Consider the following 46,003-nt stretch of genomic DNA (forward strand, 5'->3'; position numbering starts at 1 on the left):
GATGCGTTCGTGCGGTATTGAGTCGCACACGGCTTATCATATGGTGACAAAATTTCCGGCTGCCATTCTTAAGTTGAAAGATGGTGAGGGCACAATAAAAGTGTCTGGGGTCGGAGATCTGATTGCCATTAAAGATAATGGCGGCAATGCCGCAGATAGATTGCGTACGCTTTCGATGACAGACGTAGAATTTGTAATGATCAAAGGTTGCGTACAGCTTGCTTCAGAGGTGATATTGGAGCGGCTTTCACCGCATACAAAACAAGGATTAGAACCTTTGTGTATCGACGGCACAATCCGGTGGTTGCGCGCACCAATAAAAGAGCGGTTGCAGAAGACGAAAGAGGCACTAGGTACAAGCGAGATATACCTGGGAAGTCGACAGGTCAGCACACCGGTATAGGAACGATGAAGGTTAGCCGCGTCAACTGGAAGTTAGTTTGTGAACTGTAGGGCCTCCTGAGATACCTCGCGGCACAATACATCCGACTTTTGAGATTGTCATTCCTCGTAGAGTAAGGAAAGCAAAACGTGTCACATTTTGGCGTATTGTCTTATAAAGGGACCGGCCATTTGAATCCTCTCATTAGCCTATCTAGGCAGTTGGTGGTTCGAGGGCATAGAGTGACCTTCTTCCATGATGCCGAACTGGAAGCCCGCATTCGCCCATACGGATTGGGGTTCTCCCCAATCGCCGCGATCAGCGACAGTATCGGAGAGAACACGTGGGCTAACCGACGGCAAAAGCCTTCTTCAGCCATTCCCATTTTGCTCTATCGGGTACGTCGGACCATCAACGATATGGAAAGATTCCTGCGTGGAGCCCCCCAAATACTCGCTCATGCGGGGGTTGATGCCCTCATTGTCGATGAGCTTTCATTCGCTGGACCAACAATAGCTGAGATCTTGCACTTGCCCTATTTTGTAATCTCGACTTCCGTACCTCATGATTTTGGGTGGTCTGCTCCCAGTCGAATTGCATCGCGGAAGTCCATTTTCACTCGAATACAGAACGCGCTGCTGGAGATCTCTGTGTTCCGAATGAAGGGACCCGTTCGTCGTAGGCTAGACAACTTCAGGCGGCAAGTTGGGCTCAGACCAATCCGGCAGATCAAACAAACGTTTCCCGAACTTGCACACATAACGCAATTACCGCAGTGCATGGATTTTCCACGGTCAGGGCTGCCTGCTACCTTCCATTACACCGGACCATTCGTAGACGAAGCCGCGAGAATTTCGATGAAGTTCTCGTGGGATCAACTTGATGGACGGCCAATTATTTATGCGTCTTTTGGGACGACTTTAAAGGGTGATCCGGTAATATTTCGCTTGATTGCCGAAGCCTGCGATGGGCTGGGCGTGCAGTTGGTGATCGCACTCGGCGGTCGTCGTGCTCCCGAGATGTTCCATGGTATGCCCGGAAAGCCTTTGATTGTGAAAGATGCTCCACAGCTCGAGATATTGAAGAGGGCAGAGATCGTAGTCACGCATGCCGGGGCAAACACCGTATTAGAAACTCTCATGCAGGGTAAGCCCATGATCGCTATCCCGAAAGAGTTTGATCAACCCGCAATCGCTGCACGTCTCGAGTGGTTGGGAGTCGCGATAGTGCTGCAATCCACAAAGCTTTCAGCGCAAGAAATCCGTTCAGCACTTGCAACTATACTCAGTGATCCGAGCTATCGGAGTGCAGCGAGAGGCATACAAGCCAAGATTTGCGCGGCACATGGACTAGAACGAGCCGCTGAGCTTATCGAGCAATCAATGGAACGTTATCGAGAAGGCTTCAAGCGTAGCTCCAAGGCGGAACCTATCACTTGGCGGGAAACAACTTGAAGACTGTCAAATGACAAGCTAATGACAATTCATACTTGAAATCCCGTGATGCTGAGATGTGGATATCAGGCAGAATCACGGCATCACTTGTTGGATAGAACGCGGAGTACTTTTCCTTTCCCTATGCTATATATGCGTTCATGTCATGCCGCGTGCCTGGAGTAGTTTGGTTACCGATTTCCCCAACTATTATATGTCTGCACGACTGGCCCATGAGCACTATGACACTTCGCGAATGTATGAATGGACCTGGCTTCAGCGTGAGAAGGACCAGCACGCCGTCGATGTTCGTGTCATCGGACTGGCGCCTATCACCCCATTCTCGACGTTGGCGATCTGGCCGTTGACAGTCTTTGCTCCGCTAACGGCTAAACATATTTGGATAGTGTTGAGCCTGACTCTCATCGTCCCGATAAGTTGGATGCTACGCTCGATGACTCATTTGAGTTATCAGCGAATAGCACTGGCTTTTTCACTGAGCATTCCCCTATACCGTAATCTCGAGTTCGGTCAGTTTTATGTGTTCTTATTACTGTTGATCGTTGCGGCGGCTTGGGCATACTTGCGAGGGTATCGCGCACTGGCAGGCTCGTTGGTGGCGGTCGCCGCGGCTTGCAAGATTTTTCCGGCCATCTTATTCGTCTTCTTCCTACAACGCAGAGACTGGCGTGCGCTAATATGGGGTGCAATTACGGGTATAGCTGCCGCCTGCATATCTATCGCTGTCTTTGGCTGGAATGTACATCGCACCTATCTGTTCGAAATTCTACCTTGGGCTCTACACGGCGAAGCCATGCCGCCGTATGTGCCATCTGCTTCCATTGCAGGTGTGCTGCATCGTTTATTCCTCTTTGAGCCGCAGTGGAACCCGCATCCTTGGCATTCTTCTCCGCTATGCTATGCACTGCTGCAGCCCGCATTGCAGATGCTGGTATTGGCGCCTGCAATTCTTCTTATCCGAAGATCAGATAGCAGCCAAAATCGTATATTGCTGGAGTGGTCTGCTCTGCTAACCGCGTCCCTTACCATCTCTACCATCCCTGCGTCGTATAACTTCGTGATCATGGTGCTCCCCATGTGCATGACAGCGATGGTGTTGCTCCGAGACCGGCGATATAGATGGCTGGCTGCGTTGTTTTCCGCTTATATCTGTATGGGGCTTCCGGTGCCCGTCCCACACAGTGCACTGGGATTAGAAATTCTATTGTATGAGCCCAGGCTCCCTTTGATGATCTGCATGCTGTCGGGAATATATGTTCTGCTATGGCGCGATGGCTCAGTTAGAATTCATGCGCGTGACAGGACTCGCTACGTATGGGCTGCAATCATGGCCACCTCTGTGATTCTCAGTTCACGCTCAGCTTTTCTTCGAGAACGTGCTGTGCGCGGTGAATATATGTACCGAGTGCCACTGCCGGCTCAGGGATTTCTCAATTCGAATCCACAATCTTCTGGAACAAGCATTCGCTTTATTGCATTCACCCTGTCTGGATATCATTTGATAACGACGAATAAGAATGCTGTGTCAAACGATCCGCCTGAAGATTCTCCCAATGATGAGCTTTCGTTCGCCAGCAGTTTCGGGCATGTCTGGGTAGAGCAAGGACTAAGCCCGCATTCGCGGATTGTAGAGATAGGAAAACATTCACGGCTTGCTATTAGCAATGCCCGTGAACCAATGCTCTCCTCTGACGGGCAGAACCTTGCTTTTATACACGACAATCAAGGCCGGGGGCGATTGATGATGCGGACTGCATTTCAATCCAGTGTCGCAAACGAAGTTGCGCTCACCCCTTATTCACTGAATGTATATGAGGCAAGTTTTCTTGCCGAAAGAGAATACGCCTTTGCCGCGGTAAATGGGATGCATTACCCACAAATTTTTCTGACCGATGCAACACACTTAAATGCCCCACTTGCGCTCGGCGAATCTCGCTACCCGGCGTTGTCACCCGATGGGCGCTGGATGGCTTACAGCCACTTCGAAGATGGCGTATGGAATCTATGGATTCGCGACCAGCAGACGGGCGTGACACGACGCATTGCCGATGAGCCATGCAATCAGATTCAGTCATCTTGGGAAAGTGATTCGAAAACGCTGCTCTACAGCACTGACTGCGGTCGAAGTCTTTGGTTCACCGCAGTATCGCGTCGACGAGTGATTCCATAATAGCGAGTTGTGTATCGAGCAAATGTTGAGATTGTGGTTCGCATTTCACTCCCTATGTGTAGGGTTGAAATGCCTCTTCCCATTACTAGTATGAATAGCTGATATATCAAGTGTTTACATCAGAAGGTCGAGTTTCTGTATCGCATCGTGTAGGTTGCGGTAATGTAACTCATAGGTGGGAACATCTGAGAGCGTCTGTAAAATCTTTTCGTGCTTCTCGCGAATTTCTCCTGCAGAGAAGAGCTCCTGGCAGGTACGTAATGTTGCTGTTCCGGCTGGTAATGTGACAAGTTTCCCATTTGCTAAGGGATAGCGGTTCAGATAGACAATCGAATGTACTTTGACTTCAGGTTTAGTACTGATATTCAAATCGTGAAGTTCAGCGATCTGCACTTCAATGGACGGTTTCCCCTCCATACGTGGTGTAACGTCCCGGTTCTCCAATTCCGGGAAAAGAGCTTTTGCTTCAGGACGGAAGCGGGCGCGATGAGAGTGTCCGATGACACGGGGATGATCCGAGTCATTGATCAAATAACAAGTATCATCCGACGTATAGACCCATCCTGCTCGTGCGCATGCATAAGCAAGAGTCGATTTGCCTGCACCCGAATTGCCGCAGAGCAGAATACCCTTTCCATTTTTGCTGATGCAGGCGGCGTGGATGTCGGTCACGACAGATGCCCCAAGTAATAGATACACAACCTTTTCGAGGAAGTTATATCGAAAGTAAAGCCTATTGCTCAGCGCAGTTTTCTTCAGCCAGATGAAGCTTGTGTAGGTCTTCAGATCGAGTAGGGCTTGGTTATCTCCATCAGCAACCAGAGAATATAAGTGGTTGTATTCACGCCGAGTGGGTTCGGGGAGACATTTTGAGTTGCCTCCGCTACTGATACCAATACGTACTTGCAGAGTGGTACTCCCTCGGCGTAGGCGCCTGTGTCCGAAACTTTCATTCGCTGCAACCAGGACATCTGGATCATTTGTCATAATCTCAACAGCGAATCCGAGCGGGTAGAAGGTTCGATGATACGGTAGCTCGAAATCGCAGAGAAGAGCATCCTGCGGCTTACCCGGTGGGGGTACTTTGTCTTTCTTCTGTGCTCTTGGCCGAACGCGTCTGCCACTCACACTCGAATGATCCTGCCTCCCGTTAATTGGGGCAACTGGCTCTGTCTGAACGGCCAAATCGATTGGCAACATAAGCACTCCGAATCTGAAAAGCTCTTCTGTAGCCCCGTACAGAAGAAAATAACTAGGTCAGAGTTTAGGAAACGGACCGCCCAAACTTGTCACCGCAGCGTAATGGAATTGTCACGGTTTTGGTCGGGTCACTTTGGGACAACGAGCATGCTGTGGCATCTTGTACCCCTTATGTTGGGTTGACTTCCTGGTGCAGAAGTTGTGACTTATCGTGGGTTTCATCGGGATAACAAAAGAATGACATTTCGCTGACGAACGCATGACACAGGTGTATCGGTCACTCTTCTACGGTCATAGACGAAGAACAACGCCTATGCCTCAATTAGCCAGCTTCGTCGTTTATCGAAACATTATTCCGAGTAGGCCACCGCATATGAGCATTGGCCCCATTTGCGTATCTCGAATATTCTGCTTCGTAGCGACATGGATACTGACACTAGCAACACCTATTGCTGTTCTTCCGGCATATGGTCAGGCAGCGATTCCAATTCCGCCGGCTTCGACACAATCTCAGACTAGTGGTGAGCCGGTGACAACGTCTCCCGATAGTGTCAGTTCGGAGTATGGCCAGCTGTCGGCAGGTCTTGCAGAGCAAATGCCTCAAACATCGCTTTCCGCTGACCAGATCATCAACATCCTGCAGCAAAGCCCCGATCTTGTCGTAGAGCTGAAGTCGGAGCTTGCCGATCGCATGCAACAGCAAGGCGTACAGATCAATCCAAATGATATCTCCGATCAGACGCTTTATAGCCAGATCTCCTCGAACTCCAACCTGCGTACGAGTATCACAAGTGTTATGCGTGCTCGCGGATATATATCCAACGACGACCTCCAATCTATGGGATCGAGCGTTCCAGAGGAAGATTCCGCAAGACTTTTGCCCTCGACGGGTTCTTCATTATCGCGAGGAGACAATGTCGTTGAGGCAGACTCTGGCACGAGCGAAAGATCGTCACGTGTTGGAGAAAATGACAATTCAACAAACGCGGATCCATTCATGCGTTCTGATCGCAGTCGGCAGAGCGTCGAAGAAAATTCTCGGCGGCATGAGAAAGTAAATGCATCGACTGACTCGCCGAAGGTACTTCGGCGCTCTGCTCCTTATGATCTGCAGTCGATGCGCGATCTCTATACGCAGGTTCCCAACGAAAATACCCAGCTAAGGCGTTTCGGATCGGATGTATTCGTTAATCGCAGTGTTTCTGCGGCTGTAAACACTCCTCTTGATGTGCCATTGGGGCCGGACTATATCGTTGGTGCTGGAGATGCGCTCATAATCAATTTGTGGGGAGGAGTTACTCAAAGCATTACTCGTACTGTCGATCGTGATGGTAGCATCTTTCTTCTTGACGCGGGATCTATTCAAATTGCGGGACTGTCTCTCGGGAAGGCTCAGGACCTGATTGGCAGTAAGCTCAAGCAGCAATTTCGTAATGCACAGGTTTCGGTTACCATTTCGCGCCTACGTTCAGTACGAGTCTATGTGGTCGGTGATGTGCAACAGCCTGGTGGGTACGATATCAGCGCGCTTGCCACTCCCTTGAGTGCACTCTACGCTGCTGGGGGCCCTACATCGGTTGGATCGCTACGTACTCTGCTCCATTATCGCGCTAAGCAGCTGGTTGAAAAAATCGATCTCTACGATTTCCTGCTTCATGGCATTCGCAACGGCAGCGCTCCTTTTGAGAGCGGGGACACGCTGCTGGTCCCGCCCGCAGGGAAGCAGGTCGCAATATTTGGCGCGATTAAACGCCCGGCAATCTATGAGCTCAAGGCAGAGGAGACAACGCTCGCTTCTGTCGTCGAGGATGCTGGTGGATTTACTGCTGCTGCTTCGCTTAACCACATTAGGATCGAACGGATTGACGCCCACAGTCAACGCGTGACAGTAACTCTGTCCGATCACGACACCCAAAGTCTCGAGTCTGCTGGAGGGGTAATCGACAATTTCAAGGTCGAAGACGGAGATCGAATTCGCATTGAGCCGATCCTGCCCTACAGCCAGCAAGCAATTTATCTTGCGGGCCATGTAGTGCGTCCTGGACGCCTGCCCTATAGCGATGGTATGCGCCTCAGCGATGTACTCCGCAGCTATCAGGACATGTTGCCTGAACCTGCGGCTCACGGAGAGCTTGTCCGGCTTGTTCCGCCCGATTTGCATGCGGAGACCATCGACTTCAACGTTCCCGATGTGATGATCGGAAACGCCAACATTGATCTACGTCCGTTCGATACCATTCGAATCTTCGGACGTTACGAAATAGATGCTCCGAAGGTTACGATCCGTGGTGAAGTGCTTCGGCCCGGCACGTATCCGATGTCCAAAGGTATGACAGCCGCGGGACTCGTCCGCATGGCTGGCGGTTTCAAGAGAGATGCTCTGCTGGAAAATGCCGATCTCACAAGCTATAAGGTGAGCAACGGAAATCATCTTGTCGAAGATCTTTCGACAGTGAAAATTGGAGCAGCAGTTGCTGGTGCCGACACTCAAGCTGATGTTCCTCTCAAGCCAGGAGATATTCTCGCAATTCATCAGATCACCAGTTGGAATGACATGGGTGAATCGATAAGCATCTCGGGACAGGTCAGATTTCCAGGTAGCTATGGATTTACAGATGGCGAGCATCTTAGCTCGGTTTTGCGGAGAGCCGGAGGCCTTCTTTCTACTGCATACCCAATAGGTGCGGTCTTTACTCGCGTACAGGTCCGCGAGCTTGAGCAGAAAAGCCGCGAAGAGTTGATTCGGCAGATCGAGACGAACTCAGCGGCAGCGCGCCTTTCTCCTAGTCTGGCAGGCAGCAACGCAGGCGGAGAGCTGCAACTTATCAAGGCCCAGCAGGAGCAGGTACTTTCAGATCTGAAAAATCACGCGCCTACGGGGCGCATGGTGATTCACATTAACGCCGACATCGATAGCTGGGCGAATACGCCTGCGGACATTGAGCTGCGCCGGGGAGACAAGCTGATGATTCCGAAACGGCCCGGCTTCGTACTCGTAACTGGCCAAGTCTACAACGTAACTGCTCTCACTTATGCACCGGATAAAACTGCCGGTTGGTATCTCAGCCGCGCTGGTGGAACCAATGCAACGGCGAACCGAAAAGAAATATTCATTATTCGCGCGAACGGCTCGGTCGTTGGTCGACACTCGGGAGGATGGTTTGACACTGACGTTCTTTCAACGAAGCTCAATCCAGGTGATGTCGTCGTCGTTCCGCAAAAGATCCTCGGCGGCTCGTTGTTCTGGAAAACCTTATTGAGTAGCGGACAACTTGCCGCATCTGTTGCGGTTACTGCTGCTGTGGCCGCAGCGGCGCTGTAGGCATGCTTTCATGTCAAAGATTTTCTCACTGCTTGTGATGTGTTTCATAATGACTCTTTCTCTTCATGCCGCAGCTTTCTCCAATCCGCAGGACGGAGCACGGGCTAGTGCATCCAACATGGCGTCGACATATGTACCGATTGAGAGCTGGGTTTACCCTGCATTCGAGCAGCTCGCCGCCGAAGGCTATCTTTCAGCCGCTTTCTTTAGTCTGCGTCCCTGGACCCGAATGGATTGTGCACGTCTGGAAAAGCAGACGGAGTGGTGGCGCTTTCCGTTGCTATCCACAACAACGCAGCACAATGCAGTGTTTATTTTTCAGCTTTCTTATCGGCCGGTTGGGAGGGTAAGACAATGATTCCCAACTCAGTCCTTCCAATCCCCGAACTGGATGAGACAATGCAGATCGGTCATGAGCCAATCTGGGCAATTCGCGCCATGTTGCTCTGGAAGCATCGCCGTAAGTTAGCACATGTTACAGCAATTTCTCTGCTGGTAAGTCTTGCCGTCTCGTTTTCCATTCCCAAGCAATACAAGTCCACCACGAGCATCATGCCACCCGATCAGCAAGGATCAAGCGCTATGCTTTTGGCCGCGCTTGCGGGTCATTCAGGTGGTTTGGGGGCATTGGGTAGTCTGGCGAGCGGGCTTTTTGGGGCACACTCCTCCACTGCCTTGTTCATTAACTTGTTGCAGAGTGGAACTGTCAGTGATCACCTCATTGACCGATTCAACCTGCAACACGTTTACCACAAGCACTATCGCATTGATACGGCCAAGCACCTTGCGCGATGCACCAAGATTACGGAGGACAAGAAGAGTGGCGTAATCACGATTGCAGTGGAAGACATAAATCGGGTGCGTGCTCGTGATTTGGCGCAGGCATATCTCGACGAATTGAACAACCTCGTCACAAAGACAAATACTTCGGCAGCCCATCAGGAGCGTATCTTCGTCGAGCGGCGTCTGCATGAGGTTCAAACGAATCTTGAAGATGCAGAAATGCAACTAAGCCAGTTTTCGACCAAGAGCAACGCTATCGACATTAAGGAGCAGACACGCGCTATGGTCGATGCCGGCGCGCGAGTCCAGGCGGAACTCCTGGTTGAACAGTCAGGTCTCCAGTCTCTACGCCAGATTTATGGCGATAGCAATATCCGGGTGCGCGAAGCAGAGGCCCGTATTGCCAGCCTGCAAGGCGAGCTTACGAAAATGACAGGGTCTTCGGCTCCCCTGACCGCAGAAGCAATTCATGACGACAACACGAACTCCATTGGCAGCAACGATAAGGGCGAACTTTATCCTCCCTTGCGTCAGCTTCCGCGGCTTGCCGTCTCATATACCGACCTCTATCGTCGTGTGAAAGTACAAGAGAGCGTATTTGAGCTTCTCACACAGCAATATGAAATGGCCCGTATCGAGGAAGCCAAAGATGTTCCGGTTGTGAGTGTAATTGATCCGCCGGGGATACCCGAGAAGAAGTCGTTCCCCCCCCACTTGCTGATCACTCTGCTGCTTACATTTCTCTCGTTCACGGTTGCATCTGCTCTAATCCTCATGCGTGATAACTGGGAGAAGGTCGACCCTGCCGATCCACGCAAGATGCTCGCAGTTGAGGTCTTACCTGTATTGCGTCGGCGGATTCGCCTCCTTCGCCTGAAGCGAGGTTTCGAATGAAAACACGCTTGACGAAGGTTATCTATGACGTTCAAGGCCAGGCTCCTATCGGATCAGGAACCATCGACGTTGCTGCCCTTATGAAGCGCAGGAGGAATCGCTATCATGAAGATCCTCATTAGTGCTGCTTCATATGCTTCGAATATCTCCGGCATACAGCGCCACGCTTGCAATGTCGTGCGCTGTCTGTTGCAGCAGCCAGAGGTGTCCTTTGTCCATCTTGTTATCGCGCCTTGGCAGCGCAAGCTGACGCAGGACGCCGGCATCAAATCTGATCTCCGACTTTCAACACATATTGCCGATATGGAGCCAGGTTCGCTCAGTCGAAATTTGTGGCACTACCGGATACTTCCAGAGCTTGCGGCTCACTTGGAAGTTGATTTGGTCCATCTCACCTATCCTGTGCCCGTGAATGCTGCCGCATTTAGATGCCCAACAGTGGTAACGCTGCACGATATGTACCCCTATGAGATTCCCAAAAACTTTGGGTTCCCTAAGTTCATCTTCAATCGCTTAGTCTTAAAGCAATGTCTTCGCAACGTCGACGTCATTGCCTGCGTCTCCGACGCTACGCGTAACCGCTTAAAGCAGTACTCATCAGTTCGCATATGGCATAAAGCGATTCGGATCTATAACTGCGTCGAAGCGCAGCCGCATTGCACCACGCAGTCGCCTCTTCCAAATTGGCAGGGTGAGCCATTTCTGCTCTGCGTTGCACAGCATCGCCACAATAAGAACCTTCCTCTATTGATCCGAATCTTCGATCGACTACTGCGCTCTGGACATGTTGGTTCGAATGTGAGGCTTGTCATTCTGGGAATTACTGCGCAAGATACTCGCAATATTCACAGAACCGTGGCAAGTCTGGATCTTGGCAGGAGCATTTGCTTTCTTGAAGGGCTGTCCGAGTCAGAACTGCAGTGGTGCTATACCCAATGCGAAGCGGTTGTAGCTCCCTCCTTGACTGAAGGCTTCGGGCTTCCAGTTGCTGAAGCGCTTCTTGTTGGATGCCGGATTGTATGTTCGGACATACCAGCGCATCGGGAAGTTGGAGATGGAAGATGCCGGTTTGTGGCATTAGGACAAGACGCCGAGAAAGCATTTGCAGAAGCGCTTGTGAAAGTTCTTAAAGAACCCAAGAGTCCGCCTGCGGCTCTTCCTCAGTTCTCCATGCCGACCCTTGCGAGGCAATACATCAGTCTCTATCGCAAGCTAATTTCTTCCTCTGTTCCCGAGGAGAATGCGAACGCTTCCATTTCAATCAACGAGACGATGTCAGAGAGACAACCCCTATGACAGTTATCAACCGCATATCCGCGCTGTCCTGTCGAGAGGAGAAACATGGGCGCATCTGAATCTGTGACATCGCGTCTCTATGCAGAAACTCTCGCAGCTTCCGGCAGGGAATTGCGTGCAACCTTAAGATACCTGTTCCAGAACACTCTGGCAGCGATAGAGATGGCGTCCGACTTTTTAACATGCATCGTCGGCATCCTCGCGGCTTACTTTTTTGAGTCCTCGCTATATGTCGGAAGACAACTTCCATATCCCATACGCGAAGCCGCGGCAGTGAGTCTTAGCGTATCTCTATTCTCGGTGCTTCTTCTGCACCGGGACGGAGCGTATCGCGGGAGTGGTGGCCTGCTCCAGATTAGGGAAACGGAACGCGCAATTCGCGTCCCCGTGCAATCCGTACTCATCATGCTTCCATTCAGCCTTCTTCTGAATCTTAAGTTCTCCTGGTTGGATTTCACCATTGCACTTGTTCTGATACCAGTCTTACTTATCTTGCAGAAACATGCATTCGCTGCAGTGATCAGCGTACTCCGTGTAAGAGGACGCGGCACAGATCGAGTGATTGTGTACGGAATAGGTGAGACAGGGAAGCGCGTTCTTTCGGCTCTTTCTTGTTCGTTCCGGCTCGGGCTCTACCCGGTAGCTATGATCGATGATAACCCCGTACTTGACGGAGAATGGATGTCCGAGATGGGATATCGACGACGACGTTCTGTTCCGGTTCAGCGTGGGCCGATCACATCTGCGTTGCTAACCTCGTGTCAGTGCAGCACCCTCATTGTCGTGCTTCCGAACCTCTCCTCAGAGCAAATTGCCGCAGCCGCCGATGCTGCGATCCAAGCTGGATCTCGGGTTTTCTTCCTTTCCGCTACTGAACTTCGGGAACAGAAATGGACGGAGTCGATTGACGTCGACGGCTTATTGCTTACTCCTATGCTTGAGTCGTTCGAGCGTTGGCCCTACTCGGTTGCGAAACGCATAGTCGATCTCATTGGAGCCTCGCTGTTATTGGTATTGTTGGCTCCTCTGTTCTTCCTCATCGCGTTTTTCATAAAGCTCGACTCGAGCGGCTCAGCGTTTTTCGTTCAGGACAGAGTAGGCCGCAACGGAGAGCTCTTCAAAATGTACAAATTTCGTTCGATGTACAAGGGTACACCGCAATATGAGCTTTCCCCGACCACACCATTCGATCCCCGAATCACCAGGATCGGAAGGTTCCTTAGAAAGACCAGCCTGGATGAATTGCCTCAACTGATGAATGTCTTTTTGGGGGATATGTCTTTGGTGGGACCTAGGCCGGAGATGCCCTTCATCGTGCAGATCTATACCTCCGAGCAGCGGCAGAGACTTCAGGTCGTTCCCGGAATTACCGGCCTATGGCAGCTGAGCGCCGACAGAGCCTTCCTGATCCACGAAAACATTCAGTATGACCTCTACTACATCCGAAACCGCGGCTTCTTTATGGATATTGCGATTCTGATTCACACGTTGTTCTTTACCATGCGGAGAGGCGTATGACTCACTCCACTTCGAATGCGCAACAGTACTGGTTGCCAACTCCGGTCCGATATAACAAACCCGAAGATTGCCATCCTGAATATTGCCTACCGGACTTTCGCTATTCAGTAACGGTCACTCAACATTTTTGTCTTCGGAGAAATCAATGAGCGTCGCAATCATAACGGGCTCGTCTGGATTAGTTGGATCGGAGGCGGTGACGTACTTTGCAGCTCTGGGATTCGACATAGTAGGAATCGACAATGGCATGCGCGAGGTATTTTTTGGCCAATCCGCTTCCACGCGGTGGATGATGGAAAAGCTAAAGAAAGAATTGCGTGGCTATACGCATTACGATCTGGACATACGCGACGCGCCTGCCATGAACCGTGTCTTCGCCAGGTATTCTGCCGACATCCAACTGGTCATACATACCGCTGCACAGCCGTCGCACGACTGGGCGGCCAACGATCCTGTCACCGACTTTACTGTAAATGCGAACGGCACGTCCATTTTGCTTGAGGCCGCGAGGAATCATGCCCCCGAAGCGGTGTTCATCTTCATGTCAACGAATAAAGTTTATGGAGATCGCCCCAATCGTTTGCCCCTCGTGGAATTGGACACTCGTTGGGAGATTGATCCGGCACATGAATATGTTGATGGAATCCCTGAGACCATGTCGATCGATGGAACGCTGCATAGTCTATTCGGCGCATCGAAGGTTGCCGCAGACACGTTAGTTCAGGAATATGGCCGGTACTTTGGCATGAGAACGGCATGCTTTCGCGGAGGATGTCTGACTGGGCCAAATCACTCGGGGACCCAACTCCACGGGTTTCTGGCTTATCTCATGAAGTGCACTGTTATGGGCACGCCGTACACAATCTTCGGCTACAAGCAAAAGCAGGTTCGCGACAATATCCATAGCGCCGATCTGATTCAGGCATTCCATCATTTCTTTCTGAACCCGCGATGCGGAGCGACTTACAACATCGGTGGCGGCCGCTATAGCAACTGTTCGATGCTGGAAGCCGTAAAGCTCTGCGAAACAATTTGCGGCAACAAGCTCAATTACACCTATGTCGATGAGAATCGTCGGGGAGATCACATCTGGTGGATTAGCGATCTGTCTCGTTTCAAAGCTGATTATCCAGGCTGGTCCTTGCGCTACGACGTTCCGGAAATTCTGCATCAGATTTACGAATTGAACGCAGAGCGCTGGGGGGCTGGATGCTTAATCTAGGAAAGAAAAATGTCCTCGGGATATTGATCGATGCGGTGGACTACGAAGCGGTCATCTCTTTCGTGTTCGAGTGCGCTAGGCAAAAGCGCGGAGCGATGATTTCCGCTCTTGCCGTTCACGGAGTGATGACGGGCGTCTTAGACCCGGAGCACAAGTTTCGCTTGAATCGCTTTGACTTGCTTGTCCCCGACGGTCAACCCGTCCGCTGGGTCATGAATTGGCTATACGGGACTAAGCTACTCGACCGAGTCTATGGGCCTGAACTCATGCGAAAAATCTGCGAGCGAGCAACGAGCGAAGGCACTTCAATTTACCTGTATGGCAGTACAAAACTCGTTGTCACATCGCTGGCCGAATCACTCGCAAGAATGTTCCCGGAGATCAACATTGTTGGTAGCGAACCATCAGCATTTCGCAAGCTGAATCCGGATGAAAAAGCTTCCCTCCAACAGCGGATCCAGTCATCGGGGGCATCCATCATCTTTGTTGGACTTGGTTGTCCTCGCCAGGAAATTTTCACCTACGAATTAGGCGGCACTCTCTCCGCTCCCGTATTAGCTGTCGGCGCCGCCTTCCCGCTCTTAGCCGGAATATTGCCCCAGGCCCCTCCGTGGATGCAGCGCTTTGGTTTGGAATGGCTGTTCCGTCTTCTTGCCGAACCGCGTCGATTGTGGCGCCGGTATCTTTATCTGAATCCTGCATATCTCATTCTTGTGGCGTTGCAAGGATTCGGAGTACGGCGCTTTTCGTCTCAAGGTAGCCCACCAGTCAATGATGTTTTGGTTGGTTAGCCTGTCTACTCAGATGTGCTCGAGAATAGTCAACACTCGCCCACGAACTGGAGAGGATGGAATCTACGCCTTGGTTTTATCGGAGAGGCATTCGGCAAGTGGAGCTCTAAAGAGCCGACTTATAGTTTTGGTTGCCCCCCAGGGATTCGAACCCCGATTGGCCGAGTCAGAGTCGGCAGTCCTACCATTGAACGAGGGGGCAACAGATTGATGTGGCGCCGCGAACCAGTGCTCGCTGACTGCCTTTTTAGAGTGTACGGTGACACTCGATTCTGGTCAATGTCTGCGTGCACTAGAATGCGAAGATGGACAACAAGATCGCTGAAACCTTCCTCGATTTTTCCTGTCGCCGGCTGGACATGATTGTAACCAACATGAAGTTCTGCCTCGGAAAACTTACCGATGAGCAGATCTGGTCCCGCGGTGGTCCTCATGAAAACGCCGTAGGCAATATCGTCCTTCATCTCTGCGGAAATATTCGGCAGTGGGCGATCCACGGAGTCAGTGGCGCAAAGGATGTTCGTGTTCGCGAGGCTGAGTTCAGTGCCGACGGCGGCCTCACCGGAGCACAGCTATCCACGATGTTTGCGGATACCATCGCCGAAGCGCGCCACATCATCGCAACCCTGCCGCCCGAGCGCCTCACCGATCGCACCGCACCGCAGCCCGGTCGTCCCGAAGTCAGCGTGCTCGAAGCCATCTATCAGGTGGTCGCGCACGCCCACGAGCATACCGGCCAGGTCATTCTTGTCACCAAGCAGATGATCGCCACCGATCTCGATCTGACGACGCCCCGACCTCGTTAGCGCAGCTATTCGACAGGCAGTTTAGCTCTGTAACCATCGCGGGTGATGATCGAGTACTTCAGTGGTTTGCCCTTCTCGTCCTGCATCCGCAGGGGATGCCCCTCGTTGTCGACCAGCAGCACCTGAATCTTGCGATACGAGCCGTCGTTCTTCGTATTGGTAGGCCGATAGGTCAAAACGTACTGGTTGCGAATCGAGTTGTTGATCTGCGAAAAGATGTCGGGAAGCTCGCCCTGAAAGACCGGGCTGAAGCTCAACCCTCCGGTCATGGCGGCAAAGGTCTTTAGCTGATTCTGCGCCTGTAGATAGTTCAGGTCTGCCATGCCGCCTCCCATCCCTCCACGGCCTCCACGCAGCTCGTTGAGCAGCGCACCGGTGCCGATCGAAAAGATAGTGACATTCGGTGTGGCCTTCACCTTGGCCAGAATCTTGTCCAGCGTCAGCTTAGAGAAGGTGTCGCGCCCGCTGCCGATCAGGATGATGTACTTTCGTCCTTCCACGCGGCTCAACCGGTCGAGCGTCTCATACAGCGCGTCGAACATGTCGGTATCCGAGAAGCCCGGAATCGTCAGCGACTGTAACGCCTGCGCAATCAGATCTCTATTATTGGTGAAGTCGGTGAGGATGTGCGTGTGCAGATCATAGGTGACCACGGCAACGTAGTCGTCCGGACGCAGCGTACGAAAGAAGCTGTACGACGCGTTCTGCATGTCGTTGATCAGATAGTAGCTGTTGGCGGCAAACTCCAGCAGCATCACGGCAGTGATCGGCGTCTGCGTCATGCGAACGCTCGTGATCGTCTGCGGCACGCCGTCTTCAAGCACAAGAAAGTTACCGGCCTTCAGCCCCGGAACGAACTGGTGGGTCTTATCGAGGATGACGTTGACGTTCAGGTTGACGATCGGTACATCGACACGCAACGAAAACGTCTCGTTATCAGGATTCTTGACGGTAGGCTCTGCGGGCGCAGGCGGCGGAGGAGGTTCGTTGTCCTCAGGCTTCTTACGAATGACGAGCGGCCCGTTGTCGGTCTGTGGCCCGCTTTCATCGGTGTTCTGGTCAGGCTTTGTCTGCTGCGCCGGAGGAGTCTGCGCGGCTGGGGCGCTCTGTGCCTGGATCGTCGGAGTCGGCGTCGCGAATAGGAGTGCGGCAAGGGCTAGCAGAGTGGCCGGAAGTCGGAAGCTCATCATCACGCTCATTATGGAAAACTCTACTCCGTACCATTGGACGGTGTTAAGCGCTACTCGTGAGAACCTGCGCGAACGCTGCTGAAAGCGGCGACTGCGACCTGCTCCTCCATCACAATCGACGCATGGCTCGCATTCGGATAGTGGCTGCCGGTAGCCATTAGCTCTTCAATGGTCTCGACCGAGCGGATTCCACCCCTTGCCCCGACCGCCATACAATTCAACGCTGCTGCGGCACAGGCAAAATCGAGCTGTCGGTCCAGCGGCCACTCCTGCAGTAGTCCGTAGATAAATCCTGCGTGAAAGGTATCTCCTGCGCCGGTCGTATCGACCACCGGCACCCTGTACGCCGAGGTGTAGTGAAACTGGCTGCCGTCCCACGCCAGCACGCCATCCTGTCCAAGGGTCGCCGCCGTCAACCGGCAGCCATAGCGTCGTTGCATCATGCGCAGCGCCGTCTCAAGTCTGGGCTCCTTCATCAATCGGCAGGGAAAGTCGCGGCTGACAATAAGGTAGTCGATCTTCTCGAGCAGTTGCTCCACTCCGGGATACAGCTCATCAAGATCGGCGATGACCGGAATGCCGGCCTCACGCGCCCATCCTGCCGCCAGCGTCGCCGTGGCCGTGTCGTAGCCGTCTACGTGAAGTGCCCGCGCATTCACAACCCACTCGCGGTCCAGCAGCTCCGGCCGCAGGTCCAGCCGCTCGTCCTTCCGCCAAAGCACCGTCCGCTCGCCGCCGCCATCGACCAGAATCAGCGACTGCCGACTGGCGCACTCTGAAACCGTAATGATCTGAGTCTCTACTCCCGCATCAGCAAAAGCATTGTGATGAAGCGTCGCAGCGCTATCGTCGCCAAGGCTGCCGATGTACCGTGTGCTCATCCCCCAGAGCTGGCAGGCAACCACGGTGCTCGCGACCTGTCCCCCCGGCATCACATCCGCCGCGCTGAACTCAACCTTGGAGCCGCGCGTCGGATAGTCCGCAAGCGGAATAACGGTATCGGTCGCGTTCAATCCCACGCCAACCAGGTCAACCTTCGACGACTTCCTCATATTCCTACTGTAAATGCTGTGTGACAGTCCGCAATGGCTGATTGGCCGATCTTCGGCGATTCAGCGGATTGGGCGCATCCTGGCCGCTCCACTACAATCGCTGAAAAGATGCTCGCTCTGCAAAACAAACGCATCCTCGTCACCCGCACCCGTACCCAGGCCTCCGATCTCGCCGTCCGGCTTGAGGCCCTCGGCGCGACTCCTATCCTTATACCCACCATCGAGATCATCCCTCCAGAAACCTACACCCCCCTCGATACAGCACTAGCGCAGCTCGAAAACTACGATTGGCTGCTCTTCACCAGCGCCAATGCCGTTGAAGTCTTCCACCAGCGCCGTCAAAATCTCGACCCACTCCAAAAAGCGGGTGCCCCACGTCCCGATCTCGGGACGTGGGTTTCCGGAAGCCATCGATATCCAAAGATCGCCGTCATCGGCCCAGCGACCACGCGGGCAGTGCAGGGAATCGGCCTTGCCGTCGATCTCATCCCTCCAAAGTACATCGCCGAGTCGCTCGCCGAAGTACTCGTCCCTCAAGTCTCGGACAAGCGCATCCTGTTCATCCGTGCAGCCGAGGCCCGCGACGTTCTCCCCGAGGCTCTCACCGCCGCAGGAGCCACCGTCACCATAGCCGAGGCCTATCGCAACCGGATTCCCCCCGAATCCATCCCCGCGCTCCAGCAGCTCTTCGTCACGCCCGCCAACTACCCCGACGCCATCACCTTTACCAGCGCCTCCACCGTCCGCAACCTCATAGCCCTGCTCGAAGCCGCTACTCTCACCCTCCCCGCCGAGACAGCACTCGCATCCATCGGCCCGGTCACGAGCCGCGCCCTCCGCGACCTCGGCCACGAACCCACCATCGAAGCTCCCGCCGCGACTATCGACGCCCTGATTCAATCCCTGATAGGCCACTTCACCTTAGCAGGCTAGTGCAGGCAGGCACCGCTTGTCTTTGCCAAACGAAGCTGCGTATCCTTCTCTCCGCATACTCCTCGCGCCCTCAACGGTTGATCGGCGCAGAAAGTAGAGCGCATGCACTCTTCTTCCGCATCCGGGTCCAGATCGCCGCGCCGCAGCGCCTTCGTCGTAGCCGCCATGCTGGCGATGATCGTCGTGCCTGCGATCTTCACCCTGCGCACGGTACATCTCTCCGCAGTCGCTCCAACTGTGGCTACAACACCCGGAGCCTCTCCCTACGGCTACACCGTCAGCCTTCTTCTCTTCGTCATTCCGGTGCTCGTCATCACGTTCTGGTTTCTCCCGCAGGAGCAGATCAAAATCTCCCAAAAGAGCTTTGTCTGGACCATTGGCCTGCTCTTTCCCATCGGCGCCTGCTCGATTTCTTCTTCGCCCGCTACTTCTTCGTCTTTCCCAACCCCGCCGCGACGCTTGGAATCAAGGCCCCCGCCCTCGGCGCCCCCGTGCCTATAGAAGAGTACGTCTTCTATCTCACCGGCTTTCTCTGCGTCCTGCTGCTCTATATCTGGCTCGATGAGTATTGGCTGGCCGCCTATACCGTCGAAGGCGCATCAGCTCTGCGCCAACAGTTTCGCCGCCTTCTCAAGCTTCACCCCGAGTCGATCATACTGGCCGTCGCTCTCGTCATTGGAGCCATCCTCTTCAAGAAGTACCTCTCCAACTCTCCCGCAGGCTTCCCCGGCTACTTCATCTTTCTCGCCCTTGCCGCACTTGTACCCTCGGCAGCCCTGCTCTCCTCGGCACGCCCAGTCATTAATTGGAGAGCGTTCAGCCTCACAGCCTTCTTCATCCTTCTCGTCAGCCTCATGTGGGAGGTCACCCTGGCCATCCCCTACGGCTGGTGGAACTTTCGCGCCGAGCAGATGCTCGGAGTTCGCATTACCGCCTGGGGATATCTCCCCATCGAAGAGGTATGCCTCTGGATGACGGTCACCTACGCGACAGTCATCGTCTATGAAACAGTAAAGTGCTGGCAGAGCTCGGGAAGGTCGATGCGCCACGCCTTCTTCGGCAATTCGCTTTAGTGTGAAGTCCAGGTCTTATCAGATGAGTTGCACAGCTTCTCCAGCGTGCAGTCGGCGCAGCGAGGCTTGCGAGCCACGCAAATCTGCCGTCCATGATGGATCAGCTCATGCGAAAAGGCGATCCAGTGGTCCTGAGGAATGATCTTCATCATGTCCTGTTCCACCTTTTCGGGCGCAGTCTCCTTGGTCAATTCAAGCCGATGTGTCAGGCGCATAACATGCGTATCTACAACAACTCCGACGGCAATATTAAACCATGACCCGAGCACTACATTCGCTGTCTTCCGCGCCACACCGGGCAGACGCAGCAACTCTTCCATCGTCTGTGGAACCTTGCCCCCAAACTCCTCAACAACGGCAGTAGCCGCACCCTTAATTGACTTCGCCTTATTGCGAAAGAATCCGGTGGTACGAATCAACTCCTCCAGCTCCGGCAACGAAGCAGCCGCCATCGCCTTCGGGGTAGGGAACGCCTTGAATAACGCAGGCGTCACCAGATTCACCCGCACATCCGTACATTGTGCGGACAAAATCGTGGCAACCGTCAGCTCCCACGCGTTGCGATGATTCAGCGCGCAGACCACGCCGGGATAAGTCTTAGCCAGCACATCCAGAATCGCCGCGACCCGCGCCGGAGCCAGCGGATTTGCCGTCTTGCCAGTTTTTTTCTTCGCAGAAGCAGGCTCGGTAGCAGCAATCGCTCGCGTCTTCTTGCCCACGGGCGATTGCTGCACCGGCTTCACTATCGTTGTCACCTTAGTCCCAGCCACTTTAGTCCGAGCCATAGAGTCTTATCCCAGCCGGTTCAGCATCTCTTCCGCAGGCACGCGAACGCAACTGAAGATCGGAAAGTCCTTCAGCGTGTACAAGCTGATCTCGGTCTCGCGCAGCTGCTGCACAAGATCAACGAAATCCTCCGGGAAGTTCGTCTCAAACGCCACCACGAACTCCTGATCGTCGATGCCGAACGAGTAAGTCGTATTCAGCTTCACTCGCGGATAGCTCAACCCAATGCGAATATGCTCATCCATCAGCCGCTTGCGCTCTTCCATCGACAGCAGATACCAAGGCCGCGTCTTCCAGAACGGATAGATAAAGATGTACTTCTGTCCACCGGGACGAATCGCGCCGCGGCTCTCGCCTTCGCTCTCATCGGCGCGGTCGATCTGGTATTGCGAGCGCTTGGTCATCGCCAGAAAATTGTGCGGCGAGTTGAGATACCCGCCCAGTGCCGTACCCATCAACTCGCTGCGCATCTGGTTCATCTCATCGACGGCGTAGCCAATCGACCAGACGCACATATCCACATCGCCGCGCGTGCCCACAGTCGAATAGGTCAGCGAAAGAAACTCGCCCGGCTTGTTCCACCGAGACAGAACGGCGGCAAACTCCGCCTTGTGCTTTGCCTTCTCTTCCTTAGGCAGGCGACGCCACTCGGGCATCACCTTATAGAAGCTGAACGCCACAATCTGCCGCTTCACCGGCGGCTTCGAAGGATCATGCGCTGCCGCTCCATAGCTGCTCGCGGGCCGTCCTGAAGCAGCCGCAGGCTTCGCTGTCTCATGCGCTTCACGTTTCGGTGCAATCGTCTCGGTCATTTCCTGTGCCATATATCGATTGTCTCCCGAACCCGCGCCACTGGCAAAGAGCCGTCCTTTCACCTCAAACCGATATACTGCACCTGCATGTCAGAAAAAATTATTGCCCTCCTCGTCGGCGCCATCGCCAGTGGTGGCTATCTGAGCGTCATCGTGCTCATGGCCATCCAGTCCGCCTGCATCCCCATTCCCTCCGAAGTCATCATGCCGCTGGCCGGCTACGCTCTGGCCCACACCCAGTTCCAGCTCATCATCCTGGCCACTGTGGCTTCGCTCGCCTCGAACCTCGGCTCCATCCCCGCCTACTGGGTAGGCGCTCGCGGAGGCCGTCCCATGGTCGAGCGCTACGGCAGTTATCTCCTCCTCAGCCGCCGCGACCTCAACCTCGTCGATCACTTCTTCGACCGCTACGGCTCCATCACCGTCCTCATCGGCAGAATGCTTCCCATCGTTCGCACCTTCATCGCCTTCCCGGCGGGCGTCGCGAAGATGAATCAGGTTCGCTTCCACATCTACACCTTCATCGGCTCATGGCCGTGGTGCTACGTGCTCGCGTATGTCGGTATGAAGCTTGGCGCGCAGTTCAACACCAACCCCCGCTTCAAAGAGATCTTCCACCGCTTCCACCTCGGCGTCGAAGCCGTCATCGTCATCGGCTTTATCTGGTTCGTCGTATCGCATTGGAAGAACCGCATCCGCACCGAAGCGGCATAGCTCTCAAACCGAAAGAGTTAATGGAAGCGAGACGCAACTCGTCCGTGCCCTCCGTGTCTCTAATAGGGTGGCTCGCTTTTGGGCCTGGTATAACGGTTAAGCTTTTGGGGCTACTATGGTGGCCGAGGAGAATCACGATATGTCCAATTGGAAGCTACTCGCACTCTCTGCATTAAGCGCTGCTCTGATGATTGGTACTATTACCGTTGCTCCCGCACAGGTTTCCATCAACATCGGTGTAGCTCCTGTATGCCCCTACGGCTACTTCGACTACGCCCCTTACGACTGCGCTCCCTACGGCTACTATGGGCCCGACTGGTTTATCGGCGGAGTCTTCGTCGGAGCCGGTCCCTGGTTCCACGGCCCGCACGGTTTCTACGGCCACGTCGATAACCGCTACGATCCCCGCCACGGTTACCGCGGCCCAATGCCCGCACGTGGCGCCGAGCCGTTCCAGCATTTTCAGGGGAACGAAGCGCGTGACGGTCGCGGCCATGTAGGCAATGCCGGCCATGACGCCAGCAACGAACACAGCGCCGGATTCCGCGGCTCAGGCCGTCCCGGCGGTGGTGGCGGTCATGCTGGTGGTGGCCATCGCTAGATAATTGAGATACGAATCGCAAATAAAGGCCCGCTGTTGTTCAGCGGGCCTTTGTATTTAGGCTAATTATCCAGAACGATACGTCTTCAATTCTCCGAAGGCCGCTCAATATGATCGATCACGATGATCTCCATTGGCTCCTCGGCTGACTTCAACTGCAATCCCAGATGCTTCAGCGAAGTTGCAACTGTGGCAGTGGCATCTGCGTTTGGATCGTTATCCCCCGTTCGATATTCAAAATCGAAGGAACCCTCCAGCCCGGTCCTATCCACAACAGGGCGCCCCACAATGCCGCTGAGACGAGTCGCCAGTTGCGCCATTGAGATATTTTTCCCGGCTAGGCCCGTACCAAATGCCACACGCCCTCCGTCCGGGCTTCCCGCCCATGAATAAGCAGTCGTGTCTTTAGGAGGCTCTAGCTTCAAAGTGCTGCCTGTCCTCTCCAAGATATAGCTCGGCTCCTGCTTGCTCTCGCGATGGAAGCGCAGGTGAAAACGATCGATTAGAAGCGATTGCAGCATCTCGCGCTGCTCTTGGTTTGGAGGACTCTTGAAAGAGGCTGGATTGGAATGAATACTTGCTGAAGATGAGGGTGGTTTGCCGACAACATCGTAGTAATCCTCATCGATCCAGGGCGGACCACCCAGTATTTGGAACTTCCTGATATCAAACGCATCCATCAGCAGATACCGCACGGCGTAGTGACTGGCGACGACCTTGCCTCCGGGATAGGTGAACAGGCCAACCGGTGCTGGGCCTTTTGGATTCGATGGTTTGACTGATGCAACCTCAAACTCCGGCAGCTTACCGGCTGGCTGACAGAACGCCATAGGCGTAGCAAATACTACACACATAAAAAATAAAACTCGTCTGCGAGTGCGTGCTAAATATTTGATCGTCATCGGTTAGTCGTATCTTTCGGCAAGCAGATGTTACTGCACTATAGGTTTGTCTGCACAGCGATTGCCGATATTTTGTCCACGGCGAAAGCTACACTCCAAACCACGTCATCTCGACCGAAGCCGCGCAGTTTTATCGCGCAGCGCAGTGGAGAGACCCCTGTATTTCGCCGTTGACGTTGACCGCGCTTTTATAGGGTTAAGGCTTTCATCCAATTCAGGCTCTCGCATGGAAAGAAGCTCATCCACGCCAAAACTGCGTCATTTCCGGAGAAAATGCGTTATCGCTAAAGCCTGAACAATCGTCCACTTCGTTTGCGCCTGCTCTTTTCGTGAGCAATACTGAGGTTTCCGTACCCACGGAAAATTGCCTCACGAAGGATTTTGCTCAGTTATGTCTACCCCCGAAGCCGCCACACCGAGCGCGGCCAGCATCAAGCCTGCAACTGGAAAATTGGGCGTCATGGTTCCCGGCATGGGAGCTGTCGCCACGACACTTATCGCCGGCGTAGAAGCCGTCCGCCGCGGGCTGGCCAAGCCCATCGGCTCAACCACGCAGATGAGCACCATTCGCCTCGGCAAGCGTAACGAAGGACGCAGCCCGCTCATCAAGGACTTCGTTCCCATCGCTCAGCTCGATGATCTCGTCTTTACCGGGTGGGACATCTTCGGCGGCAACCTCTACGACGCAGCCAAGACCGCGCAGGTGCTCGACAATGAGCAGCTCGAGCAGATCAAGCCCTACCTTCAGTCCATCGAGCCAATGCCCGCCGCCTTCGATCAGCACTACGTCAAGCGTCTTGAAGGCAAGAAGATCAAGACCGGCAAGAACAAGTGCGACCTCGCCAACCAGATTCGCAACGATATCTCCGAATTCAAAACCAAGACCGACCGGCAGGTGATGATCTGGACCGGCTCGACCGAGATCTTCATCGAGCCCAGCGCCGTTCACCAAACGCTCGAAGCCTTCGAGAAGGGCCTCGTCGAAGACGACCCGAACATCTCGCCCTCAATGCTCTACGCCTGGGCCGCCCTCAAGGAGGGCATTCCCTTCGCCAACGGCGCGCCGAATCTGACTGTTGATATTCCGGCATTGCAGGAGCTTTCGAAGAAGATGAACGCTCCCATCTGCGGCAAGGACTTCAAGACCGGGCAGACCTTCATCAAGACCGTACTTGCTCCAGCATTCAAAACCCGCAACCTTGGTGTAAGTGGTTGGTATTCCACGAACATTTTAGGCAACCGCGATGGCGAAGTGCTCGACGATCCGGAGTCCTTCAAGACCAAGGAAGAGTCCAAACTGGGCGTGCTGGACTATATCTTTCAGCCTGAGCTGCACCCCGATCTCTACAAGGATCTTTATCACAAGGTTCGCATTAACTATTACCCGCCACGTGGTGATAACAAAGAAGGTTGGGACAACATCGATATCTTCGGCTGGCTCGGTTATCCGATGCAGCTCAAGGTCGATTTCCTCTGCCGCGACTCGATTCTTGCAGCTCCTTTGGCGCTCGATCTGGTGCTCTTTATGGACCTTGCGGCACGTACGCCAAGCCTGCGCGGATTGGGCATCCAGGAGTGGTTGAGCTTCTACTTCAAGGCTCCGCAACATGCTGAAGGACTGTATCCGGAGCATGATTTATTCATTCAGCACACCAAGCTGAAGAACACGCTTCGACACATTATGGGCGAAGACCTCATCACCCATCTTGGGCTCGAATATTACGACCAGTAACCGGTAAATCGACGGTTTACTGGTTACATAATGAATTGCGTAACCGGTAAAAGCATAGTTTAGGGGTTACAGCCAAAACTGTAACCCCTTCGACTTTTATCGAGCTTAGTTTGGGAAGAAAGTATCCCGAAATTCGTTATCCGCGAACAAGCTCTCTGTGCTTCCGGACAGCTCCGGCCAGTTCGCGCAGCAGCGTCTGCGTCTCGGCCCAGTCGATGCAGGCGTCGGTGATGCTCTGTCCATAGACAAGCTCCTTGCCGTTGACGAGCGACTGCGCACCGGCGACGAGATTGCTTTCGATCATGACGCCCTGGATGTGGCGTTGCTTGCTGGTTGCGATCTGTTCGGAGACGGAGTGAGAGACCAGCGCTTGCTTGCGATGATCTTTGCCGCTGTTGGCATGGCTGAAGTCGATCATGATGCGCGGCTTGACGCCTGCCTTTTCCATCTGCGCTGCCGTCGATGCGACTGATTCGGCGTCGTAGTTGGTGACTTGACGGCCGCCGCGCAGGATGACATGACAGTCGGGATTGCCGGAGGTAAGAAGGATGGCGGATTGTCCCGTCTCCGTAGTTCCGAGAAAGGTGTGGGGATTGTTTGCGGAGAGGATGGCCTCAACCGCGATCTGAACGTTGCCTGAGGTGCCGTTCTTGAAGCCGATGGGGCAGGAGAGCCCGGAGGCGAGCTGGCGGTGCACCTGGCTCTCTGTGGTTCGTGCGCCGATGGCTCCCCAGCTGACGAGATCGGACATGTACTGCGGCGTGATCATGTCGAGGAACTCGGTGCCGGCGGGAACGCCCATCTCGGCGAGATCGAGCAGGAGGCGGCGGGCGATACGCAGACCGTCGCTGATGCGGAAGGAGTCGTCGAAGTAGGGATCGTTGATGAGTCCCTTCCAGCCGAGGGTGGTGCGCGGCTTTTCGAAGTAGACCCGCATCACCAGCATGAGCTCGCCGGAGAGCTCTGCGATGGCCTGCTTCAGCAGACCTGCGTACTCGCGGGCGGCGGCGGGGTCGTGGATGGAGCAGGGGCCGACGACGACGATCAGGCGGTCGTCCTGTCCGTTGAGGATGTCTACGATCTGGCGACGCGCGTCAAAAACGGTGCGCGAGGCGTTATCGGTCACGGGCAATTCTTCTTCAAGGAAGATGGGAGGCAGAACAACTCTGCTGGATTTGATCCTGAGGTTATTTGTGGGATATGTCATGGTTGCTCTATCAGGATACTAGGTGCGGATGGTTCTGCCGCGGGGCAAAGCCAATTTGAAGGCAATTAGGGCTTCCTGCAAGTATTTCCTCGGGGGCTAAAGCCCCGATGCAGGCAAGGCGTCTGTGGCACGACTGAAGCCGTGCCCTTAACAGAGCCGAACTTAGTCGGAGATTTCTTAGGAGAAGGGAACGTCGCGCGGCGGAAGGGTGCCTGCGATTACCATCCCATCTGGCTCATGCGCCTTAGGATGATCGCGCTGTAGCTGTTCATGCGTTCGGGCCGTCGCTTGAGGGGAGCAGGCAGGATCGCGGCGAGCCGTGCCCCTTGCTGCCGGCTGATATTCCTTGCCGGTGTCCTGTAGTAGTAACGCGAAGCAGAGTCTGCGCCATAGATGCCGGGACCCCATTCGACGACATTGAGGTAGATCTCGAGAATGCGGCGCTTGCCGAGGACAAGTTCGGCTACGGGAACGAGGCTGGCCTCTGCGCCTTTGCGGAGGAAGGAGCGGCCTGTTCCGAAGAACAGATTTTTTACGAGCTGCTGCGTGATGGTGGACGCTCCGCGGGTGCGGTCGCCTTCCATATCTTCTTTGGCGGCGATTTGGATTGCGTGCCAATCGAAACCGTGGTGCTGGTAGAAGCGCGCGTCCTCTGCGGCGATGACGGCGTGCTGGAGGTTGGGTGAGATCTGGTTGAGTGGAATAAATGTATAGCGGTCGTTATACGGCTTGCGGAGAATGAATGCCTGTAGACGGCGCTGGACGTGTACCGCTGTTGTGGGCGGGTCGATCCATCGGGCGGCAAGAAGAGTAAGTGCTGCAAGCAACCACGACAACGCCAGAATGATGACAAGCCATCGAGCGATGGATAGAAGACGAAGGCTCTTCTTAAGCGGAATCTCGGGCTGCGTGCCTGTTGGTGTAGTCACTATCCTGAATGATATGTCGGGCCGGGTTACTCCGTGACGCTCATGAGCCGCTGCCATAAGGCTTTGGTTCCGGCATCTGTCTTGGCCGAGACGGTGAGAATCTCGTCTACGCCATGCTCCCGTTTGAGTGCGGCAACCGATTTGGCCAATGCGTTGTTTGAGAGCCTGTCCGACTTGGTTCCTACGACGAGATAGGGACGCTGCGTCTGCTTGAAGTAGTCGATGAGCTGCGAGTCGCTGGGCTGCGGCGGAATGTTCGTATCCACGAGGCAGATACAGAGCGCCAGCGCGTCGCGGTCGGCGAGATAGGGCTCGATGAATTTGGGCCACTCCGATGAGATCGACTTCGAGATCTTGGCGTAGCCATATCCCGGAAGGTCGGCGAAGATCAGCGAGGGCTTCTGCTTCATCTTGTCGCCTGCGCCTTCGTGCAGGGCAAAGAAGTTGATGGCCCGCGTGCGTCCGGGCGTGGACGAGGTATGCGCCTGCTTCGACCCCAGAAGCGAGTTGATCAGCGAGGATTTGCCGACGTTCGAGCGGCCCAGGAAGGCTATCTCCGGCGCCCCGTAGGTCCTGGCGTCGGGAGGGAAGTGGGCGACATCGGTCGCGGAGAGTAAAAAGACTGGAGTCAACGGCATGGTTTCAGTCTATCTCTCCGCTGGGGTTAATCTTGTATGGCATAATTCCTCTTGACACGCATAACGCTACACGTTACATAAATACATGATTAAGTCGTTCAAACACGCCGGGCTGGAGAAGTTCTTCACGACGGGTTCGAAGGCCGGAATCCAACCCGCCCATGCCAAAAAGCTAAATCTTTTGCTTGCGACCCTGGACGATGCGACGATGCCTTCCACGATGAATGTTGCAGGCTGGGCATTTCACGAACTGAAGGGAGATCAGGCCGGACGCTTCTCGGTCAAAGTCAATGGCAACTGGCGCATTACTTTCCGCTTCGAGGGCGAAGACGCTATCGTCGTCGACTACGAAGACTACCACTAAACGGTTTATCAAGAGGAGATCATCCGATGGATATGTATAACCCGCCTCATCCCGGCGCTGTCATCAAGGACATCCTGGAAAATGTGCCCATGACCCTCGCCGAGTTCGCCGCCCACATCGGCGTCTCGCGCAACTCGCTCTCTCGTGTGCTCAATGAGCGTGCTGCCGTCACCCCGGCCATGTCGATCAAGATTGCCGAAGCCTTCAGCCAGGAACAGACCGACATCTGGTTCAAGATGCAGAACAAATACGACTTCTGGCAGGCAAAGCAGGTCAGGCGCAAGAAGGTTCGTCCGGTGCCTGTCGACAAGGCAGCGTAAAGTTTTCTTCACATCGGATCTCGTCGCGCCTTTGTGCAGAAAAAAGCGCACCCGGCAGTGGAGCCGGATGCGCTTTTTTTGAAAGAGTAGAACGAATTACTGCACAGTGAGCGGCGCGGTCAGCCGGAAGGTGACCTGCGACTCTGCGGGAATGACGACGTCCTTGTTGCCGGTGAAGGCCGAGCCTGCGGTGCCTGCGCCAGCGCCAGCCAGACCGCCGATCAGGGCTCCCTTGCCGCCGCCTGCGATGCCGCCGATGATGGCTCCGAGGCCGGTGCCGCCGCCAGCCAATACGGCAGTGCGCTTGCCCTTACCCTTGGTGATCTGCTCAAACTCGGTGGTCTGCACAGGGATTCCGGCGATCGAAGTCAACTGGATGCCGAGGTCTCCGGCGCCCTTGAAGCGGCCCTGTCCCTTGGCGGCAACGACGGTGCCGGTGACGCGGGTGCCGCGTTTGAAGACGCTGCCGCCGCCGCGCGTGCTCAACGGCTCAGACAAGACGCCGCTGAAGCTGTCGCCTACGTTGTTGCGCTTTGCGCTCAGCGTCTCGGAGATGCTGACCCGGACGGTCGCGCCACTGGGCACGACTCTGGCTACGGGAGCAGGCGCAGGCGCCGGGGCTGCTGCCGGAGCCTGTGCTGGAGCTACTGCGGGAGCTGCCGCAGGTGCAGGCGCTGGTGCGGTGGCGGGAGTGCCGGCGGCTGGAGCCTGTGCCGGCTGATTGGCGGCCTGTGCGGGCGCTGAGCCTGCCGGATAGGTCACAGATCCGTCGGGATTGGTGACTGAGCCGTCCGCATTCTTCGTGCCGGCAGGCGGAGTGCTGTGGCATCCGCTCAGAATCATCGCTGTCCCCAGCGCTAAAGCGCCCCATATCTTCATTGGCTTGGTACCTATCATGATCGTCCTCCGTAAATTTTGGCGGGAGGCCGCTACTCCGGGGCCTCCACTGCCATTTGATGCACCCTAACACCTTAGTGCAAAGTCAACCGGTGCGAAACTGCTAAGTTTTCATGAAAAGGGAGTTGCAGGTTTGCTGCGGTGCTCGGATCTGCAGGAAACGGCGGCCGTTGCTGTCTGCGATCAGCTATTGAGAGGCCAGATCGAAGACCTTCTCCATGACGACCCACTTCTGTCCGGGAGCGGACTGCGGCAGCTCCTGCTGGAAGTTTGCCATGAGGGCCTCCCACTCCTGCACCTTGGCATTGGCAGCGTCGGCGGCAGACTTGGCTGAGAACGAAAAGTTGTCGCCCACGTCCATGATCATGAACAGCCGCGTCCCGGCGAGATAGATCTCCATGTCTACGATTCCCGCATCGAAAAGACTCTTCTTCACCTCGGGCCAGATCTTGACGTGATAACGCTTGTACTCCGCGATGGCGGTCTCGTCGTTCTTGAGATCGAGGGCTAAACAGTGACGTGGCATTCTTCCTCCAATAATTCTCCGATAAAGTCGATGGACTTTGGCTGTTGTTTGGGACCGAGACAAAGTCAATCGCAGAGTAACATTTCTCATTGAAAAGTGTTTCTAAATCTGGGGTGGCGCTTTCGAGGAAGATCGGGAGGGCATTCGGCGACGGAGATTGAAGTAAATAGAGGGGACTCTCCACCTCGGATTTCGATCGAGATGACGTGTTTTGTGGCTTGCGAATGACGTACGCCGGGCTTCGGGGTAACGTGTTTTAGAGTTTTGGGACACAATTAAAGGTGTCCCCGAAAATATCTTTTCAGCGGATTCACTTAAACGAGGTATTCTTTCATCTGTGCAGTAAACGGATTTCAGCCTATGACAGACACTTTTCGCCTGGAAAATAAAATCGCTCTCGTCACCGGTGGGGCCAGCGGCATCGGCGCTGCAACCTGCCGCGAATTGGCCCGCGCCGGCGCGCATGTTCTTATCGCCGACCTCAACCTCGTCGCAGCCGAGGCGCTGGTGGCTGAACTGCCGAACGCAAAGGCGATTGCGATGGACGTCACGGACTCCGCATCGATCGCTACTGCCTTCGCGAAGATCCCTCAGCTCGACATTCTCGTGAACAATGCGGGAATCGGCCTGGTCGGCGATATCACCCGCACCTCGGAGGAAGACTTTGCCCGTGTGATGCGGGTGAATGTGAACAGCGTCTTCCTGGTGACGCAGGCGGCCTTTCCGCTGCTGCTGGCGACACGCGGCAGCATCGTCAACATTGGCTCGGTGGCGGCGACAGTGGGTGTGAAGCAGCGCTTTGCCTACTGTGCCAGCAAGGGAGCTGTGCTGGCGATGACTCGCCAGATTGCGGTGGACTATCCCAAGGAGCTGCGCATTAACTGCATCGCTCCCGGCACCGTGCAGACACCATTTGTCGAAGGCTACCTCGAGAAGTACCACGCGCACGAGAAAGAGAAGGTCCGCGCCGAGCTGGTTGCTCGTCAGCCCATTGGACGGTTGGGTACGCCCGAGGACATTGCCTCGCTGGTGCGCTATCTCTGTTCGCGCGAGGCCGAGTTCATTAACGGAGCGCTGATCCCGATTGACGGCGGCTGGACGGCTGCCTGATCTCTTTTTCGATCCGCCGTGCAGATTCACCAGATTGAAGTGCTGAAAGTAAATATTGGAACGCTGAAATTCAAAGACAGGAAAGCCGCCAAGTTGAACGATATTCTTATCACCGCAGTTCGTGTTATCGATCTCCGCTTCCCGACCTCGCGCGAAAACATCGGCTCAGACGCCGTTAATAAAGACCCGGACTACTCGGCTGCCTATTGCATCATCGAGACGAATGCCGGGCTCGAGGGCCACGGTCTCTCGTTTACGCTGGGGCGTGGCACCGACCTTGTCGTGCAGGCGGCGGAATATCTGTCGCGCTATGCGATCAACCGCACGCTGGCCTCGATTACCGACGACTTTCGTGCGTTTGCGCGTCAGCTTACCGACGATACGCAGTTCCGCTGGCTGGGGCCGGAGAAGGGCGTCATTCAACTGGCCGCTGCTGCCCTGATCAACGCGATCTGGGACCTGTACGCTCGCGCCGAGAAGAAGCCGTTGTGGCAACTGCTCTCGGAGATGGAACCGGCGCAACTGATCAAGGCGATTGACTTTCGCTATATTGACGATGCGATCTCGCCGGAGGAGGCGCTCGATCTGCTTACGGAGCGCCGCAAGGGGCAGGCCGAGCGGCTGGCGCTGCTTCGCGAGAAGGGCTACCCGGCCTATACCACTTCGGCGGGGTGGTTCGGCTATAGCGAAGAGAAGATCCGCAGGCTCTCGAAGGAGGCGCTGGCCGATGGCTGGACGTACTTCAAGCTCAAGGTAGGCGGAGACGCGGCGGACGATCTTCGCCGCGGCCATATCGTGCGCGAGGAGATTGGCTGGACGAACAAGCTGATGGTCGACGCCAACCAGAAGTGGGGCATCGCCGAGGCGATCAGCCGTACGCGTCAACTGGCTGAGCTAAAGCCCTGGTGGATGGAGGAGCCGACCAATCCTGACGACATTCTTGGCCATGCGCGCATTCGCCGCGAGGTGCCCGAGGTGCGCATCGCAACCGGTGAGCACGTTCACAACCGCATCATGTTCAAGCAGTTGCTTCAGGCGCAGGCGATCGACGTGCTGCAGTTGGACAGTTGCCGAGTTGCCGGGGTGAATGAGAACCTTGCCATTATCCTTATGGCGGCCAAATTCGACGTTCCAGTCTGTCCTCATGCCGGGGGCGTCGGTCTGTGCGAGTATGTGCAGCATCTGTCCGCCTTCGACTTTCTCAGCGTTTCGACTACGCTTAAAGACCGTGTGATCGAGTTTGTCGATCACCTGCATGAGCACTTTGTCGATCCTGTCCGCATCAAAGATGGACACTATCTTCTGCCGCAGCAGCCCGGTTACAGCATCGAGATTCGCAAAGAATCCCTAACCCGTTTCGCCTATCCGCATGGCGAAGCCTGGAGCGCCACCAAGTGAAATTTGTCACGTTTTCGTCCAAAGCTGAATCTACGAACGCGCAGTCCAGAACCCTTGGCGAATCTGTTCCAGCCGAGTTGCTCAACTGCGGCGTTCCTACGCCGGGGCTGCTCGTCACCGGCAAGAACGGCGAGCAGGAGGTAGCGAACCTCTCGTCGCTGGGCTACCGCTCGGTGCGCAATATTATTGAAGCCGGTCCTGATGCTCTCGACAGGGTTCGCAAGATCGAGTCCAGCGCGCCGCGGATTCCGCTTGCGCGGGTTACGCTGCATGCGCCGATTCCGCGTCCGCCGCGCGTCTTTGCAATTGGCCTGAACTACCAGAAGCATGCCGATGAGTCGAAGATGGCGGTACAGAAGGTGCCGACCGTCTTTTTGAAGCTCACCAGCTCTATTGTTGGCCCGGACGCGCTGGTGATCCTTCCCAAGATCAGCACGCAGCCTGACTATGAGGCGGAGTTCGCGGTCGTGATCGGCAAGCGCGGCTACCAGATTGCGGAGAAGGATTGGCAACAGCACGTCTTCGGCTACACCATCGTTAACGATGTCAGCGCTCGCGACATTCAGCTCGCCACAAGTCAGTGGACGCTCGGCAAATCGTTCCCAACGTTTACGCCGATGGGGCCTGCGATTGTCACCGCTGATGAGATTGCTGATCCGCATGCGCTGGACATTTCGCTGACCATTGATGGCGAGACGTTGCAGAGCTCCAACACGAGCGACCTGATCTTCAAGATTCCTGCGCTGATCGCACACCTCTCGAGCCTGACCCCGCTTGAGGCTGGAGACATTATCAGCACGGGAACGCCTGAGGGCGTGGGTCTTGGCCGCAAGCCGCAGCGCTGGCTCAAGCCGGACGAGGAGATGGTCATCTCGGTCGAGAAGATTGGGCAGCTCCGCAACCGCACGATTGCGGAGTAGAGCTCGGATTATTTCCGGACAGGCTCGTGGTCGTAGCTGATCGCACGCGTTATCTTCCACGAGCCGTCTTTGTTCTGCCAGATGGTGATGAACTTCGCCTCGCCGAGGTCATCATCAATCCCCGGATGAGTGAAGCGATGAATGCCAATCTCTACCGCGCCGTATCCGTTTAGGGGATAGACCTCGAGCGTGCCCGGAACTAAGGTGCGATGCACCTTGCCGCAGATATTGTTCTTAATCGCATCGAGAAAGACCTGCTTGCCTACGGATAATCCGGTCTTATCGTGATAGAACTCCAGATCGTCGGCGATCATTGCACCCAAGGTATCGAGATCGCAATGGTTGTAGGCGTCGAAGAGCTTGGTGTCGAGAGCGGATACGGTCTGAAAGAGCGAATCCGCAGTTGGCGCGCTTTTTTCGGGCTTAGCTTGTGCTACGCCTGCCACCGGTGCAGCCAGCAATGGCAGGACGCAGAGAAAGAGCCCTAACTTTTTCCACTGGGGTAGCTTCTTCATAGGGTTCCTCGCATGGTGAAACCGGAATTACTTTTAAGTACGCTGATTGGGCCGGATCGTTCCGTTGATTCCAAATGAACCATAGGGCCGGCATGGGAATGGCTTCCTCCTGTCGGGGCTGTAGCGTATCTTGGAATCACACTCCCCATGCGTCAGCAGAGCATCTCGCAGCCATCGCGCCGCCTCCCCGTCTTGCTATGGGCGATGCTACTGTTATTTCCTTTGGCTTCATTTGGGCTTGGCCAGACCCGGGCGACGGCGGTTCCGCTCATTCTGCCGTCGGCTGTCGCTTACGACGCTGCGGGCAATCTCTATATCGCGGAGACCGGCAACCATGTCATTCGCAAGGTGGATACCGCAGGGAACATCACAACGATTGCCGGAACTGGAACGCAGGGGTTTGGTGGAGATGGTGGCCCGGCTACCGCTGCGCTGCTGGACTCGCCGCAGGGCCTCGCGCTTGGCGGCAGCAGCCTCTATATCGCTGATACGCACAACCATCGCATACGCAGGCTCGACCTTGGTACAGGAACGATCACTACTGTTGCGGGGACGACGGCGGGGTTCAGCGGCGACAATGGCCCGGCCGTCGCAGCGCAACTGAACCTGCCAACTGCCCTGGCGCTTGGCACCAACAACAGCCTTTATATTGCGGATACGCAGAACCATCGCGTCCGCAAAGTTAATCTGACGACCGGTACGATCACGACGATTGCCGGTAACGGCAGACAGGGCTTTAGCGGTGACGGCGGTCTGGCGGTGAGCGCTGCGATTGATTCTCCCGCGGGGCTGGCTGTGGATGAAGAACAGAACGTCTATTTGGCTGACACGCACAATCATCGGGTGCGAAGGGTCGATGCTGCTACCGGCCTGATCACTACCATTGCCGGTAGCGCCGCGGGCTTTAGCGGCGATAACGGACCGGCCACGGCTGCGACGCTGACGCTTCCGCATGGTCTCAGCATCGACGGCGCAGGGAACATCTATCTTGCTGACACGGCCAACCATCGCATCCGTCGCATCGACGCCGTTACCGGCACGATGACGACCATTGCCGGTAACGGCACGCAGAACTTCAGCGGCGATAACAATCCTGCGACGGTGGCCAATCTCGACTCTCCGAGAGCGGCCGAGGCGACTGACGCGGGTTTCGTTACCCTGGCCGATACCGCGAATCAACGCGTGAGACAGGTCGATACGCAGTCTCCCCCTGAGATTCATACGATTGCGGGACTCTCCGCGACAGCAGTGAGCGCGCTGACACTTACAGCGCCAGCCGCGATCCTCTACGGCAGCGGAGAACTGACGGCCACGCTTGCGTCGGCCGCTGCAACCGGCTCCATCACCTTTACGCTGCTCGATCCGGCTACGGCTAATGGCGCCACGCTTGAGACGACGCCGGTTGCTGCCAGCACTGCTACCTTCGATACGAGTGCGCTCTCCGTCGGTAGCTACAGCGTGCTCGCTTCTTATAGCGGAGACGAGCCCTCGTCCCAGAGCCAGCCGCTTAGCTTCAGCATTGTGCCGCGTCCGCTGGTCGCCACGCCCGATCCCATTACGCTGCTCTACGGGCAACCCATCCCTACGCTGACGGGGACGCTGAGCGGCGATCTGCCCCAGGACGACGCCAACCTTACAGCTACATTTACCGCGCCGGTCACAACGTTTGCGCCGGTCGCGAGCTATCCGATTACTGCTACGCTCGGTGGCACGGCGGCGAAGAACTACAGCTTCACTGCGGTGCCTGCCAGCGTAACGATTGCTCCGGCCCCTACCATCGCTACGCTTGTGCCGTCGGCTACATCGGTTGCGACAGGAGTGCCGCTGACGCTTACCGCTGCTGCTGTGCCGACCACTGCCGGAAGCCCTACGGGCACGATCATGGTCAAGGACGGAACAGCTACGCTTTTTACAGCGACCAATCCTGCGACCTACACCACCAGCACGCTTGCTCCCGGCATGCATACGCTTACCACGTTTTATGCGGGCGACCGGAACTTTATCGCCAGCGCCTCGAACTCGCTGCAGATCACTGTGGTGGCCGCGCCTCCGAACGCTGCAGACTTCAGCTTCACGTCTGCCGGGTCGGCATCGCAGACCATTCCTGCGGGTGGCACGGCCAACTTCAACTTCACGATGCAGATTGCGGGTGCGGCGCTATCGAGCCCGATTACGCTTGCCGCCAGCGGTCTTCCTCCATTGGCGACAGCGTCGTTCAATCCGGCGTATCTGCCGCCAGGCGCGACTCCGGCCAGCTTTACCATGACGGTCAGCATGCCGCAGACAACTACGGCGCTTGACAGTAGTTTTGAAGGCCCACTGATGGGGCTGTTGCTCTTTCCCTTGGCAGGATTGGCGTTACGCAGGCGAGTTCGCCGCAGCTTTGCGAGCTTTGTCGCGTGCGCGGTCATCGTTAGCGGCCTTGCCTTCTGCTGCGGCTGTGGAGACAGGATGAATACCGGAGGAGACAGCTCCACCAATCCGCCGACGTCCTACACCATTACAGTGACGGGAACGGCGACGACTGCTGCAGGAGGCACGATTCAGCGCTCGACCACGGTTAATCTGCTGGTAGAGTCTGCCGGCTAGCCAGCATAGAAATCGCGCGACTGGCTAAAATAGAAAGATGCTGCTTGAAGGTCTTCACCTCCCTCTGACCACGCCCTTTTATCCTGACGGTCGCCTGAACCTGCGCAAGCTCGAACAAAACGTGGCTGCCTACTCGAAGACTCCGGTCTCAGCTATCGCTGTGTTGAGCCGCCACGGTGAGCCCACCCTGCTCTCGGAGGTGGAGACGCGCGAAGCTCTGCAAACTGCCATTGCAGCGGCTGCCCCCGAGAAGGTTCTGCTTGCCGGGATCTCGCGCGACAGTGTTCGCGAGACGCTTGCCATTGCAGAACATGCGGCAACGCTGTCTTACGATGCCGTGCTGGTTGCGCCGCCATCATTTTTGCAGGCAGCGTTTGACGCACGTCAGGCGAAGGAGCTGCTGACCTACTTTCAGGCTGTTGCCGATCGCGTCGAGCTTGCCATCGTGCTTGATGCAAGTGTGGCGACGCTTCCGGCTGAGGTTGTCGTTGAGCTTGCAGCGCATCCGCGGATTCTGGGCCTCGTCGATGGCAGGCCGACGGCGGAGCGCATTGCGCAGATCAGGCAGGCGACTGCGGCCATTAAGCATGAGGTCACGGTGACTCCTGTCTTTGCAGCGGTGACGCGGCGCATGCTGGCTCCGGAGGAGAACCCGGCGATGTTGTCGGTCAAACCGCTGGTTGGTGGAGGGACAGCGCTTACCGTACTTCCAGCTACGCCGGGAATTAAGACGCGCACGAAGGTGGTCGGCTTCCAGATGCTTGCCGGCAACACAGCGACGATGCTCGACGCTCTGTTGTCTGGATGCGTCGGCGCTATGCCTGCGTTTGCTGCGAGCGCGCCGCAGGCCACCTACGAGGTGATTGCGGCATGGAAGGATGGCGATCGCGGGCTCGCAGAAGAGAAGCAGCAGCGGCTGCAGGCTGCGGCTCGGTTTCTTGAAGAAGGGATTGGCGTTGCCGGTATTAAATTCGGCTGCGACCTCAACGGCTACTTCGGCGGCTTGCCTCGTCTGCCGCTGTTGCCGCCAAGTGGCGAAGATCGCACACAAATTGAGTCGTTGTTGCAGGGGCTACGCAACTGAACTCTTATACTGGATGAACTGAACCAAGGGAGATATGCAATGAGGCTGTATCAAATGGCGGATGCCGTCCGGTACGAGATGATGAATACCGACGAGCTGCGTGAGACGTTCCTGCTGGAAGGGCTCTTTCAGCCCGGCGAAATCGAACTGGCGTATGTCGATCTCGACCGCACCGTCATTGGCTCGGCTGTGCCGACTAAAGCGGCGCTGAAGCTGGAGACGCAGCCTGAACTGCGCGCCGATTATTTTCTGGAGCGGCGCGAGCTGGGCGTTCTGAACGTTGGCGGAGCCGGATCGGTTGTGGTCGATGGCAAGAGCTTCGATCTCGACAAGCTCGACTGCCTCTATGTTGGACGCGGCTCGAAGGAAGTTTCGTTCACCAGCAAAGATGCGAAGAATCCCGCTAATTTCTACCTACTCAGCTATCCCGCACACGCAGAGTATCCGACGGCGATGGTGAAGTTTGCTGATCTCAAGGGGCTTGAGCTGGGCAGCTTTGAGACGTGCAATAAGCGCACGATCTATAAGGCGATTTATAAAGAGGGAATCAAGAGCTGCCAGTTGGTGATGGGCTTTACTCTGCTTGCCGAGGGTAGCAACTGGAACACGATGCCTGCGCACACGCATATGCGCCGCAGTGAGGTTTACTTCTACTTCGATGTTGATCCCGCGCACCGCGTCTTTCACCTGATGGGACCAGCGGATGCGACGAGCCATCTGGTAATCGCGGATAAGGAAGTGGTTGTGTCTCCGGGTTGGTCGATCCATTCGGGCGTCGGGACGAAAAACTACGGCTTCTGCTGGGGTATGGGCGGAGAGAACCAGGCATACGACGACATGGATGCCCTAACCATTGCGGAGCTTCGATAAATGTCAGCAGGTAAGTCAGCAAAGAGTCTCGTCCTTCGCCCGAAGGATGAATGCAAGTGGGATCTGGTCAGCCTCGGCGAAGTGATGCTTCGACTCGATCCGGGCGATGTGCGCGTCGCTACGACGCGCCAGTTCAATGTGTGGGAGGGCGGCGGCGAGTACAACGTTGCTCGCGGTCTGCGCCGCTGCTTTGGCCTCAAGACTGCCATCGTCACTGCGCTTGCCGATAATCCGGTGGGACGGCTGCTTGAAGATCTGATGTTGCAGGGCGGGGTTGATCAGTCGCACGTCGTTTGGACGAAGTATGACGGCGTTGGCCGCACAACGCGCAATGGCCTCAACTTTACCGAGCGCGGATTTGGTGTTCGTGCTGCACTTGGCTGTTCTGACCGCGGCAACACTGCTGTCAGCCAGTTGAAGCCGGGGCAGATTGATTGGGACGAGATCTTCGGCAAAGAGGGTGCACGTTGGCTGCATACGGGCGGCATCTTCTGCGCGCTTTCGGAGACGACGCCTGAGGTTGCGAAAGAGGCGATGGCCGCTGCGCGCAAGCACGGCACCATCATCAGCTACGATCTCAACTATCGCGACTCGTTGTGGAAGTCGATTGGCGGCAAGGCCCGCGCTACCGAAGTCAACCGCGAACTGGCAAACTACGTCGATGTGATGATCGGCAACGAAGAGGACTTTACGGCGGCGCTCGGTTTTGAGATCGAGGGCGTAGGTGAAGACCTCGCAGAGCTCGACACCGGCAGCTTCCGCCGCATGATCGAGAAGGCAGTTGCTACGTTCCCCAACTTTAAGGCTGTGGGGACAACGCTGCGCCACGCCAAGACGGCCACGGTTAATGATTGGGGCGCGGTCTGCTACTACGAGGGCGACTTCCACGAGGCGCGGCCCATGCCCGACCTCGAGATATTCGACCGAGTTGGCGGCGGCGATTCCTTTGCTTCGGGCTTGATCTACGGTTTCCTCAACGAAAAGGGTGCGGATTGGGCGGTCAACTGCGGCTGCGCTCACGGCGCGCTCGCGATGACCACCCCCGGCGACACCACCATGGCGACTTTCGACGAGGTGCAGCGCGTGATGAAGGGCAGCGGAGCCAGAGTGCAGCGGTAGATATTGCCAGTGGATTTTTAGAGACAACTTGAATTTAAAGATTCAGGGGAAAGAATTAGAGATGCGTAAAGAAGAAGTATTGAAATCACTCCGCGAGATCGGCCTGGTGCCGGTTCTCCGCGCGGAGTCTGTCGATAAGGCGCTTGCGCTTGCTGAAGCAATTGCTGCGGGTGGAGTCACTGTACTTGAGATCACCATGACCGTGCCTGGAGCGATTCAGGTGATGCGCAAGCTGGCAGAGCAACGCCCGGACATTCTGATCGGCGCCGGAACCGTGCTCGATGCCGAGACGGCGCGCATGTGCATCCTTGAGGGTGCGAAGTTTGTCGTCAGCCCTGCGCTTAATCTGCAGACCATCGAGATGTGTCATCGCTACTCCGTCGCGGTGCTGCCGGGCGCGCTGACGCCGACTGAGATCGTTACGGCGTGGCAGGCTGGGGCCGATGTGGTCAAGGTTTTTCCGGCAAGCGCGATGGGCGGGGCCAAGTATCTTACGGCGCTCAAGGGGCCGCTGCCGCAGGTCGATCTTATTCCGACGGGTGGCGTCTCTCTTGCAACTGCTGCAGAGTTTCTCAACGCTGGAGCTTTTGCTCTTGGAGTGGGTTCCGACCTTGTGGATGCAAAGGCGATGGCCGCTGGCAAGCCCGAGGTGGTTACGGAGACCGCACGAAAGTATCTCGCAATCGTCAACGAGCACCGCTCTGCAAAAAAAGCGTAAGCAACCACTTAGCGGAGGCGGTCCATTTACGGTTCGCCTCCGCTGCGGCATCCTGAAGTTTGCCAAAGAAATCAGCTTGTCAGGCGTCGCTGAAAAAGCCTAAGATTCGCAGCCAAAGGAGACCGGCCATGGGATCCCTTGCTGCTGCTCCTGCAATCGACGAAACCAAACTCAACGCATTTATGCACCGCGCAGTTGGCGACATGGGCGCAGCCATGCACGCTGTTCTGATTGTGCTGGGCGACAAACTGGGCCTGTACAAGGCTATGGGTGATGGCAGGCCGGTAACTCCGGTAGAACTGGCCTCGCGCACCGGGACCAGCGAGCGCTACGTTCGCGAGTGGCTCAACGCCAACGCAGCCAGCGGTTACATCGTCTACGATGCCGATTCGCAAAGATACACGCTGCCGCCCGAACAGGCTCTGGCGCTGGCGGTGGAGAACAGCCCTGCGTTTCTACCCGGCGCGTTCCAGATCATCTCTTCCTGCTTCAACGATCAATCAAAGATCGAGAATGCATTTCGTTCGGGCAAGGGCGTGGGCTGGCATGAACATCATCACGACCTGTTTCATGGAACGGAGCGTTTCTTCCGTCCCGGCTACATCGCCAATCTGATCTCGCAGTGGGTTCCGGCGCTCGACGATGTACAGGCAAAGCTCCGTCGCGGAGCGAAGGTTGCCGACATCGGTTGCGGCCTCGGCTCTTCGACGATCCTGATGGCGAAGGCATTTCCGAAGTCGGAGTTTTACGGCTTCGATTACCACGGCAAATCCATCGAGCTGGCGCGCCAGGAGGCAAAGCGCGATGCGGTGGAGGACCATCTGCACTTTGAAGTGGCAACCGCGAAGGACTATCCGGGGCAGGAGTATGACTTTGTCGCCTGCTTCGACTGCCTGCACGACATGGGCGATCCGGTGGGAGCGGCGGCTCACGTTCGTTCGACGATGAAGGACGATGGCACATGGATGATCGTCGAGCCGTTTGCCGAAGATGCGACGGAGGCGAACCACAACCCCATTGGCAGAGTCTTTTATTCAGCTTCCACGCTGCTCTGTGTACCTGCGTCGATCTCGCAAGAGGTTGGGCTGGCACTTGGCGCACAGGCTGGCGAGAAGCGAATCGGTGAGGTGGTACGAGCAGGAGGCTTCACGCGCTTCCGCAGGGCCACGCAGACACCGTTCAACCTTGTGTTTGAGGCAAGGCCCTAAGGCTTTGGGCGAGTAACCCAGAGCAGTGGCTGACGAATCGGAAATGTTCGTTGCAACTCTGGGATGCTGGTGTCGGGCGGCAGCGTCTTCCAGAGGTCGGCGTACTCGGGCCGCGTATAGGCGCGTGCGCAGAAGAGCAGGCTGGGCTGTCGCAACGGCAGATCGTCGAAGTGCGTTGCATCCGCCGGATAAGGCCACGCGCCCTTGTTCTTGATAAATGGAAAGTGCCGTGCGATAGCTGCTCGCATGCCGGGGCCGTCTTGCAGATCGTAATCCCATACGCTGTCGAAGGGCGTATAGAGGAGTTGGCAGACTGCTGCAAGCATATCGAGGTTGAAGAGTGAGAGGCGATAGGGATTCGGTGTCGACAGATCGTGTGGAAATACTCCATCCGCATTGATCTGTGCGCGAATCGTCACCGACTTGTAGCGATGGCGAAGCTCTCCCATAGGCGTGTCGTCGGTATTCGGTAAAAGCGCCAGGCGCAGCCGCATGAATGCGATTGCCTGTAGCATCCACGAGCTGCCGTGGTGGTCCTTCTGATCGCGGGCCAGTCCCGCAAGCTGTGAACTATTGAGCCAGTCGAAGTATGCGCCAAACCATTTGGTCAAGCCGTCAAGATCTTTCTGGGTGAATGCCTCTGCGTTCACGAGGAAGGGAATTGCCTGCGCTACCTCCGCGAGATGTACCGTGTCGAGAACGCCTTCGAAGCGGCCTGACGTTGCAGGAAGAATCACCTCCGCATACATCAAGCTGGGCGTCATGCTCGTTGCCGGATCAACGAACCATGCACGCAGATGCTGTATGGCCGCCTGCGCATAGCGTTCTTCTTTTGTCAGCAGATACGCTGAGGCCAACGCAGCGACCCATATGCTCAGATCGAGCATGGCATCGCGGTGCGCTGTAAATGCATCAGGATTTGCCACGCCCTTTCGTTGCAGGTAAGCGCCGTCTTTCTTCGCTGGATCGGGCCAATAGTCTTCGGCTTCGGAGTAGAAGTCACGCGGCGTTCCGGGGCTGCGCTTGCAGGGCAGCGTCGTCAGTGGAGCAGGCGACTTTGTGAGATAGCTTTGTGCTGCGCTGAGGATGCGGTCGTGATCGATTGCCGCAACGTCGGGCCGGGCCGTCGATGCCTGTGCTATGAGCGTCCGCGGCAAGAACATGCCTGCGGTGACAACGCCGGCGGCTTGCGTGCAGAAGGTTCTGCGGGTGATCGGCATCGGGCCACCTTTCTTCTGCGGAAGGGTATCACGGAAGCGTGAAAGGGAAGATCAGCGGATAAATCCCTGCCTCATTCCATTTAAATAGGTGTTTGAAACGATAGGATTGTATGGGGAGATCATGTCGATTCGGTTTGCTGCTTCAGCTGCTGCTGTTTGTCTATTCAGCGCTCTTTCTTTAGCCTTCGCGGCTCCGCGCACTGTACAGATATGCGTGCAAGACCAGAATGGCGGCGCGTTACCGGGTGCCACGGTCCAGCTTCGAGATCAGTCGCAGACGTACTCGAGCCAGTTAGATGGATGCGCGTCGGTGCCTGTGGAAGCGGGCACGCAGGTTCAGGTCACGCACGCGGGCTTTGCTTCTGTATTGCAGACAGTCGGCGATCAAGACCGATTGGTGATTGTGCTGCGGGTTGCCGCTACTTCGCAGAGCATCGAGGTAACGGCGGCGCGAACGCCGCTTGCGCTCGATGCCAGCGCCAGCAGCGTCCGCACGATGACTGGCCAGCAGCTTCAGGAGGCTCCCGGCTTTACTCTCGATGACGCGCTTCGTCAGGTTGCAGGCTTCCAGCTCTTTCGCCGCACCAGTTCGTGGGTCTCCAATCCAACGACGCAGGGAACGTCTTTGCGTGGGCTTGGCTCTACGGCTGTCAGCCGCACGCTTGTGCTTAGCGACCAGGTTCCCTTGAACGATGCCTTTGGCGGATGGATTCATTGGAACGAGATTCCGGAGTTGGCTGTGCGCGATGTCGAGCTGATGCGCGGCGGTGCGTCGGACCTCTACGGTTCGAGCGCTATCGGCGGCGTTATTGACGTGGTGCCGGTGGTGCCACAACATTTTGGCTACGCGGCAGATGTATCGGGTGCAAGCGAAGATACCTCCAGCGTCAACGGCCTGCTCACTCTAGGCACGCATGGCTGGAGCGGCCTTGCTGCAACGACGCTCTTTCGCACCGATGGATATATTCTTACTGCTCCGTCTGTACGCGGGCCTATCGATACGGACTCGAATGTTCACTCACAGAATGGGCGGGTTGATCTGCGCCGCGCTTTTAGCAGCGACGGTAGCGTGTTTGTACTTGGAAATGTGCTCAATGAAGCTCGTGGAAACGGGACGCCTGCACAGACCAATGCGACACGTTTGTGGCGATATGTTGGCGGCGCAAACTGGTCTCCTGCGAATGCCGGGCGATTCCTGCTGCGTATTTATGGAGACGATCAAAACTATCGCCAGAGCTTTTCGTCGATTTCAACTGATCGCACTTCGGAGAAGCTGACCAGCCTGCAAGGCGTTCCTTCGCAGCAGATTGGCGGTGCGGTACAGTGGGCGCGCGGTTATGCGGGAAAGATTACGCTGGTTGCGGGCGGCGATCTGCTCGACACGCGCGCGACGGACAATGAGACTTCAGTGAAGAGCGGCGTTCTTCAGCCAACGGTCAGCACCAGCGCTCGCCAGCGCGGCAGCGGCATCTATGGAGAAATTTTGTGGCAGCCGTCGACGTGGTCGATTGCGTTCTCTTCGCGTCTCGATCGCTTTGGCAATCTGGATGCGAAGCAAACTACGGCAGGCGCGTCTGCATCGGTACCGCTTCCTGCGATTCAGGAGACCGTCTTCGATCCCCGGTTGGGTATCGTCAAGAAGGTTGGCGGTGGTTTGTCGCTTACTGCTTCGGGCTTCCGCGCCTTTCGCGGCCCTTCGCTGAACGAGCTATATCGCAAGTTTCAGGTGGGACAGCAGATCACGCTGGCCAATGGAAACCTGCGTTCGGAGCGGGCAACGGGCTTTGAGGCGGGTGCGTTGATGGAGCTGTCGCGATGGGGTTCGGTGCGGGGCAGCTACTTCTGGACTCAGGTGAATCGCCCGGTGGCGTCGGTGGCCATCAGCTCCACGCCGACCAGCCAGCTCTTGCAGCGGCAGAACCTTGGTCAGTTAGAGAGCCGCGGGCTGACGGCGGAGTATGAACTGAAGCCATTGCCGTTCCTCATGGTGACGGGCGGATATCAATATGCGGTCTCAACGGTGACGAAGTTTCAGGTCGATCCGACGCTTGTAGGCAAGTGGACGCCGGAGGTCCCGCGAAACAGCGCCACGCTGCAGGCACGGTTGCACAAAGATAAGATTGGCATCCTCAGCGTCGATCTTAGAACTAGCGGACAGTCCTTCGATGATTCGGCAAATCAGTTTCGTCTTGCAGGGTATGCTCAGGTCGATCTTTATGCCGAACATGCCTTCGGGCGTAGATGGCAGGTCTACAGCTCGGCGCAGAATCTCTTCAACACCGAGATTCAAGCGGGCCGAACGCCGTTGCTGACTCTGGGCGCTCCACGCATCGTCACGATTGGTGTACGGCTTCACTAAGTCCTAACGCTAAATGCCCCATGTCCAAAGTTCCGGACATGGGGCACCCGACTAGTTTAGGGAATTTGTCTTTACAGGTGTCGATGTGTAGGCCATTTGAGGTATTTGGTGGCGGCTTCGTGGATGGGGCTGGCGACGGAGGCGAAGTTGGCTGCGACGTGGTGTTCGAAGCCGTTCTCGCAGATGAAGCGGAGCAGCTGTTGCATGTTGGGGATCTCGACGACGCCTGCGCCGCCGAAGGTATTCAGCGGATCGTCAGTGAAGTTGCCCTCGCCGACGTAGCCGCGGATGGTACCCTCGAAGTCGTCGGTGGTGAAGCGCGCGAAGCTCATCGCGCCCGCCTTGACCGTGCCGTCGAGCGTGCCGAAGGTGTTCTCCT

Annotated in this window: 41 protein-coding genes, 1 tRNA gene and 1 pseudogene (1 of these 43 cut by a window edge); 28 read left to right on the top strand and 15 right to left on the bottom strand. The window is 56.0% G+C overall.

The genetic code is table 11. The features are described from left to right. From IEW09_RS16085 to IEW09_RS16095, 3 genes are all read left to right on the top strand, one after another. Window positions 1–403, top strand: partial view of an amidohydrolase family protein gene (locus IEW09_RS16085; RefSeq protein WP_188555180.1) — the final stretch only. Its footprint begins 854 nt before the window's first position; 403 of the gene's 1,257 nt are visible here — the last part of the coding sequence; its start codon lies off the left edge, out of view; it ends in the stop codon at window positions 401–403. 128 nt (window positions 404–531) lie between these two features. Then, a complete protein-coding gene (locus IEW09_RS16090; RefSeq protein ID WP_188555181.1) occupies window positions 532–1,836 on the top strand; it encodes a glycosyltransferase in 1,305 nt (434 codons plus the stop codon). Between the two features lie 235 nt (window positions 1,837–2,071). After that, window positions 2,072–4,006 (top strand): glycosyltransferase 87 family protein, encoded by a 1,935-nt coding sequence (locus IEW09_RS16095; protein ID WP_229739378.1) that lies wholly within the window; start codon window positions 2,072–2,074, stop codon window positions 4,004–4,006. A gap of 114 nt (window positions 4,007–4,120) precedes the next feature. On the opposite strand, the gene IEW09_RS16100 is transcribed toward IEW09_RS16095, so the two are convergent. Next, window positions 4,121–5,206: an aldolase gene (locus tag IEW09_RS16100; protein ID WP_229739379.1), complete on the bottom strand. Its 1,086-nt coding sequence runs from the start codon at window positions 5,204–5,206 to the stop codon at window positions 4,121–4,123. A gap of 373 nt (window positions 5,207–5,579) precedes the next feature. Between IEW09_RS16100 and IEW09_RS16105 the strand changes: the two genes are divergently transcribed. The 6 genes from IEW09_RS16105 (at window position 5,580) to IEW09_RS16130 (ending at window position 15,032) form a co-directional block, all read left to right on the top strand. Beyond that, window positions 5,580–8,528 carry an SLBB domain-containing protein gene (locus tag IEW09_RS16105; protein ID WP_229739380.1) on the top strand — a complete coding sequence of 983 codons (2,949 nt, stop codon included), beginning with the start codon at window positions 5,580–5,582 and terminating at the stop codon, window positions 8,526–8,528. Window positions 8,529–8,792: 264 nt separating this feature from the next. Next, on the top strand, window positions 8,793–10,205 hold the full coding sequence (locus IEW09_RS16110; RefSeq protein ID WP_229739381.1) for a GumC family protein: 1,413 nt from the start codon (window positions 8,793–8,795) through the stop codon (window positions 10,203–10,205). Window positions 10,206–10,310: 105 nt separating this feature from the next. Further along, window positions 10,311–11,501 (top strand): glycosyltransferase family 4 protein, encoded by a 1,191-nt coding sequence (locus tag IEW09_RS16115; RefSeq protein ID WP_188555183.1) that lies wholly within the window; start codon window positions 10,311–10,313, stop codon window positions 11,499–11,501. A gap of 45 nt (window positions 11,502–11,546) precedes the next feature. Then, the gene (locus tag IEW09_RS16120) at window positions 11,547–13,019 is read left to right on the top strand and encodes an exopolysaccharide biosynthesis polyprenyl glycosylphosphotransferase (protein ID WP_188555184.1); all 1,473 of its coding nucleotides are present in this window, start codon (window positions 11,547–11,549) and stop codon (window positions 13,017–13,019) included. A 145-nt stretch (window positions 13,020–13,164) separates the two neighbouring features. Further along, on the top strand, window positions 13,165–14,241 hold the full coding sequence (locus IEW09_RS16125) for an NAD-dependent epimerase/dehydratase family protein (RefSeq protein ID WP_188555185.1): 1,077 nt from the start codon (window positions 13,165–13,167) through the stop codon (window positions 14,239–14,241). Next, window positions 14,229–15,032, top strand: a complete 804-nt coding sequence (locus tag IEW09_RS16130; RefSeq protein WP_188555186.1) for a WecB/TagA/CpsF family glycosyltransferase — start codon at window positions 14,229–14,231, stop codon at window positions 15,030–15,032. The genes IEW09_RS16125 and IEW09_RS16130 overlap by 13 nt, the downstream gene beginning before the upstream one ends. Before the next feature lie 128 nt (window positions 15,033–15,160). Here IEW09_RS16130 and IEW09_RS16135 read toward each other — a convergent pair. After that, window positions 15,161–15,234: transfer RNA gene (locus IEW09_RS16135), tRNA-Gln, on the bottom strand. Between the two features lie 103 nt (window positions 15,235–15,337). Between IEW09_RS16135 and IEW09_RS16140 the strand changes: the two genes are divergently transcribed. Continuing rightward, the gene (locus tag IEW09_RS16140) at window positions 15,338–15,838 is read left to right on the top strand and encodes a DUF1572 family protein (protein ID WP_188555187.1); all 501 of its coding nucleotides are present in this window, start codon (window positions 15,338–15,340) and stop codon (window positions 15,836–15,838) included. Between the two features lie 5 nt (window positions 15,839–15,843). Here IEW09_RS16140 and IEW09_RS16145 read toward each other — a convergent pair whose 3' ends face one another. Both IEW09_RS16145 and IEW09_RS16150 read right to left on the bottom strand, forming a co-directional pair. After that, window positions 15,844–17,037 carry a VWA domain-containing protein gene (locus tag IEW09_RS16145; protein WP_308420564.1) on the bottom strand — a complete coding sequence of 398 codons (1,194 nt, stop codon included), beginning with the start codon at window positions 17,035–17,037 and terminating at the stop codon, window positions 15,844–15,846. A 41-nt stretch (window positions 17,038–17,078) separates the two neighbouring features. Continuing rightward, complete coding sequence (locus IEW09_RS16150) at window positions 17,079–18,080, bottom strand: carbohydrate kinase family protein (protein WP_188555188.1); 1,002 nt, start codon at window positions 18,078–18,080, stop codon at window positions 17,079–17,081. Between the two features lie 33 nt (window positions 18,081–18,113). On the opposite strand from IEW09_RS16150, the gene IEW09_RS16155 reads away from it, so the two are divergent. From IEW09_RS16155 to IEW09_RS18735, 3 genes are all read left to right on the top strand, one after another. Beyond that, a complete protein-coding gene (locus IEW09_RS16155) occupies window positions 18,114–19,013 on the top strand; it encodes a uroporphyrinogen-III synthase (RefSeq protein ID WP_229739382.1) in 900 nt (299 codons plus the stop codon). A 102-nt stretch (window positions 19,014–19,115) separates the two neighbouring features. Continuing rightward, window positions 19,116–19,514: a hypothetical protein gene (locus IEW09_RS18730; RefSeq protein ID WP_229739383.1), complete on the top strand. Its 399-nt coding sequence runs from the start codon at window positions 19,116–19,118 to the stop codon at window positions 19,512–19,514. Further along, window positions 19,505–20,086, top strand: a complete 582-nt coding sequence (locus IEW09_RS18735; protein WP_229739384.1) for a hypothetical protein — start codon at window positions 19,505–19,507, stop codon at window positions 20,084–20,086. Before IEW09_RS18730 ends, IEW09_RS18735 begins: the two co-directional genes overlap by 10 nt. Here IEW09_RS18735 and nth read toward each other — a convergent pair. Both nth and IEW09_RS16170 read right to left on the bottom strand, forming a co-directional pair. Beyond that, window positions 20,083–20,871: an endonuclease III gene (gene nth, locus IEW09_RS16165; RefSeq protein ID WP_188555189.1), complete on the bottom strand. Its 789-nt coding sequence runs from the start codon at window positions 20,869–20,871 to the stop codon at window positions 20,083–20,085. The genes IEW09_RS18735 and nth overlap by 4 nt on opposite strands. Before the next feature lie 6 nt (window positions 20,872–20,877). Then, entirely contained in the window at window positions 20,878–21,696 is an 819-nt protein-coding gene (locus IEW09_RS16170) for a chlorite dismutase family protein (RefSeq protein WP_229739385.1), read from the bottom strand. A gap of 75 nt (window positions 21,697–21,771) precedes the next feature. On the opposite strand from IEW09_RS16170, the gene IEW09_RS16175 reads away from it, so the two are divergent. Both IEW09_RS16175 and IEW09_RS16180 read left to right on the top strand, forming a co-directional pair. Further along, window positions 21,772–22,398, top strand: coding sequence for a DedA family protein (locus tag IEW09_RS16175; RefSeq protein ID WP_188555190.1), 627 nt, complete (start codon window positions 21,772–21,774; stop codon window positions 22,396–22,398). A 139-nt stretch (window positions 22,399–22,537) separates the two neighbouring features. Continuing rightward, window positions 22,538–22,999: a hypothetical protein gene (locus IEW09_RS16180; protein ID WP_188555191.1), complete on the top strand. Its 462-nt coding sequence runs from the start codon at window positions 22,538–22,540 to the stop codon at window positions 22,997–22,999. An 86-nt stretch (window positions 23,000–23,085) separates the two neighbouring features. On the opposite strand, the gene IEW09_RS16185 is transcribed toward IEW09_RS16180, so the two are convergent. After that, window positions 23,086–23,853 carry a TIGR03435 family protein gene (locus tag IEW09_RS16185; protein WP_188555192.1) on the bottom strand — a complete coding sequence of 256 codons (768 nt, stop codon included), beginning with the start codon at window positions 23,851–23,853 and terminating at the stop codon, window positions 23,086–23,088. A 439-nt stretch (window positions 23,854–24,292) separates the two neighbouring features. On the opposite strand from IEW09_RS16185, the gene IEW09_RS16190 reads away from it, so the two are divergent. Further along, complete coding sequence (locus IEW09_RS16190; RefSeq protein WP_188555193.1) at window positions 24,293–25,633, top strand: inositol-3-phosphate synthase; 1,341 nt, start codon at window positions 24,293–24,295, stop codon at window positions 25,631–25,633. Between the two features lie 136 nt (window positions 25,634–25,769). On the opposite strand, the gene IEW09_RS16195 is transcribed toward IEW09_RS16190, so the two are convergent. The 3 genes from IEW09_RS16195 to yihA all read right to left on the bottom strand — a co-directional run bounded on the left by IEW09_RS16195 (window position 25,770) and on the right by yihA (window position 28,407). Further along, complete coding sequence (locus IEW09_RS16195; RefSeq protein WP_188555194.1) at window positions 25,770–26,840, bottom strand: 3-deoxy-7-phosphoheptulonate synthase; 1,071 nt, start codon at window positions 26,838–26,840, stop codon at window positions 25,770–25,772. Between the two features lie 218 nt (window positions 26,841–27,058). Continuing rightward, a complete protein-coding gene (mtgA, locus tag IEW09_RS16200; protein WP_229739386.1) occupies window positions 27,059–27,769 on the bottom strand; it encodes a monofunctional biosynthetic peptidoglycan transglycosylase in 711 nt (236 codons plus the stop codon). Window positions 27,770–27,795: 26 nt separating this feature from the next. Beyond that, on the bottom strand, window positions 27,796–28,407 hold the full coding sequence (gene yihA, locus IEW09_RS16205; RefSeq protein ID WP_188555196.1) for a ribosome biogenesis GTP-binding protein YihA/YsxC: 612 nt from the start codon (window positions 28,405–28,407) through the stop codon (window positions 27,796–27,798). A gap of 85 nt (window positions 28,408–28,492) precedes the next feature. Between yihA and IEW09_RS16210 the strand changes: the two genes are divergently transcribed. Together IEW09_RS16210 and IEW09_RS16215 are read left to right on the top strand one after the other, a co-directional pair. Then, a complete protein-coding gene (locus IEW09_RS16210; protein WP_188555197.1) occupies window positions 28,493–28,771 on the top strand; it encodes a type II toxin-antitoxin system RelE/ParE family toxin in 279 nt (92 codons plus the stop codon). Window positions 28,772–28,797: 26 nt separating this feature from the next. Next, window positions 28,798–29,091: a HigA family addiction module antitoxin gene (locus IEW09_RS16215; protein WP_188555198.1), complete on the top strand. Its 294-nt coding sequence runs from the start codon at window positions 28,798–28,800 to the stop codon at window positions 29,089–29,091. A gap of 96 nt (window positions 29,092–29,187) precedes the next feature. On the opposite strand, the gene IEW09_RS16220 is transcribed toward IEW09_RS16215, so the two are convergent. Continuing rightward, complete coding sequence (locus tag IEW09_RS16220) at window positions 29,188–29,988, bottom strand: hypothetical protein (protein ID WP_188555199.1); 801 nt, start codon at window positions 29,986–29,988, stop codon at window positions 29,188–29,190. Window positions 29,989–30,175: 187 nt separating this feature from the next. Further along, window positions 30,176–30,514: an L-rhamnose mutarotase gene (locus IEW09_RS16225; RefSeq protein ID WP_188555200.1), complete on the bottom strand. Its 339-nt coding sequence runs from the start codon at window positions 30,512–30,514 to the stop codon at window positions 30,176–30,178. A 360-nt stretch (window positions 30,515–30,874) separates the two neighbouring features. On the opposite strand from IEW09_RS16225, the gene IEW09_RS16230 reads away from it, so the two are divergent. The 3 genes from IEW09_RS16230 to IEW09_RS16240 all read left to right on the top strand — a co-directional run bounded on the left by IEW09_RS16230 (window position 30,875) and on the right by IEW09_RS16240 (window position 33,942). After that, on the top strand, window positions 30,875–31,624 hold the full coding sequence (locus IEW09_RS16230; protein ID WP_188555201.1) for an SDR family NAD(P)-dependent oxidoreductase: 750 nt from the start codon (window positions 30,875–30,877) through the stop codon (window positions 31,622–31,624). A gap of 93 nt (window positions 31,625–31,717) precedes the next feature. Continuing rightward, the gene (locus IEW09_RS16235; RefSeq protein WP_188555202.1) at window positions 31,718–33,022 is read left to right on the top strand and encodes an enolase C-terminal domain-like protein; all 1,305 of its coding nucleotides are present in this window, start codon (window positions 31,718–31,720) and stop codon (window positions 33,020–33,022) included. Then, window positions 33,019–33,942, top strand: coding sequence for a fumarylacetoacetate hydrolase family protein (locus IEW09_RS16240; protein ID WP_229739387.1), 924 nt, complete (start codon window positions 33,019–33,021; stop codon window positions 33,940–33,942). The genes IEW09_RS16235 and IEW09_RS16240 overlap by 4 nt, the downstream gene beginning before the upstream one ends. Window positions 33,943–33,950: 8 nt before the next feature. Here the strand turns inward: IEW09_RS16240 and IEW09_RS16245 are convergent, their stop codons facing one another. Beyond that, window positions 33,951–34,457: a nuclear transport factor 2 family protein gene (locus IEW09_RS16245; protein WP_188555203.1), complete on the bottom strand. Its 507-nt coding sequence runs from the start codon at window positions 34,455–34,457 to the stop codon at window positions 33,951–33,953. Between the two features lie 147 nt (window positions 34,458–34,604). Here IEW09_RS16245 and IEW09_RS16250 point away from each other — a divergent pair, with 147 nt between their 5' ends. The 6 genes from IEW09_RS16250 to IEW09_RS16275 all read left to right on the top strand — a co-directional run bounded on the left by IEW09_RS16250 (window position 34,605) and on the right by IEW09_RS16275 (window position 42,045). Next, entirely contained in the window at window positions 34,605–37,046 is a 2,442-nt protein-coding gene (locus tag IEW09_RS16250) for an NHL domain-containing protein (RefSeq protein WP_188555204.1), read from the top strand. Window positions 37,047–37,083: 37 nt separating this feature from the next. After that, window positions 37,084–38,130: a dihydrodipicolinate synthase family protein gene (locus IEW09_RS16255; protein ID WP_188555205.1), complete on the top strand. Its 1,047-nt coding sequence runs from the start codon at window positions 37,084–37,086 to the stop codon at window positions 38,128–38,130. A 39-nt stretch (window positions 38,131–38,169) separates the two neighbouring features. Beyond that, on the top strand, window positions 38,170–39,000 hold the full coding sequence (gene kduI / locus IEW09_RS16260; protein WP_188555206.1) for a 5-dehydro-4-deoxy-D-glucuronate isomerase: 831 nt from the start codon (window positions 38,170–38,172) through the stop codon (window positions 38,998–39,000). Continuing rightward, a complete protein-coding gene (locus IEW09_RS16265; RefSeq protein WP_188555207.1) occupies window positions 39,001–40,119 on the top strand; it encodes a sugar kinase in 1,119 nt (372 codons plus the stop codon). A gap of 61 nt (window positions 40,120–40,180) precedes the next feature. Further along, window positions 40,181–40,837, top strand: a complete 657-nt coding sequence (locus tag IEW09_RS16270) for a bifunctional 2-keto-4-hydroxyglutarate aldolase/2-keto-3-deoxy-6-phosphogluconate aldolase (RefSeq protein ID WP_188555208.1) — start codon at window positions 40,181–40,183, stop codon at window positions 40,835–40,837. Between the two features lie 128 nt (window positions 40,838–40,965). After that, a complete protein-coding gene (locus IEW09_RS16275; protein ID WP_188555209.1) occupies window positions 40,966–42,045 on the top strand; it encodes a class I SAM-dependent methyltransferase in 1,080 nt (359 codons plus the stop codon). Here IEW09_RS16275 and IEW09_RS16280 read toward each other — a convergent pair. Then, window positions 42,042–43,265, bottom strand: a complete 1,224-nt coding sequence (locus IEW09_RS16280; RefSeq protein ID WP_188555210.1) for an alginate lyase family protein — start codon at window positions 43,263–43,265, stop codon at window positions 42,042–42,044. The two genes, IEW09_RS16275 and IEW09_RS16280, sit on opposite strands and share 4 nt — an antisense overlap. A gap of 121 nt (window positions 43,266–43,386) precedes the next feature. Here IEW09_RS16280 and IEW09_RS16285 point away from each other — a divergent pair, with 121 nt between their 5' ends. After that, the gene (locus tag IEW09_RS16285; protein WP_188555211.1) at window positions 43,387–45,624 is read left to right on the top strand and encodes a TonB-dependent receptor; all 2,238 of its coding nucleotides are present in this window, start codon (window positions 43,387–43,389) and stop codon (window positions 45,622–45,624) included. Between the two features lie 71 nt (window positions 45,625–45,695). On the opposite strand, the pseudogene IEW09_RS16290 reads toward IEW09_RS16285, so the two are convergent. After that, a pseudogene (locus IEW09_RS16290) lies at window positions 45,696–46,003 on the bottom strand (fucose isomerase); the annotation flags it as partial.

This window comes from Edaphobacter dinghuensis, assembly GCF_014640335.1.
Classification (GTDB): Bacteria; Acidobacteriota; Terriglobia; order Terriglobales; family Acidobacteriaceae; genus Edaphobacter; species Edaphobacter dinghuensis.

Excerpts from the sequence above, each read along its gene's own strand:
- IEW09_RS16095 (WP_229739378.1), top strand. The coding sequence starts at position 2,072 with ATGTATGAATGGACCTGGCTTCAGCGTGAGAAGGACCAGCACGCCGTC.
- IEW09_RS16100 (WP_229739379.1), bottom strand. The coding sequence starts at position 5,206 with ATGTTGCCAATCGATTTGGCCGTTCAGACAGAGCCAGTTGCCCCAATT.
- IEW09_RS16105 (WP_229739380.1), top strand. The coding sequence starts at position 5,580 with ATGAGCATTGGCCCCATTTGCGTATCTCGAATATTCTGCTTCGTAGCG.
- IEW09_RS16115 (WP_188555183.1), top strand. The coding sequence starts at position 10,311 with ATGAAGATCCTCATTAGTGCTGCTTCATATGCTTCGAATATCTCCGGC.
- IEW09_RS16120 (WP_188555184.1), top strand. The coding sequence starts at position 11,547 with ATGGGCGCATCTGAATCTGTGACATCGCGTCTCTATGCAGAAACTCTC.
- IEW09_RS16125 (WP_188555185.1), top strand. The coding sequence starts at position 13,165 with ATGAGCGTCGCAATCATAACGGGCTCGTCTGGATTAGTTGGATCGGAG.
- IEW09_RS16130 (WP_188555186.1), top strand. The coding sequence starts at position 14,229 with ATGCTTAATCTAGGAAAGAAAAATGTCCTCGGGATATTGATCGATGCG.
- IEW09_RS16140 (WP_188555187.1), top strand. The coding sequence starts at position 15,338 with ATGGACAACAAGATCGCTGAAACCTTCCTCGATTTTTCCTGTCGCCGG.
- IEW09_RS16145 (WP_308420564.1), bottom strand. The coding sequence starts at position 17,037 with ATGAGCGTGATGATGAGCTTCCGACTTCCGGCCACTCTGCTAGCCCTT.
- IEW09_RS16150 (WP_188555188.1), bottom strand. The coding sequence starts at position 18,080 with ATGAGGAAGTCGTCGAAGGTTGACCTGGTTGGCGTGGGATTGAACGCG.
- IEW09_RS16155 (WP_229739382.1), top strand. The coding sequence starts at position 18,114 with ATGGCTGATTGGCCGATCTTCGGCGATTCAGCGGATTGGGCGCATCCT.
- IEW09_RS18730 (WP_229739383.1), top strand. The coding sequence starts at position 19,116 with ATGCACTCTTCTTCCGCATCCGGGTCCAGATCGCCGCGCCGCAGCGCC.
- nth (WP_188555189.1), bottom strand. The coding sequence starts at position 20,871 with ATGGCTCGGACTAAAGTGGCTGGGACTAAGGTGACAACGATAGTGAAG.
- IEW09_RS16170 (WP_229739385.1), bottom strand. The coding sequence starts at position 21,696 with ATGGCACAGGAAATGACCGAGACGATTGCACCGAAACGTGAAGCGCAT.
- IEW09_RS16175 (WP_188555190.1), top strand. The coding sequence starts at position 21,772 with ATGTCAGAAAAAATTATTGCCCTCCTCGTCGGCGCCATCGCCAGTGGT.
- IEW09_RS16180 (WP_188555191.1), top strand. The coding sequence starts at position 22,538 with ATGTCCAATTGGAAGCTACTCGCACTCTCTGCATTAAGCGCTGCTCTG.
- IEW09_RS16185 (WP_188555192.1), bottom strand. The coding sequence starts at position 23,853 with ATGTGTGTAGTATTTGCTACGCCTATGGCGTTCTGTCAGCCAGCCGGT.
- IEW09_RS16190 (WP_188555193.1), top strand. The coding sequence starts at position 24,293 with ATGTCTACCCCCGAAGCCGCCACACCGAGCGCGGCCAGCATCAAGCCT.
- IEW09_RS16195 (WP_188555194.1), bottom strand. The coding sequence starts at position 26,840 with ATGACATATCCCACAAATAACCTCAGGATCAAATCCAGCAGAGTTGTT.
- yihA (WP_188555196.1), bottom strand. The coding sequence starts at position 28,407 with ATGCCGTTGACTCCAGTCTTTTTACTCTCCGCGACCGATGTCGCCCAC.
- IEW09_RS16210 (WP_188555197.1), top strand. The coding sequence starts at position 28,493 with ATGATTAAGTCGTTCAAACACGCCGGGCTGGAGAAGTTCTTCACGACG.
- IEW09_RS16215 (WP_188555198.1), top strand. The coding sequence starts at position 28,798 with ATGGATATGTATAACCCGCCTCATCCCGGCGCTGTCATCAAGGACATC.
- IEW09_RS16220 (WP_188555199.1), bottom strand. The coding sequence starts at position 29,988 with ATGATAGGTACCAAGCCAATGAAGATATGGGGCGCTTTAGCGCTGGGG.
- IEW09_RS16225 (WP_188555200.1), bottom strand. The coding sequence starts at position 30,514 with ATGCCACGTCACTGTTTAGCCCTCGATCTCAAGAACGACGAGACCGCC.
- IEW09_RS16230 (WP_188555201.1), top strand. The coding sequence starts at position 30,875 with ATGACAGACACTTTTCGCCTGGAAAATAAAATCGCTCTCGTCACCGGT.
- IEW09_RS16245 (WP_188555203.1), bottom strand. The coding sequence starts at position 34,457 with ATGAAGAAGCTACCCCAGTGGAAAAAGTTAGGGCTCTTTCTCTGCGTC.
- IEW09_RS16250 (WP_188555204.1), top strand. The coding sequence starts at position 34,605 with ATGCGTCAGCAGAGCATCTCGCAGCCATCGCGCCGCCTCCCCGTCTTG.
- IEW09_RS16255 (WP_188555205.1), top strand. The coding sequence starts at position 37,084 with ATGCTGCTTGAAGGTCTTCACCTCCCTCTGACCACGCCCTTTTATCCT.
- kduI (WP_188555206.1), top strand. The coding sequence starts at position 38,170 with ATGAGGCTGTATCAAATGGCGGATGCCGTCCGGTACGAGATGATGAAT.
- IEW09_RS16265 (WP_188555207.1), top strand. The coding sequence starts at position 39,001 with ATGTCAGCAGGTAAGTCAGCAAAGAGTCTCGTCCTTCGCCCGAAGGAT.
- IEW09_RS16270 (WP_188555208.1), top strand. The coding sequence starts at position 40,181 with ATGCGTAAAGAAGAAGTATTGAAATCACTCCGCGAGATCGGCCTGGTG.
- IEW09_RS16275 (WP_188555209.1), top strand. The coding sequence starts at position 40,966 with ATGGGATCCCTTGCTGCTGCTCCTGCAATCGACGAAACCAAACTCAAC.
- IEW09_RS16280 (WP_188555210.1), bottom strand. The coding sequence starts at position 43,265 with ATGCCGATCACCCGCAGAACCTTCTGCACGCAAGCCGCCGGCGTTGTC.
- IEW09_RS16285 (WP_188555211.1), top strand. The coding sequence starts at position 43,387 with ATGTCGATTCGGTTTGCTGCTTCAGCTGCTGCTGTTTGTCTATTCAGC.